This is a genomic window from Micromonospora sp. DH13 (genome assembly GCF_020873825.1).
GTDB classification, from domain to species: domain Bacteria; phylum Actinomycetota; class Actinomycetes; order Mycobacteriales; family Micromonosporaceae; genus Micromonospora; species Micromonospora haikouensis.
Map to the genome: position 1 here is coordinate 167,128 of NZ_JAHWGR010000005.1, position 57,671 is coordinate 224,798.

At 70.8% G+C, this 57,671-nt stretch carries 48 protein-coding genes (1 of these 48 running past the window's edge); 22 read left to right on the forward strand and 26 right to left on the reverse strand.

Annotated elements, in window-relative coordinates:
- Positions 1–160: 160 nt before the first annotated feature.
- Positions 161–814 (reverse strand): TetR/AcrR family transcriptional regulator, encoded by a 654-nt coding sequence (locus LPA42_RS07040; RefSeq protein ID WP_228986428.1) that lies wholly within the window; start codon positions 812–814, stop codon positions 161–163.
- A gap of 63 nt (positions 815–877) precedes the next feature.
- Here LPA42_RS07040 and LPA42_RS07045 point away from each other — a divergent pair, with 63 nt between their 5' ends.
- On the forward strand, positions 878–2,296 hold the full coding sequence (locus LPA42_RS07045; RefSeq protein WP_077935183.1) for an MFS transporter: 1,419 nt from the start codon (positions 878–880) through the stop codon (positions 2,294–2,296).
- A gap of 574 nt (positions 2,297–2,870) precedes the next feature.
- On the opposite strand, the gene LPA42_RS07050 is transcribed toward LPA42_RS07045, so the two are convergent.
- From LPA42_RS07050 to LPA42_RS07060, 3 genes are all read right to left on the reverse strand, one after another.
- Entirely contained in the window at positions 2,871–3,545 is a 675-nt protein-coding gene (locus LPA42_RS07050) for a uridylate kinase (RefSeq protein WP_077935182.1), read from the reverse strand.
- Between the two features lie 292 nt (positions 3,546–3,837).
- A complete protein-coding gene (locus LPA42_RS07055; protein ID WP_144082483.1) occupies positions 3,838–5,475 on the reverse strand; it encodes a fibronectin type III domain-containing protein in 1,638 nt (545 codons plus the stop codon).
- A 164-nt stretch (positions 5,476–5,639) separates the two neighbouring features.
- On the reverse strand, positions 5,640–7,145 hold the full coding sequence (locus tag LPA42_RS07060) for a carboxylesterase/lipase family protein (RefSeq protein WP_077935180.1): 1,506 nt from the start codon (positions 7,143–7,145) through the stop codon (positions 5,640–5,642).
- A gap of 272 nt (positions 7,146–7,417) precedes the next feature.
- Between LPA42_RS07060 and LPA42_RS07065 the strand changes: the two genes are divergently transcribed.
- Positions 7,418–7,840: a peptidase inhibitor family I36 protein gene (locus LPA42_RS07065; protein ID WP_077935179.1), complete on the forward strand. Its 423-nt coding sequence runs from the start codon at positions 7,418–7,420 to the stop codon at positions 7,838–7,840.
- A gap of 351 nt (positions 7,841–8,191) precedes the next feature.
- On the forward strand, positions 8,192–8,995 hold the full coding sequence (locus tag LPA42_RS07070) for a serine protease (protein ID WP_228986429.1): 804 nt from the start codon (positions 8,192–8,194) through the stop codon (positions 8,993–8,995).
- Positions 8,996–9,068: 73 nt separating this feature from the next.
- Here LPA42_RS07070 and LPA42_RS07075 read toward each other — a convergent pair whose 3' ends face one another.
- The 3 genes from LPA42_RS07075 to LPA42_RS07085 form a co-directional block, all read right to left on the reverse strand.
- A complete protein-coding gene (locus tag LPA42_RS07075; protein ID WP_077935177.1) occupies positions 9,069–11,552 on the reverse strand; it encodes a tetratricopeptide repeat protein in 2,484 nt (827 codons plus the stop codon).
- 182 nt (positions 11,553–11,734) lie between these two features.
- Positions 11,735–12,367 (reverse strand): hypothetical protein, encoded by a 633-nt coding sequence (locus LPA42_RS07080; protein ID WP_077935176.1) that lies wholly within the window; start codon positions 12,365–12,367, stop codon positions 11,735–11,737.
- A gap of 175 nt (positions 12,368–12,542) precedes the next feature.
- Entirely contained in the window at positions 12,543–13,217 is a 675-nt protein-coding gene (locus LPA42_RS07085) for a TetR/AcrR family transcriptional regulator (protein WP_077935175.1), read from the reverse strand.
- Between the two features lie 188 nt (positions 13,218–13,405).
- Here LPA42_RS07085 and LPA42_RS07090 point away from each other — a divergent pair, with 188 nt between their 5' ends.
- Both LPA42_RS07090 and LPA42_RS07095 read left to right on the forward strand, forming a co-directional pair.
- Positions 13,406–14,374 carry an NAD(P)-dependent alcohol dehydrogenase gene (locus tag LPA42_RS07090; RefSeq protein WP_077935197.1) on the forward strand — a complete coding sequence of 323 codons (969 nt, stop codon included), beginning with the start codon at positions 13,406–13,408 and terminating at the stop codon, positions 14,372–14,374.
- A 92-nt stretch (positions 14,375–14,466) separates the two neighbouring features.
- On the forward strand, positions 14,467–14,934 hold the full coding sequence (locus tag LPA42_RS07095; protein ID WP_077935174.1) for a DUF6326 family protein: 468 nt from the start codon (positions 14,467–14,469) through the stop codon (positions 14,932–14,934).
- Here the strand turns inward: LPA42_RS07095 and LPA42_RS07100 are convergent.
- Together LPA42_RS07100 and LPA42_RS07105 are read right to left on the reverse strand one after the other, a co-directional pair.
- Positions 14,823–16,802, reverse strand: coding sequence for a cell wall metabolism sensor histidine kinase WalK (locus tag LPA42_RS07100; RefSeq protein WP_077935173.1), 1,980 nt, complete (start codon positions 16,800–16,802; stop codon positions 14,823–14,825). The two genes, LPA42_RS07095 and LPA42_RS07100, sit on opposite strands and share 112 nt — an antisense overlap.
- A complete protein-coding gene (locus tag LPA42_RS07105) occupies positions 16,795–17,484 on the reverse strand; it encodes a response regulator transcription factor (RefSeq protein WP_077935172.1) in 690 nt (229 codons plus the stop codon). Before LPA42_RS07105 ends, LPA42_RS07100 begins: the two co-directional genes overlap by 8 nt.
- A 214-nt stretch (positions 17,485–17,698) precedes the next feature.
- Between LPA42_RS07105 and LPA42_RS07110 the strand changes: the two genes are divergently transcribed.
- Entirely contained in the window at positions 17,699–19,000 is a 1,302-nt protein-coding gene (locus LPA42_RS07110) for an alpha/beta hydrolase (protein WP_144082482.1), read from the forward strand.
- Positions 19,001–19,062: 62 nt separating this feature from the next.
- Here the strand turns inward: LPA42_RS07110 and LPA42_RS34370 are convergent, their stop codons facing one another.
- Positions 19,063–21,078 (reverse strand): cellulose binding domain-containing protein, encoded by a 2,016-nt coding sequence (locus tag LPA42_RS34370; protein ID WP_308291147.1) that lies wholly within the window; start codon positions 21,076–21,078, stop codon positions 19,063–19,065.
- A 797-nt stretch (positions 21,079–21,875) separates the two neighbouring features.
- Here LPA42_RS34370 and LPA42_RS07125 point away from each other — a divergent pair.
- Positions 21,876–23,366: a cellulase family glycosylhydrolase gene (locus tag LPA42_RS07125; protein ID WP_228986430.1), complete on the forward strand. Its 1,491-nt coding sequence runs from the start codon at positions 21,876–21,878 to the stop codon at positions 23,364–23,366.
- A 131-nt stretch (positions 23,367–23,497) separates the two neighbouring features.
- Here LPA42_RS07125 and LPA42_RS07130 read toward each other — a convergent pair whose 3' ends face one another.
- Both LPA42_RS07130 and LPA42_RS07135 read right to left on the reverse strand, forming a co-directional pair.
- Positions 23,498–24,748 (reverse strand): S8 family peptidase, encoded by a 1,251-nt coding sequence (locus tag LPA42_RS07130; RefSeq protein WP_077935167.1) that lies wholly within the window; start codon positions 24,746–24,748, stop codon positions 23,498–23,500.
- A 525-nt stretch (positions 24,749–25,273) separates the two neighbouring features.
- Positions 25,274–25,678 carry a hypothetical protein gene (locus LPA42_RS07135; RefSeq protein ID WP_077935166.1) on the reverse strand — a complete coding sequence of 135 codons (405 nt, stop codon included), beginning with the start codon at positions 25,676–25,678 and terminating at the stop codon, positions 25,274–25,276.
- A 46-nt stretch (positions 25,679–25,724) separates the two neighbouring features.
- On the opposite strand from LPA42_RS07135, the gene LPA42_RS07140 reads away from it, so the two are divergent.
- The 4 genes from LPA42_RS07140 (at position 25,725) to LPA42_RS07155 (ending at position 30,220) form a co-directional block, all read left to right on the forward strand.
- Positions 25,725–28,574 carry a tetratricopeptide repeat protein gene (locus tag LPA42_RS07140; RefSeq protein WP_228986431.1) on the forward strand — a complete coding sequence of 950 codons (2,850 nt, stop codon included), beginning with the start codon at positions 25,725–25,727 and terminating at the stop codon, positions 28,572–28,574.
- Between the two features lie 59 nt (positions 28,575–28,633).
- Complete coding sequence (locus LPA42_RS07145) at positions 28,634–29,071, forward strand: hypothetical protein (protein WP_077935168.1); 438 nt, start codon at positions 28,634–28,636, stop codon at positions 29,069–29,071.
- Between the two features lie 145 nt (positions 29,072–29,216).
- Positions 29,217–29,741: an RNA polymerase sigma factor gene (locus LPA42_RS07150; protein ID WP_077935164.1), complete on the forward strand. Its 525-nt coding sequence runs from the start codon at positions 29,217–29,219 to the stop codon at positions 29,739–29,741.
- Complete coding sequence (locus LPA42_RS07155) at positions 29,738–30,220, forward strand: hypothetical protein (protein ID WP_077935163.1); 483 nt, start codon at positions 29,738–29,740, stop codon at positions 30,218–30,220. The genes LPA42_RS07150 and LPA42_RS07155 overlap by 4 nt, the downstream gene beginning before the upstream one ends.
- A 37-nt stretch (positions 30,221–30,257) precedes the next feature.
- Here LPA42_RS07155 and LPA42_RS07160 read toward each other — a convergent pair whose 3' ends face one another.
- Together LPA42_RS07160 and LPA42_RS07165 are read right to left on the reverse strand one after the other, a co-directional pair.
- Positions 30,258–31,760, reverse strand: a complete 1,503-nt coding sequence (locus LPA42_RS07160; protein WP_077935162.1) for an FAD-dependent monooxygenase — start codon at positions 31,758–31,760, stop codon at positions 30,258–30,260.
- Positions 31,761–31,882: 122 nt separating this feature from the next.
- A complete protein-coding gene (locus LPA42_RS07165) occupies positions 31,883–32,503 on the reverse strand; it encodes a TetR family transcriptional regulator (RefSeq protein WP_077935161.1) in 621 nt (206 codons plus the stop codon).
- Between the two features lie 197 nt (positions 32,504–32,700).
- Between LPA42_RS07165 and LPA42_RS07170 the strand changes: the two genes are divergently transcribed.
- Positions 32,701–32,874 (forward strand): putative ATP-grasp target RiPP, encoded by a 174-nt coding sequence (locus LPA42_RS07170; RefSeq protein WP_077935160.1) that lies wholly within the window; start codon positions 32,701–32,703, stop codon positions 32,872–32,874.
- A 69-nt stretch (positions 32,875–32,943) separates the two neighbouring features.
- Here LPA42_RS07170 and LPA42_RS07175 read toward each other — a convergent pair whose 3' ends face one another.
- The 4 genes from LPA42_RS07175 to glyA are packed head-to-tail and all read right to left on the reverse strand — an operon-like array spanning position 32,944 to position 37,299.
- Positions 32,944–33,402 (reverse strand): hypothetical protein, encoded by a 459-nt coding sequence (locus LPA42_RS07175; RefSeq protein ID WP_043960794.1) that lies wholly within the window; start codon positions 33,400–33,402, stop codon positions 32,944–32,946.
- Positions 33,403–33,435: 33 nt separating this feature from the next.
- The gene (locus LPA42_RS07180) at positions 33,436–34,686 is read right to left on the reverse strand and encodes an MFS transporter (RefSeq protein ID WP_077935159.1); all 1,251 of its coding nucleotides are present in this window, start codon (positions 34,684–34,686) and stop codon (positions 33,436–33,438) included.
- A 32-nt stretch (positions 34,687–34,718) separates the two neighbouring features.
- Positions 34,719–35,981, reverse strand: a complete 1,263-nt coding sequence (locus tag LPA42_RS07185; protein WP_077935158.1) for an ATP-grasp domain-containing protein — start codon at positions 35,979–35,981, stop codon at positions 34,719–34,721.
- 19 nt (positions 35,982–36,000) lie between these two features.
- Positions 36,001–37,299: a serine hydroxymethyltransferase gene (gene glyA, locus LPA42_RS07190; protein ID WP_077935157.1), complete on the reverse strand. Its 1,299-nt coding sequence runs from the start codon at positions 37,297–37,299 to the stop codon at positions 36,001–36,003.
- Between the two features lie 455 nt (positions 37,300–37,754).
- Between glyA and LPA42_RS07195 the strand changes: the two genes are divergently transcribed.
- Positions 37,755–38,162 carry a nitroreductase family deazaflavin-dependent oxidoreductase gene (locus LPA42_RS07195; protein ID WP_077935156.1) on the forward strand — a complete coding sequence of 136 codons (408 nt, stop codon included), beginning with the start codon at positions 37,755–37,757 and terminating at the stop codon, positions 38,160–38,162.
- 27 nt (positions 38,163–38,189) lie between these two features.
- Here the strand turns inward: LPA42_RS07195 and LPA42_RS07200 are convergent, their stop codons facing one another.
- Together LPA42_RS07200 and LPA42_RS07205 are read right to left on the reverse strand one after the other, a co-directional pair.
- Positions 38,190–40,226, reverse strand: a complete 2,037-nt coding sequence (locus LPA42_RS07200; RefSeq protein WP_077935155.1) for an ABC transporter permease subunit — start codon at positions 40,224–40,226, stop codon at positions 38,190–38,192.
- The gene (locus LPA42_RS07205) at positions 40,223–41,650 is read right to left on the reverse strand and encodes an extracellular solute-binding protein (protein WP_077935154.1); all 1,428 of its coding nucleotides are present in this window, start codon (positions 41,648–41,650) and stop codon (positions 40,223–40,225) included. Before LPA42_RS07205 ends, LPA42_RS07200 begins: the two co-directional genes overlap by 4 nt.
- Before the next feature lie 696 nt (positions 41,651–42,346).
- Here LPA42_RS07205 and LPA42_RS07210 point away from each other — a divergent pair.
- From LPA42_RS07210 to LPA42_RS07235, 6 genes are all read left to right on the forward strand, one after another.
- Positions 42,347–42,808: a hypothetical protein gene (locus tag LPA42_RS07210; protein WP_228986432.1), complete on the forward strand. Its 462-nt coding sequence runs from the start codon at positions 42,347–42,349 to the stop codon at positions 42,806–42,808.
- The gene (locus tag LPA42_RS07215; protein ID WP_228986433.1) at positions 42,742–43,800 is read left to right on the forward strand and encodes an RICIN domain-containing protein; all 1,059 of its coding nucleotides are present in this window, start codon (positions 42,742–42,744) and stop codon (positions 43,798–43,800) included. Before LPA42_RS07210 ends, LPA42_RS07215 begins: the two co-directional genes overlap by 67 nt.
- Before the next feature lie 91 nt (positions 43,801–43,891).
- Positions 43,892–44,695: a PrsW family intramembrane metalloprotease gene (locus LPA42_RS07220; RefSeq protein ID WP_077935153.1), complete on the forward strand. Its 804-nt coding sequence runs from the start codon at positions 43,892–43,894 to the stop codon at positions 44,693–44,695.
- Between the two features lie 361 nt (positions 44,696–45,056).
- Positions 45,057–45,830 (forward strand): hypothetical protein, encoded by a 774-nt coding sequence (locus LPA42_RS07225; protein WP_198956380.1) that lies wholly within the window; start codon positions 45,057–45,059, stop codon positions 45,828–45,830.
- 28 nt (positions 45,831–45,858) lie between these two features.
- Entirely contained in the window at positions 45,859–46,356 is a 498-nt protein-coding gene (locus tag LPA42_RS07230; protein WP_077935151.1) for a YcxB family protein, read from the forward strand.
- A gap of 88 nt (positions 46,357–46,444) precedes the next feature.
- Complete coding sequence (locus tag LPA42_RS07235) at positions 46,445–47,191, forward strand: hypothetical protein (protein ID WP_144082479.1); 747 nt, start codon at positions 46,445–46,447, stop codon at positions 47,189–47,191.
- A 37-nt stretch (positions 47,192–47,228) separates the two neighbouring features.
- On the opposite strand, the gene LPA42_RS07240 is transcribed toward LPA42_RS07235, so the two are convergent.
- Both LPA42_RS07240 and LPA42_RS07245 read right to left on the reverse strand, forming a co-directional pair.
- Entirely contained in the window at positions 47,229–47,663 is a 435-nt protein-coding gene (locus LPA42_RS07240) for a globin domain-containing protein (protein WP_077935149.1), read from the reverse strand.
- Entirely contained in the window at positions 47,660–50,284 is a 2,625-nt protein-coding gene (locus LPA42_RS07245) for an AAA family ATPase (RefSeq protein WP_158229349.1), read from the reverse strand. Before LPA42_RS07245 ends, LPA42_RS07240 begins: the two co-directional genes overlap by 4 nt.
- A gap of 647 nt (positions 50,285–50,931) precedes the next feature.
- On the opposite strand from LPA42_RS07245, the gene LPA42_RS07250 reads away from it, so the two are divergent.
- From LPA42_RS07250 to LPA42_RS07260, 3 genes are all read left to right on the forward strand, one after another.
- Positions 50,932–51,612 carry a lytic polysaccharide monooxygenase gene (locus tag LPA42_RS07250; protein WP_198956379.1) on the forward strand — a complete coding sequence of 227 codons (681 nt, stop codon included), beginning with the start codon at positions 50,932–50,934 and terminating at the stop codon, positions 51,610–51,612.
- 271 nt (positions 51,613–51,883) lie between these two features.
- On the forward strand, positions 51,884–53,308 hold the full coding sequence (locus tag LPA42_RS07255; RefSeq protein WP_228986434.1) for a non-reducing end alpha-L-arabinofuranosidase family hydrolase: 1,425 nt from the start codon (positions 51,884–51,886) through the stop codon (positions 53,306–53,308).
- Positions 53,309–53,526: 218 nt separating this feature from the next.
- The gene (locus LPA42_RS07260) at positions 53,527–54,267 is read left to right on the forward strand and encodes a GntR family transcriptional regulator (protein ID WP_198956376.1); all 741 of its coding nucleotides are present in this window, start codon (positions 53,527–53,529) and stop codon (positions 54,265–54,267) included.
- Here the strand turns inward: LPA42_RS07260 and LPA42_RS07265 are convergent.
- The 4 genes in view from LPA42_RS07265 to LPA42_RS07280 are tightly spaced (at most 4 nt apart) and all read right to left on the reverse strand, a layout consistent with a single transcriptional unit that may run on beyond the window.
- On the reverse strand, positions 54,215–55,156 hold the full coding sequence (locus tag LPA42_RS07265; protein WP_077935140.1) for a carbohydrate ABC transporter permease: 942 nt from the start codon (positions 55,154–55,156) through the stop codon (positions 54,215–54,217). The genes LPA42_RS07260 and LPA42_RS07265 overlap by 53 nt on opposite strands.
- Positions 55,153–56,067 carry a carbohydrate ABC transporter permease gene (locus LPA42_RS07270; protein WP_077935139.1) on the reverse strand — a complete coding sequence of 305 codons (915 nt, stop codon included), beginning with the start codon at positions 56,065–56,067 and terminating at the stop codon, positions 55,153–55,155. Before LPA42_RS07270 ends, LPA42_RS07265 begins: the two co-directional genes overlap by 4 nt.
- 4 nt (positions 56,068–56,071) lie before the next feature.
- The gene (locus LPA42_RS07275; protein ID WP_077935138.1) at positions 56,072–57,550 is read right to left on the reverse strand and encodes an ABC transporter substrate-binding protein; all 1,479 of its coding nucleotides are present in this window, start codon (positions 57,548–57,550) and stop codon (positions 56,072–56,074) included.
- A protein-coding gene (locus LPA42_RS07280) for a sugar phosphate isomerase/epimerase (protein WP_077935137.1) crosses the window boundary here: on the reverse strand, positions 57,547–57,671 show its 3' portion. It continues 883 nt past the right edge of the window; the window shows 125 of its 1,008 coding nt (coding positions 884–1,008); the start codon falls outside the window, past its right edge; its stop codon occupies positions 57,547–57,549. The genes LPA42_RS07275 and LPA42_RS07280 overlap by 4 nt, the downstream gene beginning before the upstream one ends.

A 57,671-nucleotide genomic window follows, 5' to 3' on the forward strand; every position in this document is an offset into this window, starting at 1 on the left:
TTCCGGCCCGACTGCCTGTCGGCACGGTGACGATGGCGGCTGTCCAGCCGCGACCCCTGCGAACACCGAGGGGACCTGGGCGCTCTGGCTGGGTGTGTGGTGGGGGTCGTGGTGGACATAGGCACGGTAGGAGGTGCCAAGGACGTCGCGGAGAAGGAGTTCACCGAGTAGTACGAACCGTCGGGTCTGCCTGGTCGATGAAGAGGCAGTCGAGGTGGTACTGCAGCACCGCGGTGGCCTCTTCCGGCGTGCGTTGGCCGACTAGGAGGCTGGTGCCGAGTCCGTTGGTCAGGGCGATCAGCCGGGTGGCTTCGAGGGCGGGGTCCGCGTCGAGGGCCAGGGTGCCAGCGGCACGCGCGCGGGTCAGGGTGTCGGTGAGTTGCTGCTCTAGGCGGTCGACGCTACGGATGAAGGGTTGTTCGGCGACCTGGGGGTCGGTCATCGCCAGGACCGCGTAGGACGTGCCGACCAGGTGGAAGACGCGGCTGGGCTCGTCGGTGGGCATGGCTTCGAGCAGGAACGCTTCGATGACCGCTCGCGGTGGTGGCGGGTCGGGCAGTCCGGCCAGGCGCTGCGCCCAACGCTGGTGGCTCTGCTGTTCCAGGTGCCGCAGGGCACCGATCAGCAGGTGCTCCTTGTTCTGGAAGTAGTACTGCACCAGCCGGAGTGACACGCCTGCCTCGGCGGCCACCGAGCGCATGGTCACGGCGTGTAGACCCTCCCGGCCCGCCAGCCGAACGAGAGCGTCGGCGATCTGGGTACGCCGCGCGGTGTGGTCGGTGGCCTTGGGCACGGTGGGGCCCTCTCGCTGCATCCGCTGTTGACCAAGCGATGTTAACCTCTTGTTTGATACGGCTGTATCACTACGGGAGTGGGCGTGGCGCAGAACGGGGTCGCTGGTGATGTCGGTGCCGGTCGCGGCGGGGTAGCGGCGAAGATCGCACTGGCGGTGGCGTGTGCCGCGCAGTTCATGGTGGTGCTCGACATCTCGGTGGTGAACGTCGCGTTGCCGTCGATCCGCGACGCGCTGGGGTTCGACGAGACCAGTCAGCAGTGGGTGGTCAACGCCTACGCCTTGACATTCGCCGGATTCCTCCTGCTCGGTGGGCGGCTGGCCGACTGGTGCGGCCGCCGTCGGATCTTTCTGGCCGGGCTGGTGCTGTTTGCCGGTGCGAGCCTCATCGGAGGTCTGGCCGATTCGGCGACACTGCTGGTTGCCGCGCGTGCCGTTCAAGGGCTGGGGGCTGCGGTACTGGCGCCGGCGACGCTGACGATTCTGACCGCGACCTTCCCGGAAGGGCAGGTGCGGACGCGGGCGTTGGCGACGTGGACCGCGGTCGGTGTCGCCGGAGGCACGGCGGGCAATCTGGCAGGCGGCGTGCTGACGGAGTACCTGTCGTGGCGGTCGACGTTGTTGATCAACGTGCCGATCGGGGCGGTGGTGGCCGTCCTGACGGTGCGTCACGTGGTTGCCGACCGTGCCGGGGCTGTAGGTCCACGACTGGATGTGGCTGGGGCGGTGCTGGCCACGGCCGGGTTGGGAGGGTTGGCGTTCGGGATCGCCGAGGCGGCGGACGAGGAATGGTCTTCGCCGTCGGCGGTAGCCGGCCTCGTGATCGGCGCGGTGCTGTTGGCGGTGTTCGTGGCGATCGAGGAGCGGTGGGCGGTGTCGCCGCTGATTCCGTTGCGGTTACTCACGATTCGCTCGGTATCGGTGGGCAACCTGGCCATGCTGTTGGCGGGAGCGTGTCTGAACCCGATGTGGTTCTTTCTCACGCTGTCCATGCAGAACGTGCTCGCCTACAGCCCGGTGCAGACCGGGCTGGCGTTTCTACCGCACACGGTGGTGACGGTTGTGGTGGGTGCCTTTGCGACGCCGTGGCTGATGCGTCACGTCGACGGACGGATCCTCATCGCGGTGGGATCGTTGCTGGCTGCGGCGGGGTTCTGGTGGCAGTCCCAACTAACGATGCAGAGCACCTACCTCGCGGGGATCCTCGGCCCGGCCGTCGTCTTCAGCATCGGCGGTGGACTGCTGAACACCCCGATCACCACCGCAGTCACCTCCGGTGTGTCGACGCCGGACGCAGGTGCCGCGTCAGGGCTGATGAACACCACCAAACAGGTCGGCGGCGCGCTGGGACTGGCGGCACTGGTCACCGTCGCGACCGTGCACAGCACCGGCCCGGCCGCACAGATCGACGCCTACAACCGTGCGTTCACCGTGATCGCCGTGATCATGGTTGCCGTGGCGGTGATCGGGCTGGCGTTGCCCGCCAGTCGCGACCGGGAATGACCTCCGACTTCCACCAGGTGTCAAATAGATGACCATCGCGCTAATCCTGCGCCAGCGATAACGTGTTCGGACTGGGCTGGATGCGGCCGGACTGGGGCTGGGTCAATCACTTAGTGCATTGATTGATCTAACTATGGATCAGAAGGTTAGGGGTTCGAGTCCCTTCGGGCGCACTTCATGATCAAGGCCGTGACCAGCGGAAACGCCGGTCACGGCCTTGATCGCTTCTGCAGGCTGGGATGGATCTTCCAGGATTTGGAATCTGGTGCTCCGTCGTCGATGTGCCGTTCCGGCGGTGGTCCGTGCCCTCGGCGGCTGGACGTCTGGGTGGCCGGTCGTTGTTCTGCCCAGTTCGGCGGAATCCCGGGGCGTCCGGTATGACGGGCCACCTCATGCTTCCCGGGAGCCTCTTGATGGTGCGTGGAACGACCGGGCTGTGCCGTCGCCGGCCCGGTACGTCGATGGCGGTGGGAACTGGGTCGACTGGCGCGTCTGCCAATGCAGCCCCTACGTGGTGAGGGGACTGCTCTTCGGGGCGGTCAGCGGTGGGCCTCGATGCCGAACTTGGGTGTGGTCACTGTGTTCGGGTTTCCCAGGTCGGCTGCTGGGGGTGGTCGTTGTGCACGATGATGTCGACGTGGTCGGTCGGGCGGACGGTAGCCAGGTAGAGCTGCTGGGCGGGGATGTAGCGTTCGCGCCAGCGTCGTTCGACGTCGGCGCGGGATGACACCTGGCGTTGGCGTATCACGGCGCGATCCACGGTCTTGTCGAGCGCGGTGGACACGAAGATGCGCAGGTCCCATCGGTCTATCAGTTCCGGGCGCATGAGGAAGACGCCATCGAAGATCAGTACGGCGTCGGTGGGGGCGGTCCTGATCGGTGGAGACAGCGCGGTGTCGGTGGTGTGGTCGTAGACCGCGTGTTGGAAGCGTCGATCTCCGCCCGGACCGAGCGGGTCGAGCAGCATCCGGTTCAGCGCGTCGTGGTCGTGGGCGTCGAGGTAGCAGCCTTCGGCGGAGTACTCGCCGCGCGGGTAGCGCTGTGCCCGGGGGAAGAGGAAGTCGTCGATCGTCGCGCGGATGACGTCGCGGCCCTGTGTGCGCAGGACGACGGCCAGTTCGTCAGCGAGCGTGGTCTTGCCGGCGGCGGGCGGTCCGTCGATGGCAACCCGCGTCGGGTGTGCGACCGTGACGGACCCGACCGCCTCGGCCAGGCGGGCGAGCAGCTCGTCGCGGGTGCCTCGGCTCATGTCCTGCCTCATCCTGGTTGCGCGAAGGCCGCCGGTCCTTCTGGCGGCTTTGTAGGGGAAACCTCTCGCCATGCCGCGTAGGTGGCGAGCCCGTGATGCGGCGGAAGAACGTGTTCCAGCAGGTCGCCGCCATGGAGACGGGCAGGTTGCCGACACGTTCGGGAGTGTTTCCGAACGTCACTCGGGTCATCGGCACGAGTATTGTCGGCCAATCGACGATCAGCCGTGAATGGTGCTCCCGGAACCGCACAGGGGTGGGTCGACAACGTCGCGCCCACCCCTGGACATCACGTCAACCCAACAGGAGCCGGTTCTCGGTGATCCCCTTCGGGTCGCCGAGCGTGGGCGGCGTCTGCCAGACCCGGCAGTTGGCGTCGTACGGGTCGTCGGCGACGCAGTACCGGCCGTCGACCACCACCACCGCCAGCGTGGTGGTCCGCCCACCGGGCAGGGTCACCCGGGCCGCCGGTGCGCTGGTCGCCGGGCCGCAGGCCCCCGCCACCAGGCTGTTGGGCAGCGCGCCCTGCCGCACCCAGCGGCCGTTGGCGTCGGTCGACCACACGGTGCCGGCCCGGCCACGAGGGTCGCAGTTCCACAGGTTCATGGCCGCCACGCCCTGCAACGTGGTCGGGTCGGCAGCCGCCTTCGCGGTCCACTGGCAGAAGAAGTACGGGTTGCCCGCCCAGCCCGGCGAGCGGGCCCCGAGCAGGAAGCAGTACTGGGTGCCGGGCTGCAACCCGGTGACCAGGTGACTCATCCGTCCGGTGCCCGGGGTGCCGGCCAGCACCACGTCGGGCACCCCGGACCGGACCAGCCGCCACTCGGCCTCGCCCATGGCGACGTCGTCCCAGCTCAGCATCATCGAGGTGTCCGAGACTCCGGTCGCCCCCACCCGGGCCGGCTGGGGGTACGCCCCGGCCCAGGTGGTCGCGCAGACCGCCGGCGGGGTGTGCGAGCCGTACGCGTTGTACGCGGTGGCGAGGTAGCAGTAGGTGCGCCCCCAGTCCACGGTCAGGTCCATCTCCCAGTACCCGGCCGGGTTGCTCCAGGTGCTGTGCGGGGTGGGCCAGTCGGTCCACGGCCCGTTCGGTGTGGGGCCGCGCCACACGCTGACCTGGGTGGCGTCCCGGGTACCCACCCGTACGTCGACCTCCATCCGGGGGGTCGGGTAGTCGGGGGCCCGGACCAGGAAGTGGTCGATCACCGGTGCGCCGCCCTGGGTGACCGTCCGGCAGGGCAGCGCGGTGTCCACCCCCACGCCGACGTTGAGCGCGGTGACGCAGACCGTGTGGTCGCCCCGGGCCGCCGGCACCAGCAGGTCGAAGCCGTGGTCGCCGCCGTAGGCGGGGTAGCTGGCGGCCACGTCGGTCCGGGTCGTCGAGGCGACCAGCGCGGTGTGCAGCCGGCCGTCCACCCGGACCGACACGGTCAGCGGCGAGGCGGTGTCCGGGTCGATGACCCAGCCGCGTACCCGCAGGCCGGAAGGTCCGGGGGAGAGTTCGTCGAACGAGCCGAACGGGTCGAACCGGACGGCGAGCGTCCGACAGGCGGTCTCGCCGACCCCGGCTCCCTGGTTGACGGCCGTGAGGCAGACGGTGTCCCCGTACCGGGCGGGGAGGGTGCGGATGAAGGCCGAGCCGGAGGCGACACTGAACCGGCCCACCTCCACACCGGAAATCTTGGCGATGACCTGGACCGACGTGGTGGCGTCCGGGTCACCGGCGCTCCCCTTGACCTGCACGCCGGTCGGTACCCGGCTGGCCGAGGTGAGGTTGACCCAGGCGTTGTCCTCGTCGACGTCCCCGCCGCACACCGGAGGTGGCTCGGGGACGTCACACACGGGCGCCGCCACGGCGGGCTCCGTGAACACGGCGACTGGCCCCAGGGCCAGCGCGAACGCGGCGAGGCCGCGAATCAGTTTGGGTGACACGCGGTGAGGGTGACAGGGGTACGCAAACCACGCCCGCACACCGGTTCGCCGGTCGCGGACGGCCCGGGGCCGGGTCGTTCATGAGCCGCCGCAGGTGTAGAACAGTGACCGTTCGGACCGCGAGCCCGGCAGCGGCCAGCCGCTGCCGAAACGCGCCGACTGCGCTACCCGACCAGCAGCGGGAGCGCGGCGAAGGTGTGGTCCCGCCACAGCCGCCGTGAGGTTTCCTCCGGGTACGCGACGACCGCCGGCCGCTCGTCGAAGACCCGCGTGCTGCGACCGGCGTCGTACGACGGCCACCCGGGGTCGCCGTTCGCGGCGAACGCCGTCCACGCCCCGCGAATCTGCCCGGACAGCTCCTGCGCCGCCGGGGTGGGCGGATCACCGATCAGCATCGCGGGTTGCCCGCTGGTCAGGTTGCCGAAGACCAGCGGCACGTCCAGGCCGTGACAGGCACCCAGGCTGCCGCCCAGGCCCGGCGCCGGCCAGGTCAGCTCGTAGAGGTAGGCCCGGCCGCCACCGGCGAGTTGCGCATCGGCCAGGTGCAGGCTCGGCATCCGGAACAGCCAGTCCGCGTTGACCAGCTCGTACAGTTGCTCATCGGTCGCATCAGGGAACGCCTCCCGATATCGGCTGGAGCCGTCCGTGCCCGGGGCCAGCATCCGCAGCGCGGTCTCGGCCTGCTCCGGCGTGACCTGGCCGAGCACGCCGTCGAGCAGGCTGAACAGCCGGTGCTCGTCCCGGGTGTGTCCGACGAGCAGTTCGACGTCCCGCGCGACGCCATCGGCAAGCGCCCGCCAGGGGGTCGCCGGCAGCACGTCACCATCGACGACCGGCGCGAACGGGATCGGCCGGTGGGTGATCCGCCCCCAACGCTCCCGCCACTGGACGATCCTGGCCGAGATCGCCTGGCCCACGGCCGGCAGCCGGGCCGGAGCCACCGTCGACAGGTCGGCCAGGGTCGGTCGCACCCCCAACTCGGCGGCGCAGGCGGCGGCGATGTCGGCGGCCAGGTCGGGCGAGAAGAACGTACCCGGAATGCTCTGCGCGACCACGCGCCGGAACAGCCCGGCGGCGCGCGGCATGGCCAGCAGCGCGGCGACCGAGCCGCCGCCGGCCGACTGCCCGAAGACCGTCACCCGGTCCGGGTCGCCACCGAAGGCGCGGATGTTGTCCCGTACCCACTCCAGGGCCGCGACCTGGTCGAGTAGCCCCCGGTTGGCCGGGGCCCCGTCGATCTCCCCGAAGCCCTCGAAACCGAGGCGGTAGTTGAGCGTCACCACCACGGTTCCGCTGCGGGCGAGATGCCCGCCGTCGTACTCCGGAAGGCCGGAACAGCCGACGAGGTAACCACCACCGGGGATCCACACCATGACCGGCAACCGCGCCGCCGGGTCCGGGGCCGGCGTCCAGACGTTGAGCGTCAGCCAGTCGTCGCCGACGCTCTGCGGGGACATCCCGAACGCGCCGGGCTGCGGGGGCGGCGGACCGTAGGCGACCGCCGGACGCACGCCCTCCCATCGGCGCCCCGGCTGCGGCGCGGCGAACCGGAGGCCGCCAACCGGAGGCTCGGCGTACGGGATGCCGCGAAACACCGCCAGGCCCGCCTCCCGGCAGCCACGCAGAACACCGACCACGGTTCGCACTTCCGGCTCGGACTCCGGCTGCATGGTGGCCCCTCCCCGATCCCGGTCGGCCGCAGCATCCCAGCGCCTGCCGACCACCGGCAAACCATTTAGGTCTTTCGCAGACCGGCGCACATCGACTACTGTCGATGTTTATGGAGCAATTGGCGCAAGTCATGTTTTTCGACACCGCAACCGCGTGACCCGGCGCGCATTCCCACCCTCAGCAATCGTCAGTGGACGACTCGGCACCCGTCCGCGCCATCGCAACCGAAGGCGCGGCATCGAGACCAATCGGAGCAGAGAAAGGTGTTGGGATGATGATGCAACCCGTTCCACCGACCGTTCGGCGGCTGCCACGCGCCTTGGTGGCGGCCGGCCTCCTGGCAGCGCTTCTGGGTGCCGTCTCGGCCCCTGCCGCGGCGAGTCCGGGCCCCGTCGCACGTGGCACGGCGGCCGTTGGTGACTGCCCCTTCATCAACACGCTCTGCCTGTTCGAGGGCACCAACTTCACCGGGGAGCGGCTCACCCTGAGCTCCCTGGTATCGCCCGGTACGTGCGTGAGTCTGGTGGACGCCGGTTGGGGAGACCGTGCGCGTTCCGCGATCAACACCAACAATCGGAGTGCTGCGATGTTCATGAACGACGACTGCGCCGGAGGGGCCTTCGAGGTCCCTGGCAACAGCTCCCTGCCGGACTTCGGAGGCTTCACGCCCGAAAGTGCCTGGGTGCCTCGGTAAGGCCACCGCCGGGTGGCACGCGACCGCGTGCCACCCGGTTCCTCCGGCTCGGGAGTGTGTCGAGGTTCCGGCTCTGTCGCGATCCGGCTGGTCAGGTCTCGCCGACCGGCGGTGCTCCGGTGTCCGGGAACCAGCCGGACAGCCCGGCCTCTGTGCAGCCTGGTCGAGACAGGCGTGACTGCGGGGGGATCCCCGTTCGACCAGAGGAGAGCCATGCTTGGAAAGAGATGGGCGGTAGTAGCCCTGGCCGCCGTTGCCGCCGTAGCCCCTCCGGCCGGGCCAGCGGCTGCCGCCACGACTACCGACCGACCCGCCAGCGCCGATGCGGCCCAGTCCTCCGGTCACCGGCCCGTGAGCACGGCGGCACCGGTGGACGGCACGGCCGTCGGCGTGACTCCCGCCGTCGGGATCGAGGCGATCCTCGGCCCCGACACCCGGGTGCCGGTCGGCCCGACCACCACGTTTCCCGCCAGCGCCGTCGTTCGGCTGGTCTTCACCGGCGGCCAGTGCACCGGCTTCATGATCAGCGAACGTACCGTGGCGACTGCCGCCCACTGCCTGCACTCCGGCGGCTCCAACGGCACCTGGCGTACCAACGTTGTCGCGTACCCCGGGCACGACGGCACGACGGCACCCTTCGGCGGGTGCGCGGCACTCCGGCTCTTCGTCCCTTCGAACTGGACGGGCGCGAACAATGCCCCTGGCGGTGGCGACCCGGCCTTCGACTACGGAGCGGTGCAGCTCAACTGCGCGATCGGCACCAGGACCGGCTGGCTCAACCTCGGCTATCCGACCCAACCGGTGACCGGAGCCTGCACCAGGACCCAGGGATATCCGGCCGACCGGCCCGGACAGTGGGCGAGCGACGACGCCGTCCGGGCCGAGGACGCTGCCGCTCTCTACGTCCGGCATCCCTTGGTCAGCGGGCTGGACGGCAGCCCTGTCTTCTACACGCCCGCCCCGGATGACTGGTGCCCGGTGCGGCCGCCGCTGGTGGTCCCGTGTCCGTGCCCGCCGCCGCCCTGCGTGTGCCCGAGCCCGACGGTGCTGGGGATCCTCTCCCGGGGACCCTTCGGCAGCGGGCCCAGCGCCACCAACAACGTCGCCGTCCGGATGACGCTACCGATCATCAACAACTTCATGCAGTGGCGTTGACCCCTCCGACCGGCGCTGTCGGGGCGCGCGGCGAGATTCCGTCGCCCGCCCCGACAGCGCTTCGGCCCGCTGGTCACGAAACCGGGCGGGCTCCGCCGCGCAGCCGGTCCCGGAGTTGCTCGGCGTCCGGGTGGCCGAGCGGCTCCAGGATCTTCAGCGCTCGCCGCCAGGCCCGCCGAGCGGGGCCCGGCGCACCGGCGGCACGGTGGCTGTCGCCGAGATGGGTCAGCGTCGTCGCCTCGTAGTAGCGCTCGGCCGCTTCCCGCCACAGCGCGAGCGCGTTGCGGTAGCAGCGGATCGCCTCCGCCTGCTGCTCCAACCGGTGGTGCGCGTAACCGAGGCTGTCCCAGGTGTGCGCCTGCCAGTACCGGTTGCCGACCTGCCGTTGCAGCACCAGCGCCCGCGTGCAGTAGTCGATCGCCTGTCGGTGGTTGCCGAGCTGGCTGTGGTACCAGCCGATGTTGTTCAGCGCGTTCGCCCTCCCGTTGGGGTTCTCCGCCGCGGTGAACAGGTCGAGGGCCTGCTCCGCGTGCTGGAGCGCCTGCTCGTACCGGCCCAGCCGCTCGGCCAGGATGCCGAGGTTGAGATGAGCCCGAGCGCTGCCGATCGCATCGCCGAGGCCGGCGTAGAGCCGCAGTGACCGGCGCAGGTGCACCCGGGCCTGGTGGTGGTCCCCCAGCCGCAGGCAGGCTACGGCCCGGTTTCGGTGGGCGCGGGCCTGCCCGTCCCGGTCGGCCACCCTCGACGCGGCGAGCAACGCCCACTCCTGGACCATGAGCTGCTCCTGCCAGGCCCCGAGCCGATCGAGGTACGTGTTGACGACCCAGGCGAGCTGCCAGGCGGGTGTGTCGAACCTGGCGTCCGTGGCGAGGCCGATGACGGTCAGGAGGACTCGGTGCTCGCCGGTGAACCAGCGCCAGGCCGCCGCCCGGTCGATGAGCGCGGTGACCGCCGTGCCGGGCCGGGCCGGGGCGGGGCTGATCGGGTCCCGCTGGTCGTAGAGGAGCAGGTCTGCGGCGTACCCGGTGTGCAGGTAGGAGTCGATGAGCCGGCCGAGCGCCTGCCGTCGGGCCTGCTCGGGCTCGTGTTCGGCGACCAGCTCGGCCGCGTAGGCGCGCAGCAGGTCGTGCAGGACGTACCGCTGTGGGAGATGCTCGGAGAGCAGGTTCGCGCGGACGAGCGCCGCCAGGGTCCGACCCGCCTCCGCCACCGGTGCGCCGACCAGGCTCGCGAGCGCCGGCACCGAGACATCCGGCCCGGGGTGCAGTCCGAGCAGCCGGAACGCCCGCGCCGAGGTCGCGTCCAGATTGCGGTACGACCAGGAGAAGACCGTCCGGACGTCGGTGGCCGCATCTTCGTGGCTGAACCGGTCGAGGCCGTCCGACCCGGTCAGCTCGTCCGCGAGCCGACCGAGGCCGAGAGCCGGCTGGACGGCGGCACGCCCTGCCACGATGGCCAACGCGAGCGGCAGCCCCGCCGCCGCGTCGACGATCCGGTTCGTCGCCTCCGGCTCGTTCTCCAGCCGATCCGTGCCGAGTCGCCGGGACAACAACTCGTGCGCCTCCCGGCGCGGCAGCGGGTCGAGGAGGAGCGGAATCGCCCCCTCGATGGTCACCAGCCCCGCCAGGTGCCCACGGCTGGTGACCACCACCAGACATTCCGGCGAGCCGGGCAGCAGGGGGCGGACCTGGTCGACGTCACCGGCGTTGTCGAGCAGCACGAGCACCCGTCTGCCGGTCAGCACGCTGCGGTACAGCCCGGAGCGGGCATCCTGTCCCGCCGGGACGCGCTGCGCCGGCACTCCGAGAGCTTCGAGGAACTCGCGGAGCACCTCCGCGGGGCTCGCCGCCGGCCCGGTCGCGTCGAACCCACGGAGGTTGACGTAGAGCTGTCCGTCGGGGAAACGGTCGGCAACCTGGTGCGCCCAGCCGACCGCCAGGCTCGTCTTGCCGACCCCGGCCGTACCGCTGATCAGGCAGACCATCGTGGTGCCCGGGGCGCGGTGCCGCCGGTGTGCCAGCAGGGCGTCCAGTGCGGCGAGCGCCGCCCTGCGACCCACGAAATGGGGTACGGCCGCCGGCAGTTGCCGGGGCGTCACACTGTCGAGGGCGCCCGCCCCTTGTCCGGTCGGTGACGGTCCGGGAACCGGCGGCTCGGGTCGGCTGGCCGGCGCGGCATCGCCGGACCGGCGGCCGATCTGGGCGTGGGCGGCGGCCCGCAGCCGATCCTCGGTGTGGGCGGCGTCGGCGATCCGCAGCAGCCGCCAGTGTCTCGCATCCCAGTGCCTCATCTCGGTCAGCTCGGCGGGGAGGCGGACACCGGCCCGGCCGGCATGCGCCACACATGCCTTGACGAAGGCGACGACGAAAGGCCAGTCAGGCAACGACTTGGCGTTCAGCTTGTCGCTGATCGTCGAGCGGGCCAAGGGCTGCCCCTGCGCTGTCGAGATGGCGACCAGGGTGTTCAATGACGGGGACCCGGAGAGCTGCCGGAGGCGTCGGAGTTCGCCGGCGAACCAGGCCGACGCCTGTTGCGCATTTCCGCCCACTTCGCTCACCCGTCCGAGCCCTCCACGCCGGACGAGTCTATCAATGCATAGAGATTCTCCTATGTCGCATTGACGTCGGCAGTTGGCGTCCGTCCACACCGCCGTGTCATCTGCGACAAGGTCTGCTTGACCATGACCTGGCGGCGCTGAGCCTCCAGGATCTGCTGCGGACCGTCGACGTCGCCGTGGTCCTACCGTGTGTACTCGGCGTGTAGTTCGGCGTAGGGGCGGCGGCGGTCGGGGTGGCGTCGGATTCTGCCCATGCCGATCTCGGCGCAGCAGTGCGTCGTGGGGTTGTGGGCGCGGTGTGCCGGGCACTCCTCGGCCAGGGCGCGGACCTGGTCGGCTTGCAGCTCGAACGCCTCGCGGCTGCCGGTGAGCACCAGCGTCTCGGCGGCGATGTCCCACCGCAGATGGTCGCGGAACTCCTGGTGCCAGGCTTTCAGGTGGTCGGCGGCAGGCCGTGCCGGCCATGCTCGGCCGGGCAGTACGACGGTGTGCGGTCTGCCGGCCCCGAGTCGGGAGCGGACCTGTTTCCAGCGTGACGGCGGGAACGCGAGACGGTGGTGCAGCAGCACCAGGTCGAGCGGGCGGCCCCAGGCATGGTCGGTCGGCAGTTCCGCGCGACGCAGCGGGAGGTAGATGATCGTTCGTGGCGACCGGGCGGCCAGGCCCCACGCCTGGGCGAACATCACCGCGGTTTCCCTGTCGAGGCAGAACTGCGCGCCGAGACGGCCCTCGTAGAGACCGGCGAACCTCGGTGACCTCGCCGGCTGCAGGACCCGGTACTGGTGGTGTCCGAGCTGCACCGTGCTGATCGTCACCGGCCACCTGCGCCCGCCCAACCGTTGCGTCACTCCAGCCGTATCCTCTCGACCTGCCGTCGGTCCGCCTGTCTGCGCGGGCATTGTCGCCGTAGCCCGCGTGGCATGGCGAGGGACTTTCCGGATGGTGCCGGGCACGGTCGTCACGTTGACGCGCGACGGTCCGTGAGCGTCGCTATGCGGCGGCTCTCAGGGGCTCGAGGGCGGCCAGGACGAGGTCGAGCCCGAACATGAACTCCTCTGCCGGGTCGTAGCCGGCAGCGACGAGCGCCGCGGCGGACTCGTTGAGGTAGGGGAACTCGTCGGGAGGAAGCTGGGGCAGGAAGACGTCCTTGGCCATGTCCGTGAATTCATCGGCGGTGTCGAACGGCAGGCTGGCTTCCTGCAGGGCGAACCCGTAGACGTAGACGTCGAGCAACCAGTTGGCGTGCGTCGCCATCAGAACCGAGAAGCCGGCCCTCCGCAGGCAGGCGGTGACCGCTTCGCGGTGGCGGAGGTGCGCGGGCCCCGGCGATGTCCGGGACTCCATCAGGCCGATCGCCCACGGATGGCGTGCGAGGACCTGTCGGGCCGATAGCGTCCGCCGTCGCATCGCCGACTGCCAGTCGGTCCCCTCGGGCGGGAGCTCGATCTCCTCGAACACGACGTCGATCATCGCGTCCAGCAGCTCCTCCTTGTTCGCCACGTAGTGGTAGAGCGACATCGCTCCCGCGCCGAGCACGCCAGCCAGCCGGCGCATGCTCAGCCCGTTGACCCCCTCGCGGTCGGCGAGCCGGATCGCCTCGACCACCACCCGCTGCTTGCTGAGCCCCGCGTCTGACGCGACCTGGCGTTGCTTCCTGGCAGACACGGGTCTCCTCGCTCCCTCGAACGGCTTGACAATCGTACACCGTACGAGAATAGTACGGTGTACGACGTACGGTGTACGAGTCAGTGCGGGTCGCAGCTTGGACGCGAGGAGGCCCTGTGGGGAACGAACAGCGATCGAACGCATCAGCACGCCTGGTGCCAGGGGCCGGTCCGGCCGAGGCGGTGACGATGCGGGCCGCCGTCCAGCACCGCTACGGCCCGCCCTCGGTGCTCACGTCGTCCGAGGTCGGGCGTCCGCTGCCCGGTCGAAACGATGTGCTCGTCCAGGTGGGCGCGGCCTCGGTACATCCTGGCGACTACTTCGTCATGACCGGAAAGCCGTACGTGGTGCGCCTCGTGTTCGGCTTCCGCCGGCCGCGTCACGGGATCCCCGGCAGGGACCTCGCCGGCGTCGTGGCAGCGGTCGGAAAGGACGTCACCGCTCTCCGCCCCGGCGACGAGGTGTTCGGCTGGAGCACGGCCGGAGCGCTCGCGGAGTACGCCTGCGTCCCGGCGGACCACCTCGTGCCCGTGCCCGCCAACCTGACGGCCGTGGATGCGGCGGCGGTGCCCACGTCGGCCATGACGGCGTTGCAGGCGTTGCGCGACATCGCGAACGTTCGACCGGGCCAGACGGTGCTGGTCACGGGCGCGTCGGGCGGCGTGGGCTCCTTCGCCGTGCAGATCGCCAAGGCGTTCGGCGCCGAGGTGACGGGTGTGTGCAGCCCCCGCAACGTCGACCTGGTCCGGTCGCTCGGCGCCGACCACGTCGTCGACTACACGAGGATCGACTTCACCCGCACCGAGAAGCGCTACGACGTCATCCTCGACAACGTGGAGGCGCAGCCCCTGGCGGCTGTCCGCCGCGCGCTGACGCCCACCGGCACCCTCATCCCCAACAGCGGACACGGCGGCCGCTGGCTCGGCCCCCTCGGTCGGATCGCCAAGGCGCGCCTGCTGTCCGGGTTCACCCGTCAGCGGTTGAAGCCCTTCACGTCCGTCGGGAAGCGCAAGGACCTGCTCACCCTGGCCGACCTGCTCACGACCGGGCAGGTCACACCCGTCATCGACCGCACCTACCCCCTCGACGAAGCAGCCGATGCCCTCCGGCATGTCGCGGCCGGCCACACCCGAGGGAAGGTCGTCGTCACCATCTGACGACCGGACGGCGAGCACGACTCACCCCGCGCGTACGACCCAGACCTGCCGCCACTCGGGCGGACGGACCGCTCCTCTCGAAAGAAGAACCGATGACCATCCGAACGACGACCCCTGACCTGTTCGACAGCCCGCCGATCCCCGTGCAGGCCAAGCTTGCCGCCGCATGGACCAGCTTCATGTTCCTTTACGTCTACGTCGACTACTTCCACCTCTACAAGCCCGGGACCATTGACGGCATCCTGGTCGGCGTCGTCTTCGAGTTCGACATCAGCCCGGCGTTGATGACCGTGTTCCTCGCGCTCATCGCGATCCCGGCCCTGATGGTGATGCTCTCCATGACGCTGACCGCCCGGGCGAACCGCACCACGAACCTCGTCGTGGCATCGCTGTACGTCCCCGTCACGGTGTTCAACGCGGTGGGGGAGTCCTGGGACTGGGCCTCCTTCTACGGCCTCTCCATCGGAATCGAGGTGCTGCTCCTGGCCTTCATCCTGCGCTCCGCCTGGACCTGGCCCCGCCGCGTCGCATCGCCGGTGACCACGGCAGCCACCGTGTGAAGAGCATGGACAGAGCCGCGACGTCGATCTGTCTGACCGGGCGGGTTCGGAAGGCGGAGCGTGAACACGGCTCCCGCCCCGGCGGTGCCGGAGACCTCCGCGGTACCGCCGTGTGATTCGGCGATCTTACGGACGATGGCGAGCCCCAGACCGCTGCCGCCCATTTGCCGGTTGCGGGATTTCTCGGCCCGCCAGAACCGTTCGAAGACCAGGCCACGCTGTTCCTCCGGAATTCCCGGCCCGGTATCGGCCACGACGATCTCGGCGTGCACATCCCCGGTCTGCGAGGAGATGGTGACCCGGCCGTTGGCGGGCGTGTGCCGGATCGCGTTGGTGATCAGGTTGCCGATGGCCTGCCGGAGCCGGATCGGATCGGCGCTGAGAGTGCCGGGTGCGGCATCGACGACCAGCGCGACGCCGGCGGACTCGGCGGCGGGGGCGAAGGCGTCCGCCACCTCCTGCAGCAGTTCGGGCACCTCGACCTGCCGCCGGTGCAGCTTCAGCTCGCCCGCGTCGGCTGCGGCGAGGTCCTGGAGGTCCTCGATGACGTGCTGGAGCAGCAGCGCCTCGTCCAGCAGCGAGCTGACCAGGTCCACGTCCAGTTCGACCACGCCGTCCTCGGCCGCCTCCAACCAGCCACGGATGTTCGTCACCGGCGTACGCATCTCGTGCGCGATGTCGCCGACCATGTCGCGGCGTAACTGCTCGACTCGGCACCGCTGCTCGGCCATCTCGTTGAACGCGTTGCCGAGTCGGGCGATCTCATCGCGCCCGGAGACCCGGACCCGCGCCGCGGTGTCGCCGTTGCGCATCCGCCCGGCCGCAGCGGTCAACGCGTGTAGCGGCCGGACCAGGCGTACCCCCACCAGGACCGTGACACCGACCGCGACGAGCAGCACCAGCCCGGCGACCCCGAAGATCCGTAGCCGGTTGGCCGGGGTGAGGTCGAAGGCGCCGACCGGCGTCGGGGTGCCCGGTTCGGTGACGAACAGCAGTACGGGCGGCGCGACGTAGTCGGCCATCTGGGTGCGCCGTGCCTCGGAGACGCAACCGTTGACGTCGTCGCGCTGTTCGGCGGTGATCGGGCCGGCCCTGGTCGGGGTCCACTGTCCGTCGAGGTCGGCTCGCACCGCTGGCATCCGCTGGCGGCCCAGGCATGTGTTGACCAGGTCGTCGAGCTGACCCAGCGCTCTCCGCTCGGTGGGGGTCGGCTCAGCCAACGAGTCGAACTCCTTCGCACACCGGATGTCGCCGGTGACGGCGGTGCCTGGGGACTCGATGCGGGGCCGCCCGCCGGGGGCGACGACGATCTCCGCGTCGGTGTACGCCGGAAGTAGCCCTTCCGCCGCGATCATCGGGACTGCGGTGGCGACATCCACGGGGCTGCGCAGACAATCCCGCGCTCTTTCCGCCTTCTTGCGTAGCGCGGCGCGTTCGGCGTCCGGTAGCTGGTACGGGCCGGTCGCCCGCGCGTCGATGCCGCCGCGTCCCGCCGTCGCGGCCAGGCTGGTGTCGACGTCGAGCGGGTCGACGGTGGCGGAGGCGCGCTGCGGCAGGGCTCCCTCGCCGGACGCGGCGATTGGGGCACGGTTGCGGTCGGTCAGGACGACTCGTCGCTCGGTGGTCGCCGCGAGGGACCGCACCAGTGGCAGCACGCCCGTCCAGTCCCGGTGGGTCGCGGCGTGCCCGAGCAGGGCGTCGTAGATTCTCGCGTCGTCGGCGAGCGCCCGACCGCGCTCCTGCTGGAGCGCCCTGGTCGTGTCGCGTACGGCGAGCCAGGCGGTCGCCGAGATCGAGAGTACGGAGATCACCACGCTGAGGCCGAGCAGCCGGACCAGGAGGCTGCCGCGCCTGTGCCGCTTAGTCATCGGCGAGTTTGTATCCGATGCCGTACACGGTGAGCAGCCGTACCGGGCGGCGGGGATCCGCCTCGATCTTGCGGCGCAGGTTCATCACGTGCACGTCGACCGTGCGGCCGGTGATGTACGAATCGAGCCCGTGCAGCCGGCGGAGCAGCTGATCGCGGCTGAACACCCGCCCCGGCTCCGCCGCGAACGCGCTCAACAGGGCGAACTCCCCCGGGGTGCACACCACCGGGGCGCCCGCGACGGTGACCTCGTGGCGTACCGGATCAAGCAGAAGGTCGCCCACCCGCAGTGACGGCGCGACGGGCCGCGCAGCCGTGGACCGGGTCCGGCGGAGCAGGGTGCGGACCCGCGCCGCCAGTTCCCGCGGGCTGTAGGGCTTCGTCAGATAGTCGTCGGCGCCCAAGTCCAGGCCCAGCAGCAGGTCGTCCTCGGTGCTGCGGGCGGTGACCATCAGCACCGGCACCTCCGAGTCCCGACGCAGGATGCGGCACACGTCGAGTCCGTCGACGCGCGGCATCATGACGTCCAACACCAGCAGATCCGGCGGGCAGTGGCGGATCTCGTCCAGGGCGGCCCGGCCGTCGTGGACCACCGACACCCGGTGGCCCTCGTGCTCCAGGTATCGCCGGAGCAGCTCGGCCTGCTTGGGGTCGTCCTCGGCGACGAGCACGTGCGCGTTCACGGCGGCGAGTCTATGAGGCGTCAGGGCATCGAAACAGGTCGAAAACGGGACCACTACCGGATCACAACAGGTCTCTGACAAGTGGCCACCAGGATCTCCCTGCCGCCGGAAGGGGTGGCGCCCTCGCCCCCGGTGTGATCACAGACGGTCGTCCCGCCGTCCGGGCCGTCCGACTCGCTCCAACGGAGACCCTGTCCCTGCGAAGGAGAAGAAGTTGTCACTGTTGAAAGGCCTGGCCGCAATGGTCCTGGTCGCAGCCGGTCTGGTGCCCACGTCGCCCGCCCAGGCGAAGGGCCGCACCTATCCGGTCCGGTCGCTCGACTACACCCTCGGCGACAGCGCTTTCACGGTCGCCGGCTTCCATACCGACGGCCCGGACTCGCCGACCCTGGCACCGATCGAGCTGACCGGCAACGTGCATTACCCGGCCACCGGCAACGGGCCGTTTCCGCTGGTGGTGCTCTCGCACGGCTACTGGGGCACGTGCGCCGACCGCGCCGCCGACGCCGAGGCCGCTCGCATCGAGAAGGAGTCGCCGGACGACTACTACGACGATCCGCGCTGGTTGGAGGCCTTACACCGGCTCTGGCAGTGGCCCTGCGCGCCCGGTGTCGCGGCGCTGCCCAGCTATCGCGGCTACGACTACCTCGCGCAACAGCTCGCCGCCCAGGGCATGATCGTCATCTCGATCAGCGCGAACGGAATCAATGCCGGCCAGATCGGCACCGAGGCCGACAACGCCCGCTCGAAACTCATCAACAAGCACCTCGCGCTCTGGACCGAACTGGCCCGCACCGGCCGTGGCGCCCTGGCCGGCCACTTCAGCGGCCCGGAGCCGGACTTCAGGGGCAAGATCGATTTTTCCCGTACGGGAACACTCGGGCACTCACGTGGCGGCCGTGCGGTGGCCTGGCACGCCGCGGACGTCCACCGCGCCGATCTTCCGGCAGGCGTACGACTGGCCGGCGTCCTCGCCCTCGCCGCCGCTGGCTCGGGCACCGCCACCAACCCGGGTTCCCCGGACGCCAAGCTCTACCGGGTGACCTCGGCGCCGCTCGCGGTCTGGGTGGGCGGCTGCGACAGCGAGCAGGGCCTCGACTACGCGAGATTGGCAACCGGTCACACCCGAAAGCCGATCTACACCTGGCACGTGCGCGGCGCCAACCACAACTTCCTCAACACCCAGTGGTCTCCCGAGAGTGGGCAGGTCGGAGCAACCGACGACCAGGGCTTCAGCCCGGAGCCCGGCTGGTGCGGCACCCCGACGTTCCCGGACTGGGACCCGGACAGCGGCATGCCGGAGCCGCCGATCGAGTGGTCGCACGTGACCCGCAAACTGACCGAGACCGAACAACGCCAGGTCAGCGCCGGTTACGTCACCGCGTTCTTCCGTTCGGCGCTGCTCGGCGATCAGCAGGCCGAGGCGGTCATCAGCGGCTGCGTCGACCCGTACGCCTCCTTCACCGTGGTCGACGTAGAGAAGATCGATCCCCAGCTTCGCCGCAGATCGCGGTAGCGGCCGGTGTGGGCCGCGCCCCGAAGCGGGGTGCGGCCCACACCGGCGACCGGACGTTCCCGTCAGGAGACGGCGCAGCTGACGCCGTTGAGGGTGAAGGACCCGGGCTTGGCGGTGTTGCCGGTGTGGGTGGCCTGGAAGCCGATGTCGGTGGATCCGCCTGCTGCCAACGTGCCGTTGTACGAGACGTTGCGTGCGGAGATCTGACCGCTGGAGCCCGTGAAGGTGGCGTTCCAGCCGCCGGTCACGGTCTGCCCGCTGGGCAGGGTGAACGCCAGGGTCCAACCATCGATCGTCGTTGTGCCGCGATTGGTGATGTGGATGCTGGCGGTGAATCCGTCGTTCCAGGAGTTCATCGTGTAGCCCACCTCGCAGGCACCGGACTGGCCCGGCGGCGGGGTGGTGGGCGGAGGCGTGGTGGGCGGCGTGGTGGTCGGCGGCGGGGTGGTGGGCGGAGGCGTGGTGGGCGGCGCGGTGGAGAAGGTGATGTTCGAGACGTAGGCGTTGATGTTCCAGGTCGCGTCCGAGTCGGTCTGGCTGGTGACCGGCTTGCCCTGGACGGTGAAGTTGCTGAAGTGCACGCCGCTGATGTTGACGGTCGACGACTTTCCGTGCAGGTTGACGACCTTCTTCACGTCGGAGGAAACGTTCGTGAAGTAGGCGTTCCGGATGGTCGAGGTGTTCTTCACCGTCCGCCAGGACGGCGGGCGATCCTCCTGAAGGTCGATCAGGCTGTCGGTCTGTTCGACCCTGACGTCCTCCCACCGGGTGTTCGAGACGACGGCGGTGTCGACTGCGTCGATCACCATCGAACGCCCGGCCTTCACCACGTCGATGTCGCGGAAGACGATCCCGTCCATGGAGGTGCCTTCGGTCTTGGTGCCGATCTTCGCGCAGGCGGAGTTGCTGTAGCAGACGATGTGCTCGTGGATGACGTTCCTGGTGTTGATCGTGCCGCTGTTGGCGAACTCGTTCTTGGTCGCCATGTTGTCGTCGCCCGTGTAGAGAAACGCGTTCGACAGCAGGCTGTTGGTCGACTCGTCGAAGTCCACGCCGTCGGTGTTGTTGTATCCCGTCGTAGGCCGGCAGTTGATCAGTTTGTAGTTCTTGATGGTGACCCTGTCGCTGCGGTAGACGAGCGTGTTCCAGTAGCTGGAGTCGCGGACGGTGACACCGTCGACCAGGATGTCGGAACTCTCCTCGATCTTCAGCAGGGCCAGATTGATGCCCTGGGCCCGCAGGTACTTCCCGTTGCCGTCGATGACGCCGCGACCCAGCAGCTTGGCGTTTCTCACCTGGTATATCCGGAGGGAGGCGTGCTGCATGCCCTCGATGTTCACCCCACCGCTGCCGGTGTTGAAGTCCGCCTTCTGGTTCGAGCCGTAGAGGACCGCACCGGTCGCCAGGTAGAGGGTCATGTTGCTCTTCATCCACAGCTCACCGACCTGGTACCGGCCCGGCGGCACGTACAGGATGTTGCGGGTCGCCCCGGACGCGGCGTCGATGGCGCTCTGGATCTTGGCCGTGACGAGCGTCGCCCCGGTGTTGTCGACGCCGTAGTCGGCGAGGTTCTTGACGTTGGCGTCCCCCAACTGGGGCGCGTTCGTCTCGGGCGCGTCGATCAGGATGAACAGCAGTTCCTTGGAGTCGAACTGGACGATCAGGTAGTTCGGGCCGCTGTTGAAGGTGATGGTGTTGCCGCTGCGGGCGACGGCGAGTTTCCGGCTCTTGGGGCTGACGGTGTAGGAGCTGAAGCCCTCGGCGACAGTGACCGAGAACTCGGCCGTGCCCGCTCCCGCCATGGAGCAGTGCGCGTAGTGCACCTGCATCTCAGGCGCGTACTTGGTCATCTTCTCGACGAACAGCGGCGCGGTGTCCGCCGTGACGGTGTAGAGCGGACTCTTCGTTGCGCCGCGCAGGGCGGGATCCGCGACGCAGCCGCCGGCGGCCAAGCCGGGTGAGCTGTTCCCGGCTGCGGTGGTCGCACCGTAGACCGGGGCCACCAGGGCACCGGTCCCGACGCCACCGATGGCGAGGAGAGCGATCGTTGCCCAGATCGCGAGGCGTTTGTTCTTCATGGGGACCTTTCTCGGGATTGACGGAGATTTCCGTACGGCCGCACAGCCGATTGCTTGTCACGACGGCGGAACAGGCCAGCCCGGGATGCCCGTCACCGGGGCGCCGCTTCTCGTGGTGGTGAAGAGCTCCGGTCGCCGAGAACCGTCACGCTGCCAGCTGCGGCGGAGTCGCCCGACCACCGCCCGCGACGGCGACGGCGGCGGGCCGGAGGTGACCTTTCCGTATCGCTCTGTTCATCGCTCGGTTTTCCTTGCCAGGGGGATCGGGAGCGGAGGAGCGGCGTCATCCAGAAACTTTCTACGCCGACGCTACGCCCTGACGTCGACGTTCGTCAATGAGTGGGTCGCTGCGGGCCGGAAACTATCGGAGCAGAACCGGGAAAGTTTCCGTCTCGCCGGTGGTGGGGCCCGAGTGGCGTGCCCGGACGGCGATCCTGCGGCTCCGCACCGTGTTCGCGTTGGCGGCGGCGCGCTGCGTGCGTCGCGCTCGGTGGCGGTCCATCCCGTGGCCCGACGCTGGGCGGGGGGTGGCACGCGGGTGGTCCTCGACCGGACGCGCCGGCCGCAACCTTGCCCCATTCATGCATGTGCATCTATTCTTTGGCGGCCATCGACTGCCAACGCAGGCAGTCGAAATATCGTCGAATCGCTTCGACAACCCAGCGTGACGGTTGGTTCGAAGACGGGAGATGCTTGTGAAACCCACACTCAGGAAGGTTCAGTTCGCCTTACTGTCCGGCGTACTGGCGCTGGCCGGAACCACAGCCGTGCTGCCGAGTGCCGCGTCGGCCGACAGCATGGCCCAGCTGAACGCCACCCAGCTCGTCGCGAACATGGGGGCGGGCTGGAATCTGGGGAACGCCCTGGAGGCCAACGTCAACGGGATCCCCAGCGAGACGGCATGGGGCAACCCGGTAGTGACGCAGGCCTTCATCGACCGGGTGAAGGCGGCGGGATTCAAGACGATCCGCATCCCGGTCTCCTATCTGGGAAACATCGGGTCCGCCCCGAACTACACGATCAACGCCGCCTGGCTGAATCGGATCCAGGAAATCGTCGACTACGCCTACGGTCGCGGTCTGTACGTGCTGATCAACATGCACGGCGACGGCTACAAGACCGTCACCGGCTCCTGGTTGATCTGCGACTCGTCGAACCAGACGACGATCAGGGACAAGTACCAGAAGGTCTGGCAGCAGGTCGCGACCAGGTTCCAGAGCTACAGCGAACGCCTCATCCTCGAATCCATGAACGAGGAGTTCGACGGACAGTACGGCAATCCCACCCAGCCGTGCTACTCGAACATCAACGCCTACAACCAGATCTTCGTGGACACGGTCCGGCGGACCGGCGGGAACAACACCTCGCGCTGGCTGCTCGTCCCCGGCTGGAACACCAACATCGACTACACCGTGGGCAACTACGGCTTCGTGCTGCCGACGGACCAGAACCGCTCGTCGTCCATCCCGGCCAACGAACAGCGGCTCATGATCTCCGTGCACTACTACGACCCCTGGGACTTCGCCGGTGAGGAGAACGGCACCATCACGCAGTGGGGGCCGGCCGCCACCAACCCGGCACGGAAGTCGACCTGGGGACAGCAGGACTTCATGGACGGGCAACTGAAGAAGGTGCGTGACACCTTCGTCTCGCGTGGCTACCCCGTGTTCGTCGGTGAGTACGGTTCGGTCGACAAGACGTCGGCCGACTCGACGAACAACAGGTACCGCGCGGACTACGCGCGCACCCTGGTGTCCAGCGCCAAGAAGTACGGTGCGGCCACCGCCTACTGGGACAACGGTTACAACGGGGCGTACGGGTTCGGGCTGTTCAACCGCAGCAGCGCCACGGTCACCCAGCAGGGCATCATCGACGCCATCATGAGCGCCGTCGGCAGCACCACCCCGACCACGCCGCCGACCACCGCCCCGCCGACCACCCCGCCGCCGACCACCGCGCCCCCGACGACCCCGCCGCCGTCGGGCGGGCGGTCCTGCTCGGCGTCGTACACCCTGACCGGTGAGTGGCAGGGTGGCTTCCAGGCCGAGGTCCGGGTGACCGCGGGCAGTTCGGCGATCAGCGGTTGGACGGTGACCTGGACGTTCGCGAACGGGCAGCAGGTGTCGCAGGCGTGGAGCGCGATGCTGACCACCAGCGGCTCGACGGTCACCGCCCGCAACGTCAGCTACAACGGTTCGCTCAGTGCCGGCGGCAGCACGACCTTCGGCTTCCTGGGGTCGTCGAGCGGCACCAACGGCGTACCGTCCTTGTCCTGCGCGGCGAGCTGAGCAGGCCGTGAGCCGACGGGCCGGGCGTCAACGACGCCCGGCCCGCGCGGTCGCGGCGCTGAGGCCCGGAGCGGTCGCTCGCGTGCCCCTGCCACCCGCCATCGACCTGGTCGGCGCGGCAGCCGTGCGGGTCAGAGCGCCGGGGACAGGTACAGGAGGCGGTTGGGTGAGCCGGCCCCCGGGTTGATCACGACCGGGCTGGCGACGCCGAACAGGTAGCTGGCCACCTGGGCCGGCGTCCAGGTCGGGTTGTTGCTGAGCACCCGGGCGGCAACGCCGGCAACGAGCGGCGCCGCGTGCGAGGTGCCGCTGATCGTCTGGGTCGCGGTCGTCGAGCTCCACCAGGCCGACGTGATGCGCTCGCCGGGAGCGAAGATGTCCAGGCAGGGGCCGAAGTTCGACCAGCTTGCCCGGTTGTCGTTCATCAGCGTCGCGCCCACGGTCAGCGCGGTCGGCACCGACGCGGGTGAGACGGTGCAGGCGCTCACGTTCGAGTTGCCGGCGGGGACCGTCACCGTGATGCCGTCGGCGACCGCGTTCGTCACGGCGGCGTCGAGCGCGACGGTGGGGCTGGTCAACACGCCGATGTTCGCCACAGCCGGCTGCCCGGCGGGGTGGTTGGCGATCATCCAGTTGATCCCGTTGATAAGCATCGACAGCGTGCTCGGCAGGGCGCAGTCGAACACCTTGACCGCGACCAGCACGACGTTCTTGGCCGCCCCGAAGGTCGTCCCGCCGACGGTGCCGGCGGCGTGGGTGCCGTGCCCGCTGCAGTCGTTCGCCGGAAGCGTGCCGTCGACGGCGTCGTAGCCGTATACCGCCTGGCCGCCGAAGTCGGCATGGCTGATCTGGATCCCGCTGTCCACGATGTACGCCCGGACGCCGGTCCCGACGCTGGTGAAGTTGTAGGTGCCGCTGAGCCCCAGCGATGCGTCGACCCGGTCGAGGTTCCACGGCGCGTTCGTCTGGGTGGTGGCCAGGCTGGTCAACCGGTCCTGCTCCACGGCCGCCACCGCCGGGTCGGCGGCCAGCCGGCGGGCCACCAGCTCCGAGGTCCGCACGGAGAAGCCGTTCAGCGCGTCGCGCCAGACCTGGTCCGGGCGGAAGCCGTACCGGTCGGCGAGGCGGGCCACGCCCGCGTGTCGATCGTCGACGGAGCCCCCACCTTCCTTCAGGGAGACCACGTAGCTGCCGGGCACGCGGGCGGCGGCGCCGACGCCGAGGATCTCGCCGGCCGTCCCGGACGGCGCTTCGGCGATGGGTGCCGCGGTGGCCGGTCCGGCGGCCATGGTGAGGAGCATGGTCGCGGTGGCGAGCGTGGCCGTGACGGCGGTTCCGGCGCGACGCCCTCGGGCGAAGATCGCGTGACGGTGGATTCCCATCTCCCAGCCTCCTTTGTTCCGGCCATTCCGGCAGCCGCGCGACGTGCCGATCGAATGGCCCGGAAGATTTTGGGGGAGCGTACAACGGATATTCGATCTGATTCCACGGACGAATTCGCCGATCCCATCGAGATCAGTCTTTTTGAGCGTGGGGTGAGAAGAGTGCTGGTCTGATGTATCAGGGTTCTTCCGGGCCCTCGACCGAGGCTGTTGCCGGCGCGAGGTCGCGGGTGCCTCGCCAGGGGTGTGGTCGGACGTCGTCGGCCCGGGCTGGCGCAGGGTGGCCGGAGGGCGCCTTCCAGATCTGCCGCGCGCCATACAGTAAGCGGACCGTCTGGCTGTCCCTTCGATCGATGGTCGCCGCGCCGCAGGCGTGTAGCGTTCGGTGTCGAAGCGGTGACCTCGGTTCATGCGGCGTCGGGAGGAACACCATGATCTCGGAAACGGTGGAATGCGCCTACTGCGGGCAGCCCAAGTCGGATCGAGTGCGCAAGTGCCCGCATTGCGGCAACGGCTGACAGGCCGTTACCGCACCTGCATCTGCATGACCTGCCCCTCGGGGTCGGTGCGAACCGCGAACGGCCGCTGATCGGCAGTTCCCTCCGCGGACCACGACCTGTCCACCAGTTGTACGACCTGCAGGATCTCGATCGTCCGATATCCGACCGAGGTGAGGTGGGCCGTTATCGCCGAGGCGATGCTGGCAGCGCTCACCGGGGGTTGCTTCACCAGGATTCCGCGTGCGCGCAGCTCAAGCGCCACGGCCTTCAGCACGTCGTAGGTGAAGTTCCCGGCCACACCGGCCAGAACGGCGTCGCGGAGAAAGTCGGCGACGCCGAGGGTGTGGGCCGCGTCCGACAGTTCGTCTCCGGCAACTCCATTCAGCACCAGGGAGGAACCGTCGTCCAGCGGAACGATCAGTTGCGTCATGCGGACATGCTGGCAGACCCGCGCACCGTGATCGTAGGAGGACCGTGTGGAGGGTTACCCCGGATCCGGACGCGTGTGGTGGCTCGGTTTCTGGCAGACCGCCAAGCACGCCCACTGGTGGCTCAGCGCGGACGTGCGCCCGTCCGGCAGTGCCGATCCCCTGGCCGTGGGCTCGATCGACCTCGTCCGGCTGACCGAGCCCCTGGCCGCCCTGGCGGCTTCGCTTCCGGACCTCGTCGCAACGGAACGGGCGACGCTCGCCGACCTCGACCGCCGCATCAGGGACGCGGTTCCCCGGGGCGACGACGACGCATCGGTGGCGTCCGCCATCGCGAGCCGTATCGAACTCTCCCGTGAAAAGGTCGCCCTCTTCAACGCCGCCGCCCGACGCGCCTGGACCGGTGCGATGGTCGATCCGGCCGGCAACCTCACGTTGTGCCGCGAGCTGGGCGGCATCCTGCTGCCACAGGAGCTGCGAGATCGGCTCAGGACGTCGCACGCGGACGACACGACGCTCGTCGTAGCTCCTGGTCCCGGCCTGTCGAGCGTGCCGTGGGAGCTTCTCGTCATCGACGACGACCACGACGTCCGGCTCGTCGAGCGCGCCAGCGTCCTCGGTGGAGTGAGCCCGGCCCTGCTGGTCGACCTGGCCAGGCCGGCACCGCCCTGGGCCGGCGGCGGCCGGGCCGTGCGAGTCGTCGATCCCACGGCGGCCGGGAGCCGAGCCGGGGGCGGACGCATCTACCCCGACGGGGTGCCCGAGGCGTGGCGCAGCCGCAGTGGCGACGACGACGCGCTGCTCGGCGCGGGTGCGACCATGGGCTGCTCGCCCACGGAACTGGCCGCGACCCTCCAAGCGGAGGAGTGGGCCCGCCTGGTGTTCGTCGGCCACGCCTCCGCCACGGACCCGGCGATGCCGACCTCGGCGGGCCTGGAGCTGGCCGTCGACGTGGAGATTGGGGACTCGCGGCTCACCGCCGGGCGGTGGCTCAGGGAACCCACTCGGTGGCCTGCCCCTCGCCGGGTGGGCTTCGTCGCCTGCCAGTCCGACGACGCCGGTTACGCCGAGCAGATCGGCCTCACCCTCGCGGCGTTGAACGCGGGCGCGCGTACCGTGATCGCCACGCGGTGGAGCCTGCCGAGCGACGGTTCGGAGCGCGTGGTGGCCGGCGGGGCGCCGATCGGCTCGGCCACGACCGCGCTCGCGCTGGCCGTCGACGCGGCACTGGGCGCGACCGATCCCGTCGGGGCCGTCGGCGCGTGGCAACGTGACCGGCTCGACTGCTGGCGCTCCGCGAGCAGCGACGCCGCCCGCCGCCTGCACGCACCGTTGGTGTGGTCGGCCCTGGTGGCCTACGACGTTCCTGACGCCGCGGTCAGCACGATCCCAGGACTCGACCAGCCCGTCGTGCGGCGGCCGGTGCCCGAGGCGCCACGTCGCGACGTCCCCCCGGAGCCGCCGGCCGGCGACCCCGCCGAGGTGGCGAAGAGCAGCCTGGCGGCGGGCGTGGCGGCGTTCGGCCGCGCCGACTGGCAGGAGGCGCGCGAGCACTATCTTGTCGCCCTCGCCGCCTTCACCGCCTGCGGCGACCCGAAGGGCGTCGCCGACGCCACGACCAACGTCGGGAACACCGCCTACTTCCTGGGAGACCTGGAGGAGGCCGCCGACCGGTACCGGACGGCACTGCCTCTGTACCGGGACCTCGGCCTCGATCGGCAGACGGCCGTCGTCGGGCAGAACCTGGGCAACGTGTCCTTCCAGCGCGGTGAGCTCGACGTAGCCGCGGAGCAGTACCGGGCGGCCGCCGAAGCCCTGCTCAGGGGTGGCTTCCGCCGCCACGCGGCGGACACGCTGGTGAACCTGGGTGCCGTTCTGATCGAACTCGGCCGCCCGCACCTCGCCCTCGAACACCTGGACCAGGCAGGTGCCCTGTACCAGGAGACGTGCGACGAGAGCGAACTGGGCGGCAAGCTCGCCGAACTCGACCAGAACACCGGGCTGGCGCTGGCCGGGGTCAAGTCCTTCGAACGTGCCCGCGCCCACCTGCTCTCCGCACTGCGGCACTGGCAGACCGGCGAACCGTCGGCGGAGCGGGCCGCCCGCGCCAACCACAACCTGGGTCTCGTCGCGTTCCGCGCGGGCGACCTGCCGGAGGCGCAGCTCAGGTACGGCCTCGCGCTGGAGCACTTCCACACGGTGGGCAACGAGCACGAGGCGGCCGACGCCAGGCTCGGCCTGGGGACCGTCGCCCGGCACCGGGGCGACGTGAGCGGAGCCCGGTCGAACTTTCGGCAGGCACAGGAGCACTACCGCAGGACGGGGCAGTGGCTGGCCTACGCCCAGGCCGTGTTCAACGAGGGGCTGACCCATCCGGGTGACAGCGGCCAGAGGTTCGATCTGCTGGCCGGCGCGTGGGCGGCGATGCAGTCGATGTCGTGGCGGCTCGCGCACGTCAGCGAGCGGGCGGCCTGGCGCGCCGCCCTCGACCACGCCAACGACGAGGTCCTGGAGTCCGCTCGCCTCAGTGGCCGCGACCGCCAGTTCGCCGAGTTGCTCGAGTCGCTGCGCATAGCCGGCACGCTGCGCCGCGTCGGGCCGACCCCACTGTCTCCGGCGCTTCCGGCAGAGGCCGACCGGGACGCCCCGTTCGTGGAGCCGCTGCCGTCGATGACCCTCTCCGCCGGACCGGTCATGCCCTGGGCGCCGTCGTCGGCCGCCGACGAGGCTCCCTGCGACGCGCCGCCGTGGATCGACTGCGGCTGGCCCCCCACTCTGGCCGACGCCGTCGCGCGCGCCGAGGAGATCATCGCCGTCGCCGGGTCGGCGACGCTGCCCCTGCGCAGGGGGGCGGTGTCGCTGGTTGCGCTGCTGAACCGCCGCCCGCAACAGGAATGACCCACGACCGAGACAGCACGGGTACGCAATCCGACCAGACCACGGAGGTGGCTCACCCCATGTTCCCACTCGAGCTGGCGCACCAGGCCAAAGGCACGCCCGTGGAGACCCTGTACAGGATCGTCGAGGCGGTGGGCCTCGTGATCACCGTGCAGGGCTCCGGCGATCTCGACCGGATCGTCGGCGACGTGGTGACGGTGGCCCCCCGCCTCGCCGAGGACCACGAGGTCAGAACCGATGGCCTGATCATGAGCCGCGTGGGTCTCTACCGCGTCCTCTGGGGCGCCCTCAGGTGGCCCGGCGGAAGCCTGGCCATCCTGGCCCCACTCTCCCTGCACGACAGGCAGGACGTCAGCGAGTGGACCCGGCACTTCATCAGAGAGGTGCTCGATCCGATCCAGACCCTGTCGCGGCAGGGCTATTCCGTCGGCGGAGGCGGCAAGGGAATGGTGACCGAGGAGGACTTCTGCCGCGCGTTCCAGCAGGCGTACGTCTAGCACTCCGTCCTTTCCGAGGCCCACCGCCCGGCTCCGCGGTCGACCGACGGGGGCCGGCACCCGCCACGGCCCTGCCGCTGCGGGTGGGTGGGCCGTGAACCTGATCGGCCGTTCGCCCGACTGTTCCTGGTGACAGGAGGACGAGATGACCGATGAGCTGCTGGTGGTGCGCGCCCAGCTTGGCGAGCGGGCGGCGTTGGCCGAGGTGGTGGCCCGATGGCGCTTGCCGGTGTGGCGATACGTCCAGCGCATGCTGGGCGCCGACCGGGCCGACGACGTCAGCCAGGAGATCTGGCTGGCCGTCGTCCGTGGTTTGCCACGACTGCGGGAACCCGCCCGGTTCACACCCTGGCTGTTCGCCATCGCCCGACGCTCGGTGGTCGACCGCCTGCGCACGGAGTACGCCAGAGAGCAGGCGACGCTGCTTCACCACGACAGCGTCGCCGAGGATCCGGGCGAGGCTGTGGCGGCCCGCGCGGAACTCGTCGACGCGCTCACGGGCCTGCCGGTGGTGGAGCGGGAGATCCTCGTCCTGCACTACCTGGAGGACCTGTCGGTGCAGGACTGCGCGCAGATCTGCCAGGTTCCGGTCGGCACGGTCAAGTCGAGGCTGAACCGGGCGCGTCGCCTGTTGCGGGAACACCTGGACGGGAAGGGGTACCGGTCATGACCGACGAGCCACGCCTGTCGGCGCGGGAGATGCTCGACCATCTCGACACGACGCTGGCACGGAGAACGCGCGTCCGCGCGGTGACGGCGTTGCTGGCCGGACTGGCCGGCGCGGTGTTCGTGACCTCGCTGTGGGGGAGCGAGCCGGGTCCGCTACCGGGCCGCACCCACCTGTCGTTCGCGCTGTTCACCGTGTTCTGCCTGGCCTGGGCCTGCTACGGGGGCTGGCTGCTGACCCGCAGGGTGCCGCTGTTCGCCACCGAACAGGTGGTCGCCGCCTGGATAGCCCTGGCCGCCTCCGTCGTCACCACCGCGATCGCGGCCGTCGCGGCGGCCCGCAGCGGTGCCGGCCTGGGGTTTGCGCTGGCGTCCGGGGGCCTGTTCGTCGCGGTGGCGCTGGTGCTGGCCGTGCGGGCGCACCGCCGACGTGCCGCGCTGCTGCGTCGCAGGCGGGAGCTGACGCAGCGGGAGCGGTCGTGACGTCGTCGTCCGGAGCCGCCGGCTGACTCCTGCGCCGTCACGCTGAGGGAGGGCCGAAGTGCCGGGTGAGCGAGGCGCGCAGCGTGTCGGCGTCGCCGGCGGACCAGGCGACGAAGCAGTCGGGGCGTACGAGCAGGGCGGTGGCGGTCGTGCCCTCCAGCGGGCCGGTGACCACGTCGACCCGGTCGCGCCACCCGGCGGCGGTCTCCGCGTAGGTCCCCGTGGAGTCCAGCAGCAGCGGCCGAGCGGTGCGGGTCAGCTCGGCGAGCCGCGTCGGCCCGTGGTCGCCGTGCACGACCACGTCGGGGGCGCTGCGGCCGGCCAACGGGTCGGCGGGGTCGGCGGGGTAGCGGACGTCCGCGCCGGACATCAACCCCGCGATGTGCCCAGTCACCTCCGGCAGGCGGAGCAGTTCGGCGAAGAGCTGCCGCAGGCCGGTGATCTCGTCGCCGGGGCCGATGAGCGCCGACTGCGCCTGGGTGGACATGACGACCCGTTCGGCGACGGGTCGGCGCTCGGTCTCGTAGGTGTCGAGCAGGCCCGGCGGTGCCCAGCCGCGCACCGTGGCGGCGAGCTTCCAACCCAGGTTGACGGCATCCTGCAGGCCCAGGTTGAGGCCGGGACCGCCGATGGCGGGGTGCACGTGCGCGGCGTCGCCGACCAGGAGCACCCGACCGGCGCGGTAGCTGGCGGCGATCCGGGTGTTGCGGCCGGTCAGCCGCCGGAGCAGACCGGGGCCGTCGGGAGCGCCGACGGGGAGGTCCGCGCCGAGCACCCGGGCGACGCTGGCGCGTAGCTCCGCCAGCTCCATCGGAGCGTCGTCGCTCGTCGGCGCGTCGGGCCACTCCGTCGTGGTCAGGAGCGCCGGGCGGCCGGGGAACGGGGCCCAGGCGACCAGGCCGCGCGGGGTACGGGTGTGCTGGAACGGCGGCACGACGCCGTACCCGGGGACCTGCAGGCCGCCGGTCGCGGGGTCGAGGAAGGACGCGGGGACGGTCACGGTGGCGGTACGGGAGACCGACCGGTCGTCGGTGACGCCGGGAAAGTCGATGCCGACGAGGCGGCGCACCGTGCTGCGGCCACCGTCGGCGCCCACGAGGAACCGGGCGGTGAGCTGCGTACCGTCGGCAAGGCAGACCTCGACCGCGTCGGGCCGTTGGTGGAGGTCGACGACCTCGTGGCCGCGGCGCAGGTCGACATCGAGCTCGGCGGCCCGGGCGACGAGGGCGGCCTCGAGCTGGGCCTGCGGTACGCCGAGCACGTAGTGCGGGTTGTCCGCGAGGACCGTGAGATCCAACGGGAACGCACCGAAGGTGAAGGCCGGCTGCGGGGACGGCGGGCTGCTCTCGCCGCTGAGCCGCGCGTAGAGGCCACGCCGGTCGAGCAGGCGGACGACCTGGCCGACGAGGCCGTTGGCGCGGGGCTCACCCCCGGGCGTGGGACGGCGCTCGAGGACGACGGGACGGACGCCGGCGAGGGCCAGTTCGCAGGCGAGCATGAGGCCGTTGGGGCCGGCCCCGGCGATGAGGACGTCGATCATGATCGTGGTCCCTTCAGGGTGTGCGTCATCGCCACGACGGGTGCGGCGCGCTGCCGGCCCGCCGCGCAGGTGTGACGCGACTGAGGCGTGGGTGGGACGGTGGCCCGGGCGGGGGCCGGGCTTCAGTGGGGCGGCGCCGGGAGGCCGGCGGCGACCTGGGCGAAGGCGTCGGTGATGAGGCGCTCGATCGGGGTGGGCGGGTCGCCGCCGTCGAGGTAGTGCTGCATGGCGACGCCGACGGCGGCGCTGGCGGCGGCCGCGACGAGCCTCGGATACATGTCGGTGGCGAGGTCGGTGCCGGTGCGCTCGGCGACCGCGGCGGCCAGCCCGGCCTCGGCGATCGCGGCGGCGCGCAGCCGCTCGCCCTGCAGCGCGGGCTCGGCGAGCATGGTCCGCACGCCGGCCACCCACTGGGCATGGGCGGGGGACGGCATCGCCTCGACCTCGGGGCCGGGCGTGAACTGTTCCAGTGCGGCCGCGGTGAGCGCCACCCAGAGCGGCTCGTCGGCGGGGCGTTCGCGCAGCGCCGCCGCGGTGCGCAGGCTGCGGTCGAGGTGGCGGCAGGCGATCGCCTCCGCCTTGCTGGAGAAGTAGTTGTTGAAGGTGCGCGGGGAAACGCCGGCAGCCTCGGCGATGTCCTCGACGCGGACGTTGTCGTAGCCGCGTTCGGCGGTGAGGTGGATCGCCGCCCAGCTGAGCGCCGCCCGCGTCTCGGCCTTCTTGCGCTCCCGCAGCCCCGTCATGCCGCCACACTAGCACTAGTTGCGTGAGACGCAAATATGCGTGCTCCGCAGGAATTCGTCGTCGGGGCGCTGGCCGCCAGCCAGGACTGGGGCCCAGACCAGGGAGAACCCCGGTCCGTACGCCGCGCCGGCGGCACACACTGCTAACCGTCCGGCTGAGCAGCCGGACGCTCCATCAGGGTGAAGAGGGGTACGACATGAGGCGCAAGACCGTGCGGATCGACACCATCCCGGCCGACGGCGTGGAACTGGCCGACGAGCAGCTCGCCCGGATGCTGGGTGGCCTGCCGAGGAGGGACGCCGGGGGTTCGTCGAAGACCATCGACGACATCCCCAGCGGGGGCCGGAACGACACCGACAGCGACTTCTGATCAGCCGCCGGCGCCGACCCGCCCTCCCCGGGCAGGCCGGCGCCGGCCGCTCCGGGCGGCGGGGAGGCGTCAGTCCGCGAAGAGGTCGCTGGCGGGGGCGTGGTGCGCGATCTCCCCGTCGAACACGTACCGGACGCTGATCTGCCAGCCGTCCGGGTGGTCCGGGGCCGACTGGTGCCCACCCGGGTGCACCCGGACGTCCTGCCCCGCCACCGAGACCTCGAAGGCCAGGTGATCGGCGCGGAGCCGGACCGCCTGGTAGCCGTACCGGCGGCGGATCGCGACCGCCGCCGCGGCAGCGGTCCAGACGGTCGCCGGCACGGTGACCCCGTCGCCGCCCAGGCAGCTGAGGTCGAACCGGCCCTGACCGGTGTGGACCATGCCGACCAGGACGTCCGCCCCGGCACCCCGGGTGGGCTGGCACAGGTTGCGGGCCAGGCCGGCCCAGTGCCGGGCCGGTACGTCTACCGCGTTGACGACGAGGTGGTCGGAGGTGCCGCTCTGGAGCTTCACGAAGCGGATGTTCATCGCGTTCTACCTGTCCGGGAGAGGCGGGCGTCTTCAGGAGGGGCGGGCGCCCTGCGGGATGGCCGGCGGCGCGACCACCGCCGCCTGGTCTGCGGCGCGACGGGCCCGGCGTTCGGTCCCGACCACGGTGGCCAGCGCGGCCACCGCCACCGCCAGGAGCACGGCGGGGAGCCCGTACCGGTCGGTGAGCGCCCCCACGGCGATCACGGTGACGGTCATCCCCGAGAACGCGACCCCGTAGAAGAGGACCATCACGGCGGGCAGGTCGCCCTGGTCGGTGCGGGCCAGCACGACGCCGAAGGAGACCAGGTACACGATCTCGAAGACCATCGTGTAGACGAAGTAGCTGGCGAAGGCCGGCGCCGTCCGGTGCGTGGCGAACGGCACCAGCATCAGTCCGGCGGTCAGCGCGAAGAGCAGTCGGACCGGCAGCCGCCAGCGCGCCGGCAGGCCGACCATCACCAGGACCATCCCGGCGACGATCCCGGAGACGCTCACCGCCTCCAGCCAGGCCGCGCCACTGGCCGGCGTGCCGAGCCAGGTCAGGGGGAGCCAGACCCGGGCGATCTGGTTGACCCCCTGGAAGAGCACCACGGTCGCGACCAGGTAGCTGAACGCCCGGGTCAGCTCCGTGTCCCGCCGCAGCACCCCCAGCGAGCGACGCCACACCCCGGACGCCACGCCGGCTCCGCTGCCCGGGGCGGGCGCGGGCGGCAGGGCCCGGCAGCAGGCCGCCGAGACCGCGAAGCCCACCGAGGCGAGCGCGGCCACGACGACGACCGGCACCCGGCCGATCACCATCCCGCCGACCAGGCCCCCGGCCGTCGACCCCAGGAAGTACGCGCTGTTCAGCAGGGTGTTGCCCCGCTCCACCAGTTCGTCCGGGAGGTATGTCTTGATGGCCACCCCCCGGGCGGACTTCGTCGTCATCTCCAGGAAGCCCCGGGCGACGAGGAGCAGGAAGACCGGGAGGAAGGCGGCCCCGAAGACGACCCCGATGCCGAGCGACACCACCACCGAGACCAGGTCGAGCCGCACCATGAGGGTCCGGGTCGGCAGCCGGTCACAGAGGCGGGTGGCGATCGGCATCAGCACGATCAGCGGCAGGAACTGCGCGGCGAAGACCAGCCCGGCGGCGAGGGCCTCCCCGCTGCGCTGGTAGTACGCCACCGAGAGCGCGACGAGCAGCAGGCCGGTCCCGATCGTGCTGACGAACATGCTGCTCCACAGCGCGACGAACGGCCGGGACCGGGCCAGCGTGCGGAGGCTGTCGCGGGTTTCCATCGTGCCGCCTTCCCTCACTCGGGCGTGCCCGGTCACCGGATCAGCGGTACGCCGACGCTCTTCTCGAAGAGGCCCAGCAGGTTGTCCGCCTCCCGGCTCGCCTCGGCCAGGTCCGCGCCCCGCACCTGGTAGCGCGCCAGGATCTCCAGCTCGGCGACCTGCGCCCCGGGCGTCAACCGGTACGGGTCGAAGGCGATGACCCGGTCGTCGTACTGGTCGAGCCACTCCAGCGGGATCTCGTCGGCGAGCCGGCCCGCCCGCAACGGCATCAGCTTCCGGGTCGTCACGCACGAGGTCGCCACCGGCAGCGGCTCCTCGACCGGCTGGCCCAGGTGGATCCGGAGCAGGCTGTCGTGGATGTTCACCCCGGTCACGTGCTGGTAGAGGCTGGGCATCACCCCGCCCATCAGCCGGGGGTTCGCCTCGACCAGGACCGGCCCGTCGGCGGTGACCATCAGCTCGATGTGGAAGATCCCCAGGTCAAGGCCGAGGGCCCGGCAGACCTCCTCGGCGTACGCGAAACACCGGTCGGCGGTCGCGGGCGTGACGTCCGCGGGCATGAACGCGCCCATCTCCACGCACTCATTGGTGATCGCCCGGGGGCGGCCGGAGAGCATGAACCGGTAGAAGCGCCCGTTCCCGGCCCCCAGCTCGGCGGAGACGAGGTCCCCGATCAGGTACTGCTCGACCAGCACGCCCCGGGTGAACTGGTCGTGCATCAGCCGGGGGAGCCGCTCGACCTCGTCGAGCACCCGGCGGGCCGCGTCCGCCACCTCGGCGGGCGTGTCGGCGCGGAACGCGAGGATGCTGTCGGCGCCGCTCGGCGGCTTCACGATGACCGGCAGGCCGATCGCCTCGGCCGCCTCGACGGCCTCGGAGACGGTGGACGAGACCGCGTAGCGGGCGGAGGCGAGCCCGGCGGCCGCGAGCCGCTCCCGGGTGCGTCCCTTGTGCCGCGCGGTGACCACGGCGTCGGTGTCGGTGAACGGCAGGCCGAGTTCCCGGGCCATCAGCGCGGTGGCCTCCACGCAGAACTCGTTCTGCGTGATGACCGCGTCGACCGGCTCCTCGGCCAGCACGGCACGGACCGTCGCGGTGAGCGCCGCGACGTCGCTCGCCATCTCGATCCGGCGGCTGCGGTGCACGGCCGCCAGGACGGCTGCGGTCTCGGCGTTGTCCGGGTACATCCGGTAGTCGGTCGAGGTGATCAACGTGACCCGGTGCCCGGCGGACAGGGCCCGCCGCATGGCGTCGATGCCCGGCACGTTCGAGTCGACGAAGAGAATGTGTGCCATCGGTCCACTCTCCGGTGGGTCAGTGCTGGTGGATGGGGAACCGGCCGGCCAACTCCTCGACCTGGGCCCGGACCTCGGTCTCGATCTTGGCGATGTGCTCGGGCTGGTTGACCAGGCCGTCGAGGACGTCGGCGACGAGCCCGGCGAGGACGCGCAGCTCCGCGTCGCGCAGCCCCCGGGTGGTCACCGCCGAGGTGCCGAAGCGCAGCCCGGAGGTGACCGACGGCTTGTGCGGGTCACCGGGGACGAGGTTCTTGTTGCAGGGGATGCCGGCGTTCTCCAGGCTGCGTTCGGCGACGTTGCCGGTGAGGCCGTGCCGGCGCAGGTCCACCATGACGATCGGCGTGTCCGTGCCGCCGGTGACGATGTCGTAGCCACGGTCGGCGAGGACCGCGCCGAGCCGGCGGGCGTTGGCGAGCACCGCCTCGGCGTACTCCCGGAAGTCCGGTCGGAGGGCCTCGCCGAAGGCGACCGCCTTCGCGGCGATGAACTCGGGCAGCGGGCCGCCCTGCACGCCCGGGAAGATCGCCGAGTCCAGTCGCCGGCCCAGGTCGGGGTCGTCGGTGAGGATCAGGCCGCCCCGGGGCCCGCGCAGGTTCTTGTTGGTCGTGCTGGTCACCACGTGCGTGTGGGGGAAGGGGGAGGGGTGCACCCCCGCCGCCACCAGGCCCGCGAAGTGGGCGATGTCCGCCAGCAGGTACGCCCCGATCTCGTCGCAGACGGCCCGGATCCGGGCGAAGTCGACGGCCCTCGGGTACGACGAGCCGCCGACGACCACCAGCTTCGGGCGGTGCTCCCGGGCGAGTGCGGTGAGCTGGTCGTAGTCGATCAGGCCGCTCTGCGGGTCGATGCCGTAGCTGACCACGTGGAAATACCGGCCGGAGAAGTTCGAGCGCAGGCCGTGGCTGAGGTGGCCGCCCGCATCCAGCGACATGCTGAGGACGGTGTCGCCCGGCTGGAGCAGGGCGAAGAAAACCGCCTGGTTGGCCTGGGTGCCGGAATGTGGCTGGACATTCGCGTACCGGCATTTGAACAGTTCTTTCGCCCGGTCCCGGGCGAGGTTCTCGATGACGTCGAGATTGTCCATTCCGGCATGGAACCGCTTGCCCGGGTAGCCCTCGATGGTGGTGAAGGAAACGATCGATCGAAATGCTTCCCGAGTGGCCATGCTGGCGTAGTTCTTGGGGGCGAGCAGCTCCAGTTGGCGCTGCTGGCGGCCCTCCTCCCGGCTGATCGCCTCCTGCACGCCGGGGTCGGACCCGCCGAGCCCGGCATTGAAGAATGCGTCGACCGGCTCGGTGAACGCGCGCATGGGCATCGCCCCTCCAGCGAGGATGAGAATGCGTTGAAGCGGATCGGTTGACCGGGTTCCGCGAGAATTCAGGGGCGTCTCTCCCTGTGACGGGGGTAATTCAAACAGTAGCGATGGTCGATGTCAACACTGCTCATACTCTTCTCTTCCTGTTCACGGAAAGGCCACATGGGTCGATGTCTAACGATTGTTAAGTCGCGCCCGGTCGGCCGGCGTCCAGGATGGACGGTGGTGAGCTGCCGCTTCCTCCGCGGTGGTGCTCGTCGAACCGGGACGGCTGACGGCAGTTACCGGATTAATGTGAATCCGTGATTGCGGGACGGCGCACTGCCGGTTCCGGGGTGGCCGTGGTCGGCTGAGCAGGATCTGAGCCCCGCCCCGCACCGGTTGCGCGGTCGTGCCCGGCCGGAGCTGGCAGGATGGTGCGCAGGAGACCGGGGCGGGCGGGGCGAGGAGTGGTCATGAGCGACTGGAACGAGAAGGTCATCGCCGAGTTCCGCGCCAACGGTGGACGGGTGGGCGGCCAGTTCGCCGGTGCGCCGCTGCTGCTGTTGCACACCGTCGGCGCCAGGAGCGGCCAGGCCCGCGTGAATCCGATGATGTACCAGGAGGTGGACGGCGGCTACGCCGTGTTCGCGTCCAAGGCCGGCGCGCCCACGAATCCCGACTGGTACCACAACGTGCTCGCCCATCCCCGGGTGCGGGCCGAGATCGGCACGGAGACGGTCGAGCTGGTCGCCAGGGTCGCCGCCGGGGAGGAGCGGGAGCGGATCTGGAGCGCGCAGAAGGCCGCGTATCCGGGCTTCGCCGACTACGAGCGGAAGACCGACCGCCGGATCCCGGTCGTCGTCCTGGAGCCCGCGCCGTAGCCGGTGGCGGTGTGCTGACATGCCGGGTCAGCCCTTCACCGCGCCCGCCGTGAGCCCCTCGGTGAGGAAGCGCTGCCCGAAGGCGTACATGATCACCACGGGGATGCTGACGAGCAGCGACGCCGCCGCGAGCTGCCCCTGCGGGACCACGTCCCCGGTGATCATCGACTGCATGCCGACGGGGAGGGTCTTGTACTCGTCCTTCGTGATGAACACGAAGGCGAAGAGGAACTCGTTCCACGCGTTGGTCAGGGTGAACAGCGCGACCGCCAGCAGCCCTGGTTTAGCCAGGGGCAGCACCACCCGGCCGAACGCCTGGAGGCGGGTGCAGCCGTCGACCAGCGCGGCCTCCTCCAACTCGACGGGGATCGACGCGAAGTATCCGGTCAGCAGCCAGGTGGCGAACGGAAGCGTGAACGTCGGGTACGTCACCACCAGGGACCACAACGAGTCGGTGAGCCGCGCCCCGATGAGCAGCTGGTAGAGCGGGATGAACAGCAGCGCGCCCGGCATGACGTAGGTGATCAGCACCGTGACGGTGAAGCCCTGCGCCCCGCGGAACCGCAGCCGGGCCAGCGCGTAGCCGGCGAGGGCGGCGCAGACCAGCGCCACCACGGTGGACGCCACGGACACCAGAACCGTGTTGAGATACCAGCGGCCGAAGGGCTTGGTGGCGAAGAGGTCGGTGAACTGCTGCAGTGTCCACGGGGTCGGCCACAGGTCGTGGACGCGCATGACGATCTGCCCCTCGGACTTGAAGGCCGTGACGGCGATCCAGTACAGCGGGGCCAGGACGAAGACCAGCAACAGGGCCAGGGCGGCACCGGACGCCAGCCCCGACACCAGCGACGACGACCGGCGGCTTCCCCGTGCGCCGAGCGCCGAGACCACCCGGCCGACCGCCGCCGCGACCAGTAGGAGCACGCCGAGGAGCAGCGCCGCCTTCCAGGCGATGTGTGGCGACGCCCAGACCAGCAGGCCGGCGACCACCGCGGTGACCGCCCACGGCAGGGCCTTCCGCGCGGTACGGGCCGTCGACGCGCTACGGGCCTTCCGCGCCGCGCGGGCCCGGCGGGGCGGCTCCGTGCCGGCGTCCCGGCGCAACAGCCGGACCAGCACGTACACCAGGCCGCCGATGACCGGCAGCATCACGAGCGTGACCGCCGCCCCCGCGCCGTACTGCAGTTGCAGGATCGCCTTCGAGTACGCGACCAGCACGTACGGTGCCGTCGCGTTTCCGGGGCCGCCCTGCGTCAGCAACCAGATGAGGTCGAAGTTGTTGAACGTCCAGATCGACGACAGGGTCACCGTCACGGTGATCACGTGGCGCAGCCCGGGCAGCGTCACGTGGGCGAACCGCTGCCACGGCGAGGCACCGTCGACGGTCGCCGCCTCGTAGAGGTCCGCCGGGATGGCCTTCAACCCCGCGAGGAACGCGACGGTGAAGAACGGCACGCCCTTCCACACGTTGACTCCGATCACCGACGGCATGGCCAGCGACGCCTCGGACAGCCAGCCCGCCGGCCAGGCTTCGACCAGGTGCGCCCTGGCCAGCAGCGGCCCGATCCCCGAGTCGGTGAGCAGGATGTTGACGCTGCCGAAGATCGGGTCGAGCAGCGCGCGCCAACTGAACGCGGTGACCACCGTCGGCACCACCCACGGCAGCAGGAGCAGCCCGGCCAGCACGGCCCGACCACGGCGCAGCTGGTGCAGCAGCAGGGCGGCCGACAGCCCCAGCACCACCTTGAACACCTCGGCGTAGGCGGTGAAGACGAACGAGTTCACCACGCCCGTGCGGAACTGCTCGTCGTCGGCCAGGGCGGCGTAATTGGCCAGGCCGACGAACACGCTGTGCTGCCCATGCCGTTCCGTGGTGCTGGTGACGATGGACCAGGCGATCGGCACGAGCACGAGGCCGCCGACCAGCACGGCCGTGGGCGCCAGGAACAGCGCCGCGAGCCGCCAGTCGCGGCCCAGCCGTCGCTGGGTGGCGGTGAGGGAGCCGGACCCCGGCGGCGGGGGCGCTGCCGCCGCCGGGGCCGATGCCGACCGGGTGGACGTCACTGCGGCAGCCCCTGCTGGGTGAAGATCTGCACCATCTTGGCGTGGGCGGCCTGCACGGCCTGCGCCGGCGGCGTGCCCTGGATGACCTGCTGCATCATGTCGGTGAGGACGTAGGCCCCGACGGCGGCCTGCTGGCCCGCGCTGGCCTTCTGCGGGAAGTCCAGACCGTTTTTCGTGGACAGCGGCAGCGCCTGCTGGGTGATCTTGCGCATGACAGGGAACGCCGGGTCGCCGCTAGTGAAGAACGGGTCGGCGTCCCAGACCTTGTCCCAGGCGGGCAGCGCCAGGCCGGGTGCCTCCTTCGCCACCCCGAGCAGCGCGGGCGCGGTGATCAGGTACTGCGCCAGGAGCTTGGCGAGTGCGGCGTTCTTGGCGCCCTTGAAGACGACGAAGCTCTGGGACTGGCCGAGCAGCAGGGACGTGTCGGTGGCCGGCCCGGTGCAGTCGGCGAAGACGTGGGTGTTGGCGTAGACGGGGTTCTTCTTCGTCTTCGAGTCCGCGTAGACGCTGAACTGGTTGCGGGTGTAGCCGAGGATCCCGGCGAGCCAGTTCTCGTTGTTGCTGGAGTCGGTCCAGGCGGCCACGCCCGGCGGCAGCATCGGCTTGAACCGGGGGTTGGTGTAGATGTCGGCGAGGAAGGTCACCGCCTGCACCGTCTCGGGCGAGTCGAACGTGACCTTCCTGCCGTCGTTGGAGGCGATCGCCCCGCCGTACGAGTTGATCAACGCCTCGATCATGCCGTTGGCGTCGCCGGACCGGTTCACGGTCATGCCCCAGCCGAACCTGCGCTTGCCCGGATCGGAGATCGCCAGGCACACGTCCCGCAGCTCCTCCCAGGTGTAGACGTCCTTGGGGGAGATGCCCTTGTCCTGCATCCAGTCCTTGCGCAGGAACGACCCGATCCCGATGAAGTGGTAGGGGATGGCGAACCATCTGCCGTCGAAGACGCAGTAGTTCTTGGACTCGGCGGTGGGTTCGCCGTACTTCGCCGTCAGCGCCTGGACGACGTCCGTCACGTCCTCCAGGTCGCCCAGCGCCTGGAACTGTGCGACGAACCGCGAGTCGGTCATGAACGCGAGGTCACGTGCCACGCCGCCCTCGACCTCGGCGTGGATCTTGGCGACCGCGTCACCGGCGTCGGCCTGCACCAGGCTGTTGCCGATCTTCGTGCCGGTGGCGTCGGCGAAGTTCTTGATCGAGCTGTCGAGCGCCGCGTTCGCCGCCTCCGAGTACAGCTTCTGCGACAGCATCCCCATCGAGGAGCCCCGCAGCGCTGCCGCAGCGTCGATCAGTTCCTTCGGGACCTCGGCCTGCACGCGGGGCGCCGACGAGGTGTCCCCGCACGCGGCCAGGCCGGCCGCGCCGAGCAGTCCCACCCCCATGCCCAGAAAGCCGCGTCGGGTGCGTAACGGGTAGTCCTCCATGGCCTGTCGCCTCCTCTGCCTCGCCGCTGCACGCCGGAGGCGGCCGAGAGGCGTGCTGCCCTCTCTGGGCGCAGGCGACCCGCACCCGAGGGTGCTTGCCCGGTCGGGTGGTCGCAGCCGGTCTCTGGCGCGCAGTCATCGGAAAAGTTGCCCCGGTGCGCGGTGGCCCTCCCCCGACCTGTTCCGGGACACGCGCCGCTGGCCCGACACGTCGGCTGGCCGGCGGTGCGCTCACTTTACACATTTCGGAAAGTCGCGCCTAGGGGTCAAGCGATTTCCGGAAACCCGGAATTGCATCTTTGAAGATCAATGTCAAGGGTCGCCGACGCGGTCGCGGTCGGCGGGTGAAGCAATTGAGAATGATCACTTTTTGTGTCGGCGGCAGCGGGGCCTGCGCTGCGGCGGCGCGGGCCGGTCGCCCCGCGCGAGGCGGGCCTTCGTGCTCGTCGGTGGCGGTGGCGGGAGCCGGGTCGAGCGAGGAGTCTCGATGCCTTGACACCCCGGATGAGATCGCTAACACTGGGCTGCAACGTGGAGTTAACAGCCAGAAAACATGCTGCCTGCAGCGTTCCGGGAGGCGTCGTGACCGTGGTTCCACGGCGAGTGGCACGCGTGGCCGGCCCATTCTCGACCAGGATCACGCCGCCCGGTGGATATGCATCGGCTCCATCGCGGAGCGGCCGGTCGGCACGTCGGTTGCTGATCGCGCTGGTGACCGCGCTGGCAGCGATGGTCGGCGGCGTCGCCGTCATGTCGACACCGGCCGTTGCCGCCACCAGTCAGTTCCGGGGCATGAACTGGGCCGTGCTGGGTGACAACTTCAGCACCGGCCCCCTCGTCGTTCAGGGCCTGAGTTCGTCCGACAGCAATGCGACGGTACGGGCCAAGGCGAACGCCCTCTACGACGACATGGCCGCCACCATGGGGGTCAACACCATCCGGCTGCCCATCAACACCCACACGGTGGGAACGGCGTGGTGGGAGGCCTACCGAGGCGCCATCGACGCCGCCGCCGCCCGCGGCTTCAAAGTCATCCTTGCCTACTGGGAGGACGGCGCCGCCTCCGGCGGCAGGATCACGAACCTCACCGCGTGGAACGCGATGTGGTCCACCGTGACCAACGCGGCTCGAACCCCAACGTCTACTTCGAGCCGATGAACGAGCCGCACGGCTACAGTTCGACGGAGTGGCGCAACGTCGCCGCCAACTGGCTCAGCTACCACTACTCGGCGGTGCCCGGCCGCGTGCTCATCGGCGGCACCGGCTTCAGCCAGGACCTGCGGGACATCTGCAACGACAGCCGCTTCAACGCGACGCTGCTGTCGTTCCACTACTACGCCTTCTTCTACGGCGAGATGACCTACGACGCCTTCCGGAGCCACATCCAGGCGCGGCTCGGCAACTGCGCCTCCCGGGCGGTCGCCACCGAGTTCGGCGCGCCCATGAACGACGGCCGCAACTACGCCGACGCCAACAGCACCGACAACTTCGTCCGCTACATCCGCGCCATGGCGCAGGTCATGCGCGACAACCAGATGGGCGGCACCTACTGGCCCGCCCTCGGCGGCAAGCCCGGCAGCATCGGCTACGACTGGTACTCGATGTACTCGCTCGGCGGCAGCGGCACCGACCTCAACCTCACCGTCCGCAACCCCTCCGGCGCCGACCGGGTCCGCTACGGGTGGGGCGACACCATCGGCAGCGAACCCACGACGCCTCCGCCGGCCACGGGGACGTACTACCGGGTCACCGTGCGCCACAGCGGCAAGGCCATGGACGTCCAGCAGCCGAACACCGACAACGGCGCGCGCGTCGGCCAGTACACGTACGGCGGCAACGCGTGGCAGCAGTGGCAGTTCCAGGACGCCGGTGGCGGCTACTGGCGCATCGTCAGCCGGCACAGCGGGAAGTGCCTCGACGTGGTGGGCGCATCCACCGCCGACGGTGCCGAGCTGATCCAGTACACCTGCGGCAGCGGCACGAACCAGCAGTTCCAGATGGTCGCCAACGGCAGCTACTTCCAGCTCCGGGCGCGGCACAGCGGCAGGTGCGTGGACGTGCCCGCCGCGTCGACCGCGGACGGCGTGATCCTCAAGCAGTACGCGTGCAACACCGGCACCAACCAGCAGTGGTCGCGTACGGCCGTCTGACGACCGACCGGCCGGTCGTGTCCGTCGGCGGCGCGGAAGTGATGGCTCGGCGCACCTTCCGGCCCCGACCTGACCTTGGAATACTCCCGGCATGGCCAAGTTCGGACGCCGGTGGGCGTGGGTAGCCGTCCTCGTGCTCGGCGTAGCCCTGTACATGCTGGTGCTGGCGACGCTCGTCGACACCCGGAACATCAACTTCGTTCCGGCGCTCATCATGCTCGGCTCCTCCATCGCCCCCGCGACGTTCCTGACGTTCGCGCAGGGTCGCTCGGGCCACTGGCAGGTGCCCGGGTCCGTGATCGCGGCGGCGGCGTTCTTCGGCGGCATCATCGGCGTGGTCGCCGCCGGCTGGCTGGAGTACGACACCCTGCGCAGCCTCGGCGCCCTGCCGATGCTGTTCGTGGGGCTGATCGAGGAGACCGCCAAGCTGGTCGCCCCCGTGCTGATCCTGCTGTTCTGGTGGCGACACCGCTCGGCCAGCAACGGCCTGGTCATCGGCGTCGCCAGCGGCGCCGGGTTCGCCGCCCTGGAGACCATGGGGTACGCGTTCACCGCCCTCGTCCAGTCCCAGGGCAACCTCGGCGACGTCGAGCAGACGCTGCTCGTGCGCGGGCTGACCGCCCCCGCCGCCCACCTGTCCTGGACCGGGCTGACCGCAGGCGCGCTGTTCGCGCTCGCCGCCGCGCCCAGCGCGCGCCGGGTGATCGTGTTCGGGGCGACGTTCGTCGCCGCCGTGGCGTTGCACGCCTGCTGGGACACCTTCGCCAGCCAGATCGCGTACGTGGTCGTCGGTCTCGTCTCGCTGGGCTGGGTGCTGCTGCAGATGCACCTGTACCGGCGGGCCGATTCCCGGGCCCGGATCGCGGTCGCCTCCGCCCAGCCGGCGCACGGCTGACCGCCGGGTGAGCCCGGTGGGGCCGGCCGACAGCCTCGCCGGCCCCACCGCCTCCGGGGGCGCGCGGTCGTCGTGCCCGCCGAAACGGCGCTCACGGTCGTCGATATTGCCGGAACGGGTGCGGCGTGCTGGAATGGATCACATCGCCGCAGCACGGGGGCAACCGCGCTGGGAACGGTGAGCACGGGAGCATCGCAGCGCCGGCACCGCGCCGCTTCGGCGGGCGCGTGCCGCATCGCCGGGCAGTTCCGCGACGACGGGCAGGTGCCCCGTCGTCCATTTCCCGTCCCGCCACAACCGAGACGTGCGACCTCCGACCCGCCGTGAACGGCCGAGGCTCCGGACGTCATGGAGGATGACCATGCGCAGTTTCCTCGCGGTGCTCACCGCCGCCCTGATCATCGGCAGCGCGGCCGGCAGCGTCCCGGCCGGCGCGTCGGGCGGCTCCCCGCGGTCCTGCGACCGTGACCTGCTCTTCTGCGAAGACTTCGAGCGGCTGCCGATCGGTGGCCCCAGCACGTTGAAGTGGGGCGTCGACACGCGCAACGGCACGCTCGCCGTCGAGCGGGCCCGCCACGGCAACCAGGTGTTGCACGTCCACACCGTCGACAACGGACGCGCCTTCCTGCGCGTCGATGACTTCGCCGCACCGGGTAACCGCTTCTTCGGCCGGATGCGCCTGCGCGTCGACGCGTTCCCCACCGCCCCCGACTGGGCGCACTTCACCCTCGTGGAGGCGACCGGCACGGGCAGTTCGGAGGTCGTGCGCCCGGTCGGCGGCCAGTACGCGCCGACGGTCCCCGGCACCTTCTGGGGCGTGGGCGCCGACGGCGGCCCGACCGGCGACTGGACCAACTGGCGGGAGTCCGCCCCGGTCACCGAGGACACCTGGCAGTGCTTCGAGTGGGAACTCGACCCGGCGGACAACCGTGTCGCGGTGTGGATCGACGGCGTGGCGAACCCGGAGCTGACCGCCTCCACGACCGAACACGGCGGCAACGACGTTCCCTTCGTCCTGCCGGCGGTCGACACGGTCAAGATCGGCTGGCAGCTCTACCAGGGCGGCACCACGCCGGGCGAGTTCGACCTCTGGATCGACGACATCGCGCTCTCCACCAAGCGGCTCGGCTGCTGAGGCCGGGCGGGAGCACTATCGTTCTGGCGTGCACATTCGCTTCGATGTACCCGCCGACCCTGCCTACCCGGGCCGCGTGGCTGCGGCGCTCAGCAGCGTCCGGCTGCGGAGGTACGGCCTGGTCGGCGCGGTGCTGACCGTGGTCGGGGCGATCGGGTTCGTCGTCTCGCGGGGGTCCGCGCGGGGCGAGCAGTTCTCGTCGCTGTGGCTGTCGCTGCTCGTGGGCGGCCTGCTGTCGATGCTGTACGCGCCGTGGGTGCGGTGGCGGGCCCGGCGGCGGTCCGGCAGCTATGCCGTCGAGGGTGGCTACGACATCACCGACGACAACATCATGATGCGCAGCGGCTCGGAGTCCGGCGGCATCGCGTGGGACGGGGTCGACCAGGTGCGGGTCACCCCGGAGTTCTGGATCGTGTACGTCGGCCGGACGCCGGCGACCGTGATCCCACGCGGCCTGATGTCCGCCGAGGACGCCGAGACGCTGCGCACCTTCATGACCGCGCGCGGGCTGCTCCAGGACCGGTGACCCGTCCTGCACCGACGGGCCCGTCGGTGCAGGACGGTCCGGATCCCGGGGCAGCGGGGAGGGACCCGCGGCCGGCAGAATAGGCCCGGTGAGGGCGGTCTCCCGGTGGTTGGTGTACGGCTCGGTGGCGCTGTGCGCCGTGGTGGCCCTGCTGGCGGCCGGCGCGTACTGGTTCTTCCTCCGCCCCTCGGATCCGCTGCACGACAGCGCGGTCGCCGACGCCGCCACGAAGGTGGACGCCGTGGAGCAGCGCTTCGACTACGACCACATCTACAAGGCCGACGACTTCGTGCACTCCGCCGGCCAGCACCCCGACGTCACGGTGCTCTCGGTGCGGGGCGAGACCCACTGGCAGACCGGCGTGACCCTGGTGCTGCGGGTCGTCGGGCACGGCGTCGAACTCGGCGCGGACCGGTCGGTGATCGACGAGCGGGACGTGCCGATCTGCTTCCGCCTCGAACTGGGTCCCGACGAGGACAGCCGCGACGACGACATCGACTGCCCGGCCGTCGAGCCCGTGCCGGTCAGCAGGGACCCGTCGCTGCGGGGCGTCGACGACCGGCTGGCGAAGGCGCTGGAGAAGGCCGAGCCCACGGAGGCGTCCGTCCGGGCCGCGCTCGCCGGGCTCGGGATCGATCCCGCCGTACGCCAGGAGGTCCTCAGCCAGGGCGGCCAGGTCGGCGTGGCCCTGCGGGCGGCGCAGTACGACTGCCTCATGGCCCGCGTCACCGCCGACGGTGCCCGGCTCTGGCGGCCGTCGCACACCCAGCTCGCGCCGGGCGAGCTGAGCTGTTCGGCGCAGGTGGCCCTGAGCGGCGTCTTCGGCCGGAACTGACGGACCGTCCCGCCGCCGGGGCCCAGGACGGGAGGCGTCAGCGGCGGAACAACGACGGCTGACGGGCCCGGGTGGTGCCCATCATCATCGCCTCGGACACCATGTCGTACGCGCCCCGCCAGGCGCTCGCGCGCGCCTCGGTCCACGCCTCGCCCAGCTCGGCCGCGAACGACTCCAGCAGCAGGTCGCGGAAGAGCCGGTAGTGGGCGGCACGGACCCCGTACCCGCCGTGCCGGGCCCCGAGTAGCCGGGCCCGGGCCAGGAACCCGTCGAGGTCCGGGATCGCCGCCACGATGGTCTGCAGCTCCTCGGCGAACTTCTCCCGCTGGCCGGCCAGCTCCGCGGGGAACATCGCCCGCAGTTCCGGGTGGTGGGCGAACACCCGCCCGTAGAAGTCGTCGGCCACCGCGTCCAACCGGGGGCCCATCGCCCGCAGGCTGTCCCGCACCAGCTCCACCTGCTCCGGGCTCACGCCCCACCGTCCTCTCCGGCGCGGGCCCGACCCACCGGGCCGATCATCTCGGCCAGCCCGCTCCGGCTGTTCACCCCGCACTTGGCGTAGATGCTCTGCAGGTGGTTGTCCACGGTGCGCACCGAGATGACCAGGGTCTCGGCGATGCTGCGGCTGCTCTGGCCCCCGGCGACCAGCAGCGCGATCTCGCGTTCCCGGGCGGTCAGCGGCTGCTGCGCCGACGAGGTGAGCAGGCCCGGAGTGCGCGCCCCCTCGCAGCGCGCGGCGAGCGCCGCCGCCTGGTTGGCGCACAGCGCCGCCTGCCGGGGGCGGCCCGCCGACCGGTGCAGGTCGGCGGCGGTGACCAGCGCCTCCGCCGCGAACAGGTCCGCACCGCACGCCTCGAACGCGCGGGCCTCCGCCGCGAGCGCCTCCGGGTCACGGTCGAGCACCGCCCGAGCGTGCCCGACCCGCGCGGCGGCGAGCTGGCCCTGCACGCCCGACACCGTGAGCAACTGCCGGGCGGCGTCCTGGTCGCCGAGCCGCACCGCGTCGTGCAGCAGCTCCACGGCCAGCCCCCGCCGGCCCCGGCCCAGCGCGGTCGCGGCCCCGGCCAGCAGCTCCTGGCGGGCCTCCCGCTGCTGCCCCGCGCCGGCCAGCGCCCAGGCCCGGGCGGCCGGCGTGACGAGGTCGCGCTCCGAATCGTCGAGCGGGTCGTCCGGGGCCGGCGCGCCCTGCCAGGCCAGCGAGACGACCAGCCCGGACAGCGCCCCGCCGAGGGCCGCCGGGCGGCCGGTCCCGCGCAGTTGGGCGAGCGCCTCCCGGAAGTGCCGTTCGGCGGTGGCGACCCGGCCGCGCAGCAGCGCGAGCGCGCCGAGCTGGGCCGAGAAGACCCCGATCAGCGAATCGACGCCGTCGCCGACCGCCAGGCGCAGGCCCCGCCGGACGGCCTGCGTCGCCTCGTCGAGGCGGCCCTGCCGCAGCAGCGCCTCGCCGAGCACGGTGAGCTGGGTGGCCGGGTGCGACACCACCATCCGGTGGTCGAGCCGCTGGTGCAGGTCGACGCCCCGTTCCGCGCCGGCCACCGCGTCGACCATCCGCCCGGCGTCGACCAGCAGGGTGGCCTGCGTCCGCAGCCACAGCACCCGGCTGAGGTCGTGGTGCTCGTCGGCGGGCTCGTCGCCCAGCCGCCGCAGCGCCGAGTCGGTGTCCGTCTCGTTGAGCAGCAGCGCCTCCACCGCGGCGAGCGCCGGATGGTCGGGCGGCACCTGGGCGCGTACGTCCGCCAGGCAGGCGTCCGCCCCGGCCACGTCGCGCAGGCCGTGCAGCAGGTTGAGTGCCCGGGTCACCGCGAGCCGCAGCAACGGGGGCCCGCCGGCCACCCCCGCCGCCGCGGCGAACGCCCGCTCCGCCTCGACGTAGCGGGCCTGCTCGTGCAGGGCCGCGCCGAGCAGCAGGCCGACCGCCGGATCGGGGCCGTGCCGCAGCGCGGCCTCCGCCAGGCGCGCGGTGCGGGGCAGGTCGTGTGCGAACCGGGCCAGGTGGGCGGCCCGGGCCAGCAGGTCCGGGTCGGCGGTGCCGGTCGCGTCGAGCCGCCACGAGGCCAGCCGCAGCGGGTCCCCACTGCGCCGGGCCCCGTAGGCCTCGATCCGGTCGGCCTGGGTGAGCAACAGCGACCGGGCGCGCAGCCGGGGCATGGCCCGTTGCAGCGCCTGGGCGTGCAGCGGATGGACCAGGGTGAGGTCCTGTCGGCGGCCGTCCTCCCGGACCTGGACCAGGCCCTGCTCCTCCAGATCGGCCAGGACGTCCATCGGTGAGTGCGCCAGCAGGTCGTCCACGCCCAGCGGCTCGCACAGGGCCAGCAGTTCGAGCACGGCGCGGTGCCCGGGGGTCAGGGCGTGCAGCCGTCGGCTGACCATCTCCACCACGCCGGCGCTGCCGGTCAACGGGCCGGTCAGCCGCCACGTCCCGTCGGTGCAGACGAGGGTGCCGTCCCGCTGCCCGCAGCTCACGAGTTCCCGCAGGTAGAGCACGTTGCCCTGGCTCGCCTGCCAGAGCGCCTCGCTGGCCGCGGCGCTGACCGGGCCGCCGAGGGCGAAGTGGAGCAGGGTCTCGACGCTGCGCCGTTCCAGCGAGTCGAGCCGCAGCCGCAGCGCCCGCCCGTCCCGCCACCGGCTGTCCAGCGCGTCCGGCACCTGGCTCTCGGTGCGTTGGGTGGCGATCACGAAGAGGCTTCCGTCGGCCAGCAGGAACTGCAACAACGCCAGGGAGACCGTGTCGAGCAGGTCGACGTCGTCCACCGCGAGGACGAAACGCCGGCCGCCGGTCTGCTCGCGCAGCCGGTGGCGCACCGCCTCGAAGAGTTGGTGCGGATCGGCCAGTTGGACCTGGGCCGGCAGCAGCGGGGCCAGCGCGGACAGCGGTACGGCGGAGGCGCTGGCGGTGGCGGCCACGTGCGCGACCGGGTGGCCCCGGGACTCCGCCTCGGCCAGGCACTCCCGCGCCAGCCGGCTCTTGCCGACCCCGGACGCGCCGGTCAGCAGCACCGCGTCGAGGTGCCCGGCGACGAGCGCGTCGGTCACCTGTTCCACCTCGGCGTGCCGGCCGACGAACGGCCAACCGATCGCGGTCGCAGTCGCCACCGTCGCCCCCTGTCCTGCCCGGTCTCCCCGGTTGCCGGCAGCACGGCCCGCCAGCCGGCCCGGCGGGGCCAATCCTCGCACCCGTGGCGACGGCCGGTGATCGTCCGAAGGCACAGCACGGCTCGGGCGGCCGGTGGTTCCGGACGCCCGTTGTTCCGTACGGATCACCAGGTCAACGGGGCGGAGCGGACCTGCGGGCGGAGCATCACCACGAGGGCGTCCGGCACGGGCAGGTTCGGCCGGCGGCGGGCGGGGCGGCGGCGACGGGGGAGACGGTCGCGGCCGTGACGGCGGCGAGGGCAGCCGCGGCGAGGCGTCGGCGACGGCGTCGGCGGTGTCTCTCGGCACGGGCAAAGGTGGTGTACGGCATGGCTTCGTCGCTCCTGGACCGGTGAACCGGGAGCCCGGCTCGCTGGAACCAGTCTCGGGGCGACGCCCGGCCGCATCCTGAGCAACGACTACTCAACCCGGCCCTGACCCGGCTACCTACCTGGGGCGAGGGCCCGGATCGAAAGCGCGGGAAGCACGCCGAATGTCCTGCTCGGCCAGGTATCTATAGATGATCATTGATATAGTGACCTATTGGTGCGATGCTGGTGGAAAGCGCTCTTAACCCTATATTGAGCGCCGGAGAAGGAGGATGTGCTGTGCTTCCACCCCAGTCCGATCAATCCGGTCGTCGGTCCCCCTCGGCCGTCCGCCGGTCCGTGCAGGCGCTCGTCGTGGTGTTCGCCATGCTGGCCGGCACGCTGACCTGGGCCGGCGCGGCTCAGGCCCACGGCACCATCGTCAGTCCGGCAACCCGCGCCTACCAGTGCTGGCAGGCATGGGGCAGCCATCACACGGATCCGGCCATGCAGCAGCAGGACCCCATGTGCTACCAGGCATTCCAGGCCAACCCGGACACCATGTGGAACTGGATGAGCGCGCTCCGGGACGGCCTCGGCGGCCAGTTCCAGGCCAAGACCCCCGACGGGCAGCTGTGCAGCAACGCCCTCAGCCGGAACGACAGCCTGAACAGGCCCGGCGCGTGGAAGAAGACCAATATCGGTAGCAACTTCTCGATCCAGCTCTACGACCAGGCCAGCCACGGCGCTGACTACTTCAAGGTCTACGTCAGCAAGCAGGGGTTCAATCCCGCCACCCAGAGTCTCGGCTGGGGGAACCTCGACTTCATCACGCAGACCGGGCGCTACGCGCCGGCGCAGAACATCACGTTCAACGTCTCGACCTCCGGATACACCGGCCACCACATCGTCTTCGTCATCTGGCAGGCGTCGCACCTCGACCAGGCCTACATGTGGTGCAGCGACGTGAACTTCTCCTGATCGGCAAGACCGACCGCACTGGCACTGCTCCGGGCCGGAACGCCGTTCCGGCCCGGAGCAGTGCCCGCTGCTGCGTGGCCGGGCCCCCGCGCGGACGCGGCCCGCGCGGTCCTGAGCCAAGGCTCAGCTTCATTGCGCCGTAAGAGTTGGCCGGTCATCAATGTCTTGAGGCGATGGGAGCGCTCCCGTAACATACCTGACGCGGCTGTTAACGGTCACATGTAGAGGCCACCACCAATTGCAGGCCGCCGTCCCATCAGGAGGATGCCTTATGGCAAGATCCAAAGCGACCAATGTTGGTGTGGTGTCCGCCGGCGTCGCGTTGCTGGCTTCGGCGACGGTCGCCGTGGCATTGCCGGCCAACGCCGCAGCCGCCGGCTGCTCGGTGAACTATGCCGTGTCGTCGCAGTGGCAGGACGGATTCGGCGCCAACGTGTCGATCACCAACCTGGGCGACCCGTTGAGCAGTTGGACGCTGACGTGGTCCTACGGCGCGGGCCAGAAGGTCACGCAGGCGTGGAACGCGACGGTCACCCAGAGCGGGACTGCGGTCACCGCGAAGAACGTGAGCTACAACGGGGCGATCGCGACCAACGGCTCGGTGTCGTTCGGCTTCAACGGGTCGTGGTCGGGCAGCAACCCGGTGCCGACGAGTTTCGCCGTGAACGGCGTGACGTGCAACGGCGGCACGACGCCGACGACCCCGCCGACGGGGTCCCCGACCACCCCGCCGACGACGCCGCCCCCCACGACGCCCCCGCCGACGACGCCCCCGCCCACCGGCACCTGCAACCTGCCGTCGACGTACCGGTGGTCGTCGACGGGCGCGCTGGCGCAGCCGAAGTCCGGCTGGGTCTCGCTGAAGGACTTCACCGTCGCCCCCTACAACGGCAAGCAGCTCGTCTACGCGACGACCCACGACTTCGGCACCAGGTGGGGCTCGATGAACTTCGGGCTGTTCACCAACTGGTCGGAGATGGCCACCGCGAGCCAGAACACCATGTCCTCGGGGACGGTCGCGCCGACCCTGTTCTACTTCGCGCCGAAGAACATCTGGGTGCTGGCCTACCAGTGGGGCGGGGCGGCGTTCAACTACCGCACGTCGACCGACCCGACCAACGCCAACGGGTGGTCCGCGCCGCAGACGCTGTTCACGGGCAGCATCACCGGCTCCGGCACCGGGCCGATCGACCAGACCCTGATCGCCGACGACCGGAACATGTACCTGTTCTTCGCCGGGGACAACGGCAAGATCTACCGGTCGAGCATGCCGCTCGGGAACTTCCCGGGCAGCTTCGGCTCGTCGTACACGACGATCATGAGCGACACCCAGGCGAACCTGTTCGAGGCGGTGCAGGTCTACAAGCTCCAGGGCCAGACCCGGTACCTGATGATCGTCGAGGCGATGGGCGCGCAGGGCCGCTACTTCCGCTCGTTCACGGCCACCAGCCTGGACGGCAACTGGACGCCGCAGGCGGCGACGGAGAGCAACCCGTTCGCCGGCAAGGCCAACAGCGGTGCGACCTGGACCAACGACATCAGCCACGGTGAGCTGATCCGCACCAGCGCCGACCAGACGTTCACCGTCGACCCCTGCAACCTGCAGCTGCTCTACCAGGGTCGTTCCCCCAGCTCCAACGGCGTCGACTACGGCCTCCTGCCGTACCGGCCGGGTCTGCTGACCCTGCAGCGCTGACAGCGCGAGCCGACGCTGACGGCGTGAGTCAGCGGCCGGCGTGAGTTCGATCGAGCGGCGGGTCCGGCGCAGGCCGGGCCCGCCGCATCGTGTCCGGCCTGCGCCGGGCACCACGAGCGCTCGCTGCGCTGCAATAATGTATACTTTGTGCAGCTATTGCTGATGACGGCGCCGTGACTCCGACCGCTGTCGACACCGCGAGGATGGAGCCCGTAGGCGTGGCCGAGCCGATCGGAACGGCGGACCGCTCGCTGTCCGCCCAGATCTACGAGCACCTGCGCACGGCGATCATCGAGGGCGAGATCGCACCCGGCACCAAGATGCGCGAGCAGTGGCTCGCCGACCAGCTCAGCGTCTCCCGGGTGCCACTGCGGGAGGCCATCCCGCTGCTGGAGGCCGAGGGGCTGGTCTACACCGCGCCCCGGCGCGGCACCTTCGTCACCCAGTTGACCCTGCGGGACGTGGACGACCTCTTCGACGTGCGGGAGAGCCTGGAGACCCTCGCCGCCCGGCTCGCCGCCCAGCGCAGCGGCCAGCCCGAGGCGAAGGAGACCGTCGCCGCGTTGCAGGACAACCTCCAGCGCGCCAAGCGTGCCGTGCAGGACGGCGACGATCCCGCCATCGCCGCGACCAGCGCCGAGTTCCACCGGCTCGTCGTCGAGCTCTCCGGCAACGCCCTGCTGCGCACCATGATGCGGCCGATCAGCGGCCGGGTGCAGTGGCTGTTCCGGCTGACAGCCGCCCGGGACCCCAGGGCGGCCTGCCGCGCCCACGAGAAGCTGCTGCGGGCGATCCTGCGCGGCGAGGTCGAGCGGGCCGGCGAGCTGGCCTTCGAACACATCGCCAGCGGGCGCAAGCCGTCGCTGGTCCTGCTCGCCGACGTGCTGCCGCTGGACGGCCGGGCCGCTACTTCAGCCCGGCCGTCAGCATCCCGCGCACGTAGTGGCGTTGCAGGCTGATCGAGAGCAGCACCAGCGGGATCGTGATCACCGTGGCCGCCGCGAACATCTCGCCGTACATCGGCTGGTTGTTGGCGTTGGTCTGGAGCGCGGCCATCGCGACCTGGGCGACCTGGCGTTTCGGGTCCTGCATCGCCACCAGCGGCCAGAAGTAGTTGCTCCACGACCAGATGAACTGGATCAGGGCCAGCGAGGCCAGCGTCGGCCGCACGTTGGGCAGCGCGATGCGCCAGAACAGCGTCCCGACGCCGGCCCCGTCGACGGCGGCGGCCTCGAACAGCTCCTCCGGGATGTCCCGGAACCCCTGCCGCATGAGGAAGACCCCGAACGGGTTGCAGACGAACGGCAGGAACAGCACGGGGTACGTCGACAGCAGCCCCAGGCCCTTGACCACGTCGTACAACGGGACGACGGTCGCCTCGATCGGGATGAACGCGCCCACCATGCAGAGCGCGAACAGCGGCTCCCGGAACCGGAACCGGATGCGGGCGAAGGCGTAGCCGGCCAGGGTGCAGACGACCAGCGACCCGAGGACCTGCCCCGCCGAGGCGACGAGCGTGTTCCACATCGTCCGGCCGAAGCCGAGCTCACCGAAGAGCCGGCCGAGGTTGCCCAGCGTCGGGTCGCTCGGCAGCACACTGCGCCAGGTCAGCGGGTACGCGTCCGCGACGACGCTCGCGGTGGTCTTGAACGCCGACAGCGCCATCCACAGCAACGGGAAGCCGAACAGGACCGCCACCAGCACCATGCCGAGCGCGGCGGGCAGCCGGCGTACCCCGCGCCACAGCGGCGCGGAAGCGGAGCGACGCCGCGCGGTGGCCGGCGGCGTCTCGGGGCGGGACAGCGCGACGGCCGGGGCGGCCGCCGTCCCGGCGGTGCGAACGGTCATGTCTTCTCCCGCAGGGCGACGCCCTGGATGAGGGCGACGACGCAGACCAGCACGAGCATGCAGACCGTGGTGGCCGCCGCGACGCCGTGGGACGAGTACTGGAACGCCTGTTGGTAGGCGTAGTAGGTGAGGTTGGTGGTGGCGTCGTCCGGGCCGCCCTGGGTCATCAGGTTGACCGGGGTGAAGATCCGGGTCCCCGAGATCGTGGAGACGAAGAGCGCGACCAGCACGTAGCGGCGCAGCAGCGGCAGGGTGATGGCGCGGAACCGGCGCACCGGGCCGGCCCCGTCCAGGCTGGCCGCCTCGTGCAGCTCCGGCGGCACGTTCTGCAGCCCGGCCAGGAAGATCAGCACGGCCAGCCCGACGTTCTTCCACGCCGACATCACCACGATCGCCAGCAGCGCCTGCGACGGCGAGGTGAGGAACGGCTGCGCGTCCAGGCTCACCATCCGCAGCGCGGAGTTGAACAGGCCGTGCGTCGGGTCGTACAGCTGGTTCCACACCAGCACGGCGACCGTCTCCGAGGCCGCCAGACCGGCGATCACCATGATCCGCAGCAGCCCACGGGCCGGCAGCCGCGAGTTGATCAGCTGGGCCAGGCCGAGCGCCAGCGGGATCTCCACCACCAGCGTCAGGACGATGTAGAGAACCGTGTTGCGCAGCGCCGCGACGAACTGCGGGTCGTCGAGGAGCGCCGAGTAGTTGGCCAGGCCCACGTAGCCCCGGCTGGCCCCGGTGAAGGGATTGAACGACTGGAGGCTCTGCCAGCCGGCCACCACGATCGGATAGAACTGGAACAGCCCCAGGCCGACCAGCAGTGGCGTGACCAGCAGCCACCCGGCCCGGGAGGAACCCTCCCAGGCCGGGCGGCGAGCCACGGGTCGCACGCGGTGCCGGACCCCGATCGTCATGGGTCTACCGGTACTTCGCGAGCAGGTCGTCGATCTGCTTGGCCGTGGTGTGCAGCGTCGCCGCGGGGTCGGCGCCGAGCGCGATGTTCTTCACCGCCGGGTTCATCGCGTTGAAGTAGTCGAAGTAGCCGACCGTGCGGGGCACGCCCGAGCTGGCCTTGGCCAGGGCCACCGCGAGCTGCTGCTTCTCGCCCTGGTATTCCTGCATTTGGGTGATCAGCGAGGTGCGCGCCGGCACCGACCCCCACATCCGGGCGAAGCCGATCCGGTTGGCGTCGTTGCACAGGTACGCGACCAGGGCGACGGCCTCGTTCGGGTTCTTCGACCCGGCCCAGACGATCGGGGAGTCGGAGGCGTTGCAGCCGAACAGGGTCCGGCCCTTCGGCATCGGCGACACGCCCCAGCCGAACTTCGGCTTGCCGCCGGCCGACTCGTAGAGGTTCGCCATGCTGAACGAGTCCATCGACAGCGCGGCGGTGCCGGCGGTCAGCTGGTCGGGCACCGCGCCCTTGGGGGTCAGGTCCTCGCTGAAGAAGGTCTGGTAGTTCTTCATGCCCTGGATCGCGCCCGCGCTGTCGACGTACCCGGTGACGCTGAACCCGTCGTCGCTCACCCCGGCCCAGGTCTTGTACTCGTCGGAGTCCCTGGCCGCCGCCGGGTCGCCCATCATCCGGATCCAGAAGCTCTCGTGCTGGGTGTAGTTGGAGCCGGGGCCGCCGTTGCCGGCCGTCGACGCCGCCATCGCCCACAGCGAGCTGTCCGTGGCCTTCAGGTTCTTGGTGAGGGCCCGCATCGCGTCGATCATCTGCTCGATCGTCCAGCCACCGTCGATGCTGGTGGTCTCCGGCGGCGGGGCCACCTTCGCCTTGGCGAACAGGTCCCGGTTGAACAGCAGGACCTCGACGTTGTTGTCCCAGGGCAGGCAGTAGAGGTTGCCGTCGGCGGAGGCAGCCTCGCGCAGCGGGGCGTAGATGTCGGTGAGGTAGGTGTCGGTGAAGTAGCCGGTCAGGGGCAGCGCGATCTTGCCGGCGGCGTAGGCGGGGGTGAAGTCGTTGCGGCCCATCATGACGTCCGGCGCGTCGCCCGAGGCCACGTAGACCTTGAGCTTGGTGGGCAGGTCACCGTAGGGGACCAGCTCCTCCTTGATCGTGATGTTCGGGTACGCCGCGGTGAACTTCGCGTACAGGCCGGTGAAGAAGTCGTTGACCTCGGGGGAGTAGCTCTGCCGCATGAAGCGCAGGGTCACCGGCTTGGCGGTCAGCTCGGGGCCCTGGTAGCCGCCGAGGTCGATCTTGTAGCCGCCGGGGCCGGGGCCCGTCGCGACGGGGGCGGCGCTCGCCCCGGTCGCGGCGGAGCCGGTGTCGGAGCCGCAGGCCGTCAGCGAGGCACCGAGGGCGGTGAGGCCGGCGACACCGGCCACGCCCCGCAGGAGGTGGCGACGATCGACGCCCGAACGACGAGCGTGGAGGGGGGAGGTGCTCATCTGTGGTGGATCCTTCCTGAACCGGGGGTCAGCAGCGAGCGGGCGGCGGTGGTGGTGGCCGCCAGCCGGTGGGTGGGCCGGGCCTGCTGTGCGCGCAGGCCGGCGAGGCGGGCCGGGTCGA

Coding starts and splice junctions, on each gene's coding strand:
- LPA42_RS07065 (WP_077935179.1), top strand. CDS start 7,418: ATGATGATGCAACCCGTTCCACCGACCGTTCGGCGGCTGCCACGCGCC.
- LPA42_RS07180 (WP_077935159.1), bottom strand. CDS start 34,686: ATGGAAACCCGCGACAGCCTCCGCACGCTGGCCCGGTCCCGGCCGTTC.
- LPA42_RS07090 (WP_077935197.1), top strand. CDS start 13,406: ATGCGGGCCGCCGTCCAGCACCGCTACGGCCCGCCCTCGGTGCTCACG.
- LPA42_RS07275 (WP_077935138.1), bottom strand. CDS start 57,550: ATGAGCACCTCCCCCCTCCACGCTCGTCGTTCGGGCGTCGATCGTCGC.
- LPA42_RS07125 (WP_228986430.1), top strand. CDS start 21,876: ATGGCCCAGCTGAACGCCACCCAGCTCGTCGCGAACATGGGGGCGGGC.
- LPA42_RS07060 (WP_077935180.1), bottom strand. CDS start 7,145: ATGCAGCCGGAGTCCGAGCCGGAAGTGCGAACCGTGGTCGGTGTTCTG.
- LPA42_RS07185 (WP_077935158.1), bottom strand. CDS start 35,981: ATGGCACACATTCTCTTCGTCGACTCGAACGTGCCGGGCATCGACGCC.
- LPA42_RS07050 (WP_077935182.1), bottom strand. CDS start 3,545: ATGAGCCGAGGCACCCGCGACGAGCTGCTCGCCCGCCTGGCCGAGGCG.
- LPA42_RS07265 (WP_077935140.1), bottom strand. CDS start 55,156: ATGACCGTTCGCACCGCCGGGACGGCGGCCGCCCCGGCCGTCGCGCTG.
- LPA42_RS07270 (WP_077935139.1), bottom strand. CDS start 56,067: ATGACGATCGGGGTCCGGCACCGCGTGCGACCCGTGGCTCGCCGCCCG.
- LPA42_RS07175 (WP_043960794.1), bottom strand. CDS start 33,402: ATGAACATCCGCTTCGTGAAGCTCCAGAGCGGCACCTCCGACCACCTC.
- LPA42_RS07155 (WP_077935163.1), top strand. CDS start 29,738: ATGACCGACGAGCCACGCCTGTCGGCGCGGGAGATGCTCGACCATCTC.
- LPA42_RS07195 (WP_077935156.1), top strand. CDS start 37,755: ATGAGCGACTGGAACGAGAAGGTCATCGCCGAGTTCCGCGCCAACGGT.
- glyA (WP_077935157.1), bottom strand. CDS start 37,299: ATGCCCATGCGCGCGTTCACCGAGCCGGTCGACGCATTCTTCAATGCC.
- LPA42_RS07160 (WP_077935162.1), bottom strand. CDS start 31,760: ATGATCGACGTCCTCATCGCCGGGGCCGGCCCCAACGGCCTCATGCTC.
- LPA42_RS07135 (WP_077935166.1), bottom strand. CDS start 25,678: ATGACGCAACTGATCGTTCCGCTGGACGACGGTTCCTCCCTGGTGCTG.
- LPA42_RS07145 (WP_077935168.1), top strand. CDS start 28,634: ATGTTCCCACTCGAGCTGGCGCACCAGGCCAAAGGCACGCCCGTGGAG.
- LPA42_RS07255 (WP_228986434.1), top strand. CDS start 51,884: ATGGCAAGATCCAAAGCGACCAATGTTGGTGTGGTGTCCGCCGGCGTC.
- LPA42_RS07225 (WP_198956380.1), top strand. CDS start 45,057: ATGCGCAGTTTCCTCGCGGTGCTCACCGCCGCCCTGATCATCGGCAGC.
- LPA42_RS07100 (WP_077935173.1), bottom strand. CDS start 16,802: ATGACTAAGCGGCACAGGCGCGGCAGCCTCCTGGTCCGGCTGCTCGGC.
- LPA42_RS07165 (WP_077935161.1), bottom strand. CDS start 32,503: ATGACGGGGCTGCGGGAGCGCAAGAAGGCCGAGACGCGGGCGGCGCTC.
- LPA42_RS07220 (WP_077935153.1), top strand. CDS start 43,892: ATGGCCAAGTTCGGACGCCGGTGGGCGTGGGTAGCCGTCCTCGTGCTC.
- LPA42_RS07095 (WP_077935174.1), top strand. CDS start 14,467: ATGACCATCCGAACGACGACCCCTGACCTGTTCGACAGCCCGCCGATC.
- LPA42_RS07130 (WP_077935167.1), bottom strand. CDS start 24,748: ATGGGAATCCACCGTCACGCGATCTTCGCCCGAGGGCGTCGCGCCGGA.
- LPA42_RS07150 (WP_077935164.1), top strand. CDS start 29,217: ATGACCGATGAGCTGCTGGTGGTGCGCGCCCAGCTTGGCGAGCGGGCG.
- LPA42_RS07170 (WP_077935160.1), top strand. CDS start 32,701: ATGAGGCGCAAGACCGTGCGGATCGACACCATCCCGGCCGACGGCGTG.
- LPA42_RS34370 (WP_308291147.1), bottom strand. CDS start 21,078: ATGAAGAACAAACGCCTCGCGATCTGGGCAACGATCGCTCTCCTCGCC.
- LPA42_RS07205 (WP_077935154.1), bottom strand. CDS start 41,650: ATGGAGGACTACCCGTTACGCACCCGACGCGGCTTTCTGGGCATGGGG.
- LPA42_RS07040 (WP_228986428.1), bottom strand. CDS start 814: ATGCAGCGAGAGGGCCCCACCGTGCCCAAGGCCACCGACCACACCGCG.